This window comes from Acinetobacter sp. ANC 3781 (assembly GCF_004331285.1).
Lineage (GTDB): Bacteria > Pseudomonadota > Gammaproteobacteria > Pseudomonadales > Moraxellaceae > Acinetobacter.
Genome location: NZ_SJOH01000003.1, coordinates 57672 through 115342 on the forward strand (window position 1 = coordinate 57672; position 57671 = coordinate 115342).

Consider the following 57671-nt stretch of genomic DNA (forward strand, 5'->3'; position numbering starts at 1 on the left):
ACCAGTTAAGTAAGCCACCTAACTGGCCTTAAAGAGAAAAATATTAACGTTTAAAAAAACCAGAAACCAAGTTCATCACTTGCTGAATATCATCATTGGCTTCCTGTTTATTGGTTTGCTCACCTTGAGGTGTCAAAGAATCAATAATTTGCGGTAAAACTTTTGAAATTGCACCATAAATATCCTGTTTTGGTACTTGTGCTTCCTGTGCTACTTGCTCTACCTCTTGATCATCAAACAGTCTTTGAACCTGTTGCTGATCTACACTGGCATTTTCACCCGGGCCAGTTGAAACCCAGTCATCTACCTGCTTATTTAAGCCCAAACCTTTTAATTTATCCAGAGCGCCTTGTATTCCACCTTGCTTTTGAATCCATGCCAAAACCAACGGCAAAACTGCAATCAATAAAGTTTTTGTACCGCCCCCCCCTAAACCGCCAGTTTGCGGTCTTGGCTGGCTTTGTTGTGTACCGCCTAAATGTCCCAATACTGATCCTAAAATCCCGCCTAAACCACTTTGTTGATGTTGTTGGGATTGCTGGTTGGGTTGAGATTGCTGTTGGGTATTGTTAGCACTTATTTGCCCGAGCACGGAACCCAAAATCCCACCCAAACCACCCTGTTGCGATTGGTTCTGTGATTGATTTTGCTGATTATTACCCAAAGCTTGTTTTGCCAATATTTCTACAATATTACTTAGGTTTGTCATCATATTATCCTTATAGAAGCTCTATAAAAGCATACGATGCTTTCAAAAGCAGCAATGAAGGCAAATTGTTAAGTTTTGCAAGATTTAGCAAAGATATAAACAACTCGGTCTTACCAGCGGAATTTATTCCAGTTTTCAGGATTTGCCCAAAACTTGGAATTAAACCAGTCCGGTACATGCTTATAAGTCAGGATATTGAATTGCCATAAAGCAAAATCACTCTCATGCTTGGTTTTATCAATCAGTTGGGTAAAACCTAATGCACGTAATAGTTTTTCATCCTGCAACTGACTGACCACCACAATTCTCTTCGCCATTAAATCGCGCAGCTTGACCAATAATTGTGATTTCTCAATATTAGAAATATGAATTAATTCTTGTGAATCAAGCAATACCAGACCTAAGTCATAGCGCTGTGTAAAAGGCAGATTTAAAAACTCAGTTACGGTAAAATAGTGCCATTGAATTGATTGATTGATGTCGTATTGTGCAAGATTCTGGCCAATACATAATGCAGTTTGAATAGGCGGTTCTTTAGATAAATCGTCTAGCATTGAAGCAATGACATTTTGTTCAGCCATAACTGCATCCTTATTATTTGAGAGAGTATTCTTCATGGAACTACAAGGCATTTGCCATAAAATGCATGCAGGTCTAAAGGACCCTATTGTAACTGATCACCAGACCTGTAAGGCAAATGTAGAATATAAATTTGTATTAGATCGCGCTGAAATTGATCTTCCCTTCACTCTGGGACAAGAAGTCGAAATCGAATGGACAGGTAATATTTACTGTGTTTCCTGCGGCAATAAAACACCCAAATCCTATGCGCAAGGTCACTGTTTTAAATGCTTTAAAACTCAAGCTTCATGCGATATGTGTATTATGAAGCCTGAAACCTGTCATTATCATTTGGGTACTTGCCGTCAAGACAGTTTTGCTCAAGAAGTCTGTTTTCAGCCGCATATTATTTATCTGGCCAATTCCAGTGCATTAAAAGTAGGCATCACCCGTCAGGGGCAAATGCCAACTCGCTGGCTCGATCAAGGTGCAACCCAAGCCCTTCCGATTATGAAAGTCGGTTCACGTCGTCTATCCGGCAAGCTGGAAATCATGTTCGGGACCCAGGTGGCAGATAAAACTGATTGGCGCAAACTGCTCAAAGGTGAAGCTGAACCTTTAAATTTAATTGAAGTGCGTGAACGGTTGATTGAAGAGTTTGCGCCAAAAATTCAGACTATTCGTGATGAATTTAGTCAAAATCTGGAATTCAACGAAACTGTTGAAATCATGGAAAGCGAGCTTCCACGTGAGTTTGTTTACCCAGTAAATGAATATCCTGAGAAAATCAAATCGCATAATCTGGACAAAACTCCGATTATTCGTGGCAAATTATTCGGGATTAAAGGTCAATACCTGATTTTGGATACAGGTGTTATTAATATTCGCAAATACTCGGGCTATGAACTTAAGCTACGCGCTGAATAAAACTTTGTTTAGCCCATAAAAAAAACCTGCGTTAACGCAGGTTTTTTTGTTTCATCGAGAATTATTTAATTTTTGCATGCGATTTGAGATATTGAGTGTAATCATCTAGTTCTTGTTGACCACGAAGTTGCTGGTACAACTTAGACAATTCATTTAATTGATCATCTGTTAAAGCATTAGCTGTAGTCTTATTTACATTCGACACGGCAACCACCACCAACTCATTTGGCAAGGAAGCTGTGGTTACTGACCACATGCCTGCTTTTGGTGCGGGAACACTAAATGCAGCACGTTCAATCTCACGTTTCAGACCTTGTGAACGGGTAAATACACCTGCATTTTCAAATGCGATCTTACTTTGTGCTAATACAGTTGCGGCAGGTTGTGACTTGAAGCTATTCAATGCCGTTTGGATTTTCGCCTTAGCTGCATCAACTGCTTTTTGTTCAATCAGTTTAGCTTTAACACGAGGTGTTGCCTCTGCCAGCGTTTGCACACCGGCAGCATGATAATTACGTACTTTTACCCAAACTGTATCCCCATTCGCTAGCTGGATACTGCTTGAAGCATTACGGTCACCATTTTTCACATCATCATTAAATAGCTTAACTTTTACATTCGCATCACTCAGTACCGGATGTTGAGTCGCTAAAGTCATCCCTCTGATTGATTGAACAGTAACCCCTTTCACTTCCTGAGCAACAACATCAAGCGCATCACTACCGACGACCATTTCATTCAGACCATTTACCGTATCTGAAAAAGCATTTGCAGATTTGTTCTTTTGCAATTCTGCCATCAGGCGTGGTTTTTCAGTTTCAAATGATGGAAGCTTAATGGCTGCCGCTTCTGTTTCAATTAAATGATAACCATACTGAGTTTTAACCGGAGCTGATACTTGCGCTGACTTTAACGAAGCCACCGCTTGATCAAATGCATCGCCAAATACACCTTTGGCATATGCCTCTACCACACCGCCTTTGGCTTTGGACTCAGTATCATCTGAATATTGCGCAGCAGCCTGAGCAAAGCTCATCCCTGCTTTAATTTTCGCAGCGACCTCAGTAGCTAATTTCTTCGCTTCTGCATCTGAACGAGTATCTACTGCAATTAAAATATGCTTCACGAGTGGTTTAGCATCTTTCTTTTGCGCATCTACAAATGTTGCATAAGCTTGCTGTAATTCCGCCTCTGTGACTTGCGTATTGGCAGGTGCAACATTCGCTGGCGTTAATACCACATAATCCACATCTACACTTGCAACTTGTTTAAATGAATTTTGATGTTTGTTGTAATAAGTAGCAACTTCCTGAGCTGTTACTTTTACATTTTTTTTGTATTCATCCAGTTTAATGCTTGCAAGATGCAATGTACGTTGTTCAGTTTGCAAATTCGCAATTTGTTCAATATCTGATTTACTGACCAAAGCATAATCTATAAATGTTGAAGTCAGCATTTTTAAGGCATGGTCTTGACGTAAATTTGCAATTAAAGCTTGGCTGGTCATCCCCACTGAACGCAAATAGTTTGCATACAAGCTTTCAGAAAATTTACCGTTTTCTTGGAAATTTGGTTGCTGGGCAACCATTTGCTCAATCTGTGCATCACTTAAAGAAATACCCAACTCTTCTGCCTGTTGTAATAACAAGGTACGCGCCACCAAGGTATCCATCGCTTTATTTTGAATAAAAGATTGATTCAATAAAGTTTCGTCACCATTGGCATAAGTCAGGTACTGGTCTTTAAATGATTTCGTCAGTGTTTCTAGCTCTTTTTTAGAAATTTCTTGGCCATTCACTAATTTTGCTGTGTCTTCGGATTTGCCACCACTAAAATATCCTTCAATACCTACAAGTGCTAAAGGGGTCAAAAACAATATAAGCAAAACTTTGCCTAACCAACCCTTAATAACTTTACGAAAAGATTCCATAAGTATTCCAATATTTTATTTGTGAGCGATTTTAACCGAAAACCCACAATGAATGAATGCGTTAAAACTGAAAATCGCCACTATTAATAAAAAAACGCGCCTAATGCGGCGCGTTTATCGGCTTTAAAAAAGATTAAGCAACAGAATCTTTTAAACCTTTACCAGCTTTAAAGCTAGGCACTTTGCTTGCTTTAATTTCTAAAGCTGCACCAGTCTGTGGGTTACGACCAGTACGTGCTGCACGTTCTTTTACGTTGAATGTACCAAAACCAACAAGTGTTACAGTATCACCAGATTTAAGTGCTTCAGTAATTGAAGCAATTGTTGCATCTAAGGCTTTACCTGCATCAGTCTTAGACAATCCCCCTTTCTCTGCAATTGCATCGATTAATTCTGATTTATTCATGAAGATTACGTCCTCTTAATATCGTTTATTTAAGGTCTAAGGATTCCATAGCACCTTTATAGCAATGCTTTAGGGCAAAACGCAATACTCTGGATATCGATTTCTGCAAAATAAATGCGAAAAAAATTGTTGAAAAATGCAGAAAAACCAAAAATGTTTCATTTTTTTACAATTTGCTCTTTTAGAAACTTATTTTCTTCAACTAAAAAATCAACCTTGCTATGTAATTGTAATATGAGATTTTCTAAATGCTGAATATCCTTTACCGTTACTAAACCAATTCGGTTTAAAGAATGGTTCACACTATGGTCAATTAGCTTCTCAACTTTATCTTTAGTATCCGTAACTGACTCTTTGGCTTTCTCCGACACCTTTTCCACAGTTTGATCAGCAATTTCCGCAGTTTTAGATTCCAGTTCTTCTCCCACTTTAACCAAAGAGTCAAATAATTTATTTCCCTCTTCTTCTGCACGTGAAAAAGCACCTAAACCTGCAAGCCAAATTTGTTGGGTATATTTACGAAAATCCAACCCCGATTTTCGTCCTTCACGCGATTTATTCTTTTTCCTATCAATATCTTCCATTTTTTTTTGTTCATCTTCCTGATCTTTTGCCTGCTTATCCATTGATCCTTATCTCCCAATTGTTTTATGTACTGCTAAACATATTTATCCATAAAATACACTGATAATAGCAAATTAAATACTTGATAGATTTGTTAAACTGTTCTACAAAGCAAGATTATTATGTATTTGGTTTAAAGTCCTGAAACATATTTTACGAGCTAGGATGCTCTATTTCAGGTAAGGATTAAGTTTTATGAGTGAATCGCAGCAAAGTCAAACTCAACCGCATTTGTTGCTAACAATGGTTATGATTGTTCTTGAAACGATTTTTACCCTTATTTTGAAGCATGATCGCGTTATTGGTTTGCAAGCTAAAAAATTTATAGATCAAAAGGTTGCGATTAAAATCAATAGTTATTTACCCTATTTTGATTTTTACGTTCAATTTACTGAACATGGAATTTTATTTGATACAAAAGCGCCAGAAAAAGCGGTTGATCTGGATATCCGCACCACCCTTATGGATTTAATTAAAGTCTTTGTGTTTGCCAATCGTCGCAGTCTGAAAAAAATGCGTATTGATGGTGACCTTACTTTAAAAGATGAGTTCCGCGATTTAGCTCTATTTTTTAGTTTTCCAAAAGTTTTATCAGATTGGAAGCAGTGGTTAAATGAACCCACTGATGAGCAAGATGTTATCGCTTCAAAAAAGCGCATTGCGCCTCTTTTGGAAAAAATTGACCTGCAACGCTCCAGAATCAATAGCCTGGAGGTTGAAGTCAAACAATATAAAAACCGGATTCGCCGTATTCAACAAAAACAGAAAAGAATTAATATTTCGTTTATTGTAACGGCAGTGCTTTTAATTGTTTTATTAGTGTATAATTTATGGCTTGGATAAATATACATTTTTTCTTCTAAAACGAAACAACTTAAAGCCTAATAAAAAACTTGACTATTTTAGTCAGGATTCTTAAAATCGACACATCTAGTCTTAACATGTGTATCGAATCATGCGTCTTACTACTCGCGGTCGCTACGCAGTGACTGCTCTACTTGATTTAGCTTTGCAGCCAACTGAACAAACGATCACGCTTGCTGAAATTGCAGCCCGTCAAACTATTTCTGTGGCTTATCTTGAGCAGCTATTTGCGAAATTAAAGCGTCACGGCTTAGTGTCTAGCGTACGTGGTGCCAACGGTGGCTACCATCTTGCTCGTCGCGCTGATGAAATCACTGTCTTAGAAATTATTGAAGCTGTAAACGAAACAGTCGATGCAACGCGTTGTGACCATAAAGGCAACTGCCAAAATGGTGCAATGTGCTTGACTCACGATTTATGGCAAGAACTCTCCCACCACATTGCCGATTATTTAGCAAAAATTACACTTGCTGATCTTGTAGCACGTGACAACGTTCAAACCGTTGCAATCCGCCAAAATTCACCAAGTTTTGATTCAGCCCTTTTATCGGTTACAGGTATTTGACATGAAACGTCCGATTTATCTTGATTATGCAGCAACTACTCCTGTAGACCCTCAAGTTGCAGAACGTATGATGGAGTGCTTAACATTCGATGGTACTTTCGGTAATGCTGCATCTCGTTCTCATGCTTACGGGTGGCAGGCAGAAGAAAAAGTAGAATATGCACGTGAACAAGTTGCCAATTTAATTAAAGCAGATCCACGTGAAATCGTGTGGACGTCTGGCGCAACTGAATCAGATAACCTTGCATTAAAAGGTGTTGCCCAATTCTATGCCGCTAAAGGCAAGCACATCATTACCAGTAAAATTGAACATAAAGCAATTTTAGATACTTGCCGTGAACTCGAAGAAGAAGGTTTTGAAATCACCTATATTGAGCCAGAACCAAAAACCGGTTTAATTACGCCTGATATGGTTAAAGCTGCGATTCGTCCAGATACCATTCTTGTTTCCCTGATGATGGTGAACAACGAAATTGGTACCGTGACTGATGTTGCCGCAATTGGTGAAATCACTCGCGCCAATAAAACCTATTTCCACGTCGATGCTGCTCAAGCTGCCGGTAAAGTTGAAATTGATCTTTCAACCATGAAAATCGATTTAATGAGTTTTTCTGCTCATAAAATTTATGGCCCTAAAGGTATGGGCGCACTGTTTGTACGTCGTAGTCCGCGTGTTCGTCTTAAAGCTCAAATGCATGGTGGCGGTCATGAACGTGGTATGCGTTCAGGCACCCTTCCAACCCACCAAATCGTAGGTATGGGCGAAGCCTTTGAACTTGCTGGTAAAAACCTGGTATCTGAACAGAACCGTCTGCGTGTACTACGTGACAAACTTTGGAATGGGCTACAAGGCTTAGAACAAGTGTTCTTAAATGGTCACCCTGAATACAATGTTGCAAACTATCTAAATGTAAGCTTTAACTTTGTTGAAGGCGAATCATTAATGATGGCATTGAAAGATGCAGCTGTATCATCGGGTTCTGCATGTACTTCTGCAACACTTGAGCCTTCTTATGTACTTCGTGCATTAGGTCTTTCTGATGAACTTGCTCACAGTTCGATTCGTTTCAGCTTCGGTAAATATACCACTGAAGAAGATATCGACCATGTAATTGAAGTAACCAAAGCTGCTGTACAAAAACTACGTGATCTTTCCCCTCTTTGGGATATGTACAAAGATGGTGTAGATCTCTCTACCGTAGAGTGGGCTGAACACTAATTTATTCTTGGCATCTTATAGAATTTCAGTAAGATGCCCCCATATTAATACTTATCAAGGCTGACCCCGAGGTTTGGAGACGCATCATGGCTTATAGTGAAAAAGTAATTGATCATTACGAAAACCCCCGTAATGTTGGTGTTTTAGATAAAAACGCTGAAAATGTTGGTACAGGTATGGTCGGTGCACCCGCTTGTGGCGATGTTATGCGCCTTCAAATTCAAGTGGATGACAACGGTGTAATTGAACAGGCACGTTTCAAAACTTATGGTTGCGGATCTGCTATTGCTTCAAGTTCACTTGTCACTGAATGGCTTAAAGGTAAAACTTTAGACCAAGCACAAGCAATCAAAAACATTGATATTGCAACTGAACTCGCGCTTCCTCCAGTAAAAGTACACTGTTCTGTACTTGCTGAAGATGCTATTAAAGCTGCTGTTGAAGACTACCGCAGCAAAAAAGCTAAAGCTTAATCGCTTTAAGTTTTGAATAAGGAATAACGGAGTTTTCATGATTCATTTAACTGAAAATGCTGCAACTCATATCAGCAATTACTTAAAAAATCGCGGTAAGGGTGAAGGCATTCGCGTTGGCGTGAAAACTTCAGGCTGTTCTGGTTTGGCCTATGTACTCGAGTTCGTCGATGAGATTGATGAACATGATCAAACTTTTGAACAGTTTGGCGTTAAGGTTTTCATTGATCCTAAAAGCAGTGTCTATTTAGAAGGTTTAGAAATGGACTATGTGAAAAATGGCTTGAATGAAGGCTTCGAATTTAACAACCCCAATAAAAAGGGTGAATGTGGGTGTGGTGAATCTTTCACTGTTTAATCAGCACCTTTCATTCTCTTGTAAAGCATTAAAACAGTGTACAATACACTGTTTTAATTGCATTTATATGTGCAGTAATTTTTATAGAACTTTCGCGGATCAAATCTCCCATGAATCATTTTGAGTTGTTCAATCTTCCTGTAGCACTCGATATTGATTTAGCAGCTTTAAAAAATGAATTTTTAAAATTGCAGCAACAATATCATCCCGATAAAGCTGAAGACAAAGATCAGGCATTGATTAAATCAAGTGAAATCAATCAGGCTTTTAAAGTCTTATCTCAAGTTGATAGTCGTGCGGGATATCTGCTTTCGTTAAAAAAACAGGATCATCTGCTTGATCAGTCCATCAGCGATTTTGATTTTTTACAATCTGCGTTAGAAATTCGTGAACAACTAGATGAAGCTCATACCAGTGATGATTTGATTTCACTTAAACACGAAGTCCAACAATGGATTGACAGTTTGGTTCGTGAATTTAAAATTGACTATACTGAAGAAGATTGGGCAGAAGCACGCGATACAGTACGTAAATTACGTTTTTTCCAGAAAGTTATGGCAGATATCGATAAAGCTGAAGATCGCTTTTTAGATGATGATTCTTTCGATCTTGACGATGATTTTTAATTTATTTCTACTTTTAGACGTTCAAAGGATGTAACCCAATGGCTCTCTTGCAAATTGCAGAACCCGGTCAATCAAGTGCGCCCCATGAACACCGTATTGCCATTGGTATCGATTTAGGTACAACACACTCTTTAGTGGCTACGGTTTTATCAGGCAAAGCTAAAGTTCTTAACGATGAACAAGGTCGTGTGTTACTTCCATCGATTGTGCATTATGCAGATGAAGCCACCCAATATGGTGATGAAGCTAAAGCATTCATGACCAGTGACCCTAAAAATACTATTACCTCTGTTAAGCGCTTTATGGGTCGTTCAAAGGCGGATATTAAATTCCAGCATCCATATACACTGGTAGGTGAAGATCACCAAATGCCAGCTTTTGAAACTCACCAAGGTCGTAAAACTCCTGTTGAAATTTCGGCTGAAATCTTAAAACAATTAAAAGCGCGTGCTGAAGGAAGTCTAAAAAATCCAATTAATGGTGCAGTAATTACTGTTCCTGCCTATTTTGATGAAGCTCAACGTCAGGCCACTCGTGATGCAGCCCAACTCGCGGGTTTAAATGTTCTACGTTTACTGAATGAACCGACTGCTGCTGCGGTAGCTTACGGGCTAGATCAAGCAAGCAATTTAGCTTCTGACCGCAACTATGTAATTTATGATCTAGGGGGTGGTACTTTTGACGTTTCTATCTTGCGTTTTGCCCAAGGGATATTCGAAGTTTTAGCTACGGGTGGTCATACTGCTCTTGGTGGTGACGATTTAGATCGCTTAATTGTGAAATGGGCAAAGAAACAGCTTAATATTGAAACCTTGGATGATGCAGAACATGCACATCTGATGGTTGCTGCACGTAACGCCAAAGAAGCATTAACAGAGTTAGAATCAGTTGAACTTCAGGCGCTAAATCAGGTTTTAACTTTAGAACGTGCAACCTTTGAAGACATCATTAAAATTGCTTTAGACAAAACCATTAGCGTATGCAAACGCGTAATGCGTGATGCCAAACTTGAGCTTAATGACATTCAAAACGTTGTTCTGGTCGGTGGATCAACCCGTTCTTATGCGGTACAAAAAGCTGTTCGCGATGTGTTTAGTCAAGAACCTTTATGCACCATTAATCCCGATGAAGTGGTTGCTATTGGTGCTGCCATTACTGCAGATCAGCTGATTGGCAATAGTAAAGATGGCTCATTGCTGCTGGATGTTACCCCACTCTCTTTAGGTTTAGAGACCATGGGTGGTCTGGTTGAGCGCCTTATTTCACGCAATACCGCCATTCCTGTAGCACGTCGTCAAGAGTTTACCACTTATCAAGATGGTCAAACTGCGATGCTGATTCATGTGGTACAAGGTGAGCGTGATCTGGTTGAACACTGTCGCAGTTTAGGCCGTTTTGTCTTACATGGCATTCCACCGATGACTGCAGGCCAAGCACGTATTGAAGTGACTTTCCAAGTGGATGCAGATGGCTTACTGACTGTTGCAGCAAAAGAAACCACCTCTGGCGTGCACGCTCAAATTGATATTAAGCCTTCTTATGGTTTATCGGATTCTGATACTGAACGCTTATTGATTGAAGGTTTTAAATTTGCTGAAGAAGATAAAAATCTTCGTCACTTGCAAGAAACCAAAGTTGAAGCACAACGTGAACTTGAAGCACTCATCCAAGCATTAAAAGTTGATTCAAACCTGCTTAGCGCTGAACAACTTGTTGCTTTAGAACAAGCCAAAGTTCAACTTGAAAGCCAATTAGCCAGCAATAATATCAAGGCTATTGAACAAGCAGTGCAACAGCTTAAAACACATAGTGATGCCTTTGCTGCAGCACGTATGAATCAACATATTGATGCTGCGCTTAAAGGCACTCAACTTGATGATTGGTCAAACTCACCCGAATAAATAGGTAAAAATTATGCCACGTATTAAAGTTCTTCCACATGCGCAAATTTGCCCGAACGGTGCTGAGTTTGAAGTCGAACAGAATGCCAATCTCTGTGAAAGTTTATTGAAAAATGGCATCAAGATTGAGCATGCCTGTGACATGTCTTGTGCATGTACCACTTGTCATATTGTGGTTCGCAAAGGTTTTGACAGCCTGGAAGAAATGACTGATGTTGAAGCAGATTTACTTGATCGCGCTTGGGGTCTTGAACCTGACTCACGTCTTTCATGCCAAGTAAAAATTGTGGATGAAGATTTGGAAGTTGAAATTCCGAAATACACGATCAATCATGCTTCTGAAAATCATTAATTGATTTAAAGATGCATAAAAAACCACGCTAAGCGTGGTTTTTTTATGCATTTGTTATATTTTTATCTGGAATTGAATAGAAATGGTGCTTATTGATATTGTTCATCTTTCTGATCTTCAATTATTTCATCTTCTAAATTTAGTTTTACAATACCTTGAGAATTAGTCATTTTTTGCTGTTTTTGTATACGTTTGATCATTTTTTCCAGAACATTGATTAGCTCTGGATATTCGTAGTTTTGCACTTCATCCAGATTCAGCAATAAATGAAAGCCTTTATATTCATAATCAAACCAGCGCTGATAATCCGATTTACGTGAAGTATATTTTTCCATCACTTGCCAAGTGCTGACTGGCCCTTGAATACCTTTCAGCTTAATTGGTGCTTTAGGTGCACACAAATAATCATTTTTAATTAAATTATAAGTATCATCAGAAATTAATATTTCATCTACTTCTGCCGCACTTTGCAAACGCGCCGCCAAATTTGCATCACGTCCAACGATGGTATATGCCATACGGTGAGCCGCGCCATAATTTCCAACGTGACAATATCCCGTACTAATCCCCATACGAATATGTAAAGCAGGATAGCCCATTTTAATCCAGCGCTCTCTTAATAATTTCATTTGCTGACGCATATCAATCGCCATGTCTAAACAAGTTTTTGCATCTTGTTCAACACCTTGAGAAATCGGATCACCAAAGAAAATAAGAATTGCATCTCCCATAAACTTATCGACAGTCGCTTCATACTGTTTCGCAATTTCTGTCATATGACTTAGGTAGTCATTCAGCAAGAATGCCAAGTCATCCGGGATAAGGGTTTCAGAGAGCTCGGTAAAACCTTGAATGTCTGAAAAGAAAATGGTCATTTTCTTACGCTTATATTCAATTTTGGCTTCCGACTCACCCTTCATGATCGATTGCCACAACTGTACTGGTGCGTAACGGCTGAGCTGGTTGGCAAACTCCATATAGCGATTCATTTGCTCATAATAATAAGCTTTACGATCAGTAATATGCTGAATTTGACTACGCTGGTAAAAACTTCCCACGCCAAAATAAGTGATGAGGCAAATAAAACCCAAGACAGTTAATTCGCCTGTGGTTTGTTCAAAATACTCACCTAATCCAAAAATGAAGATATTACACAGATAAAAATTTGCGATTCCAATAAGACTCGCCAATGACACCATGAGAAATGAAATTTTATTACTGATTGCAGTATAAAGAAGTGCAAAAAATGAAATAAAAGTCAGTACCAGATTTAAGTGAATAGCAGATAAAATAACTGAAATAACAATAACATCAATAAGGAATAACAGACTGCGTTTTATTCTTGAATTATAACGGTACAGCAAGCCATTCGATAACTTCGGGATAATCAGTAACACAAACAATAAAAATACTGGAACATAGATTTGATAATGCGTATCAGAAGAAGTGTAATGATAGACAATGACCAGTAAAGACAACATGATATACCCCATCAAGCGATGAAAGTATTCAAATTGTCTCGGCTCTTTTCTAATCCAGTCGTCTAATGGCACTCAATCACTCCTGGTCCCAGTATTCCCCCAAACACTCCCTGTCTGGTTTTTTGAATTGCTTTGAATTAATCCATACGCCAATCAAATGGCATATCACCTTGACCACGTAGCGCAAGCATTAAAGTTTGACGCATATGTGAAAGTACTTCATTGCTATATGGAACAGCAGGTGTGCCCCAAACTGGTTTTGGCCAAGCGACATCATTTTGGTAACGCACGACATGATGAAAATGTAATTGTGGAACCATATTTCCTAAAGCAGCAACATTCATTTTGTCTGCACGGAATACACGTGCCAACTGGCTTGATAACCAGCTAGATTCACGTAGGAATTGTTCTTGGTCAGCCTGACTTAATTCATATAATTCACTAATACCCGGTACGCGCGGAATTAATATGAGCCACGGAAATTGCATATCATTCATTAAACGACATGTTGACAGTGGAAAGTCGCCTACAAAAAAAGTATCTTGAGCAAGTTGTGGATGCAAACTAAACATATCTTTATAAATTATGCAAAATTAGAATGATGGCTAATACTATCACATCCAATGGGACGTGAATATTCTATGCAATGTGTTTCATTACAAATAAACCACTATTTGCTTTGAAGACTCGAGCGTAGACAAATTTAATAAATTCCTCTAAAAATTCAAGCATTTCTTTTCAATAAATTTTAAATTATGGCTGAATTAAGAAATGTGTGCATAATATTTATGCACTCATTTTCTCATCAGTGAATTTCTTTTAACAAACTCGCCAGCAAATCGGAAATAAACTGAATTCTTTTCTGATAATCTTCCAGCATCACCATGATTTTTAAACGTTGACCACCCTCCATACGGAAAAAAGTCGGATGTTTTTGCATCATTTGAATAATACTGATTGCCTGTACCGGGGTATCAGGTGAAAACTCAATGTGACCGCCGTGTGAACTGATATCAACCTTGGTAATCCCCAACTGTTCTGCTTTTAAACGAAGTTGATGTACTGCAAATAACTGCTTCACAGGTTGTGGTGGCACACCAAAACGGTCAATCAATTCCATACGGATATTATCGAGTTTTTCCTGACTGTCGGTATTACTGATACGTTTATAGAACATCAGACGTTGGTGCACATCGCCTAAATACTCATCCGGAATTAAGGCTGGCATATGTAGATTAATTTCAGCCGTTAATGATAACGGTGCATCAAAATTCGGTGTTTTACCTTTTTGAATGGCTTTAGTCGCTTTTTCAAGCATTTCCATATACAGGCTATAACCGATCGCGTGCATCGAACCACTTTGTTGCTCACCTAGAAGTTCACCCGCGCCACGAATCTCCAAATCCTCAGTGGCTAACATAAAACCGGCACCTAAATTCGATGCACGCTGAATGGCATCCAGACGTTTTTCAGCATCTCCCTTCAAACCTTTAATTGAAGGGACTAATAGATATGCATAGGCTTGATGGTGTGAACGCCCGACACGACCACGTAATTGATGTAACTGTGCAAGACCCAGTTTGTCTGCACGCTCAATCAAAATGGTGTTGGCATTTGGCACATCAATCCCAGTCTCAATGATGGTTGAACAGACCAAGACATTATATTCTTTATGATAGAACTGCTGCATCACCTGCTCCAGTTCACGCTCGCGCATTTGTCCGTGCGCAACCGCGACACGTGCTTCAGGAACCAGCTCGCGAACACTGGCTGCAGCGCGTTCAATACTGTCGACTTCATTATGTAAAAAGTAAACCTGCCCACCACGAAGCAATTCACGCAAAATAGCTTCTTTAATGGATTCACTGGTTTGCTCTTGCACAAAAGTTTTGACTGCCAAACGACGGGCCGGTGGCGTGGCAATAATAGATAAATCACGCATACCGCTAAATGCCATATTTAAGGTGCGCGGGATTGGGGTTGCAGTCAGGGTCAGCATATCGACATCGGCGCGCATGGCTTTAATCCGTTCTTTATCGCGTACCCCAAAGCGATGCTCTTCATCGACAATCATCAGGCCCAAGTTTTTAAATTGGATACTTTCCTGCAAGATTTTATGCGTTCCAATCACAATATCGACTTTGCCACTGGCTAAATCTTCGATAATTTTCAAATGGGTTTTATTGGAACCAAAACGCGAAAGCACTTCAATCCGAATCGGCCAATCGGCAAAACGATCTTTAAAGGATTCATAATGCTGTTGTGCCAATAAGGTCGTGGGTACTAAAACCGCGACTTGCTTATTATTTTGTACTGCTAAAAATGCCGCTCGCATTGCCACTTCAGTCTTACCAAAACCAACATCACCACAGACCAGACGATCCATCGGTTTGGCCAGTTGCATATCATGCAATGTCGCTTCAATCGCATTGGCTTGATCTAGAGTTTCCTCATAAGCAAAGCCGCTGGCAAACTGCATATATGGGCTTTGCTCAAGTTCAAAACTAAACCCGGGTTTTGCCTGACGACGAGCCTGTATATGTAATAATTCTGCGGCGACATCATGAATCTGCTCTAGGGCTTTACGCTTGGCTTTATTCCAGGCATCGGTACCTAATTTATGTAATGGCGCTAAATCGGGATCACCACCACTATAACGGCTGATCAAATGTAAGTTAGTGACTGGAACATATACTTTGGCAGCATCGGCATAATCCAGCTGTAAAAATTCATGATCTTGATCATCAATAGTTAAAGTAACCAAACCCGCATAACGCCCCACACCATAATCAATATGCACCACCGGTGCACCAATACTCAGCTCGGTTAAACTGCGGATTAAAAACTCTTCCGAAACTTCTTGTTGGCGTTTACGACGGCGCTGGACTACCCGATGTTCATAAAGCTGATTTTCAGAAATCACGGTAAGGTGATTTGGAATTACCAGACCACGATCAAGTGGCGCGCTGGTAATGGCGATGGCATGGAGGGATTTTCTAAACTCTGCAAAATTTTCGACATTGGGGATATCACCCAAAGCGGCACGCAAAGCATCTTTTAAGGTTTCACGGCGTCCGGCACTTTCAGCGACTAACAGTACCGGATGATTTGCAGCATCAATATATTTTTTAACCGCGGAAAATGGTTTTTCTTGTTTTGGATCTACGGGTAAACGTGGGGGCAATTCGGTATTAAGATTAAGCCCCCCAGTTTTATCTACAAACTCTTCTGAAGATGCAATGATTCTGGCAAAGTGATTCAGTTGTTCCAAAACCTGATTTGGTTGCAGGAATATTTCTTCTGGCGGCAAAATGGGATGATCAATATTATGGCGACGGTCTTCATAACGTCGAACCACATCCTTCCAAAAACTGGTTAAATTTTCGTCCAGATGCTTATCTGTAATGACAATGCCATTCTTAGGTAAGTACGCCATCAGGGTACTTTGTGTTTGCATCGCTTCTTTGCTAAAAAATAAAGGGAAATAAAATTCCAGCCCTGGAGAAGCAATTCCTTCTAAGACATCTTGATATACCGGATTTTTCTTAGGATTTGCGTTCGGAAAACTCTCTGCATAACGGTCACGGAAAGTCACACGCCCTTCTTTAAGTGGAAATTCTTTGGCAGGCAATACCGAAAACTGTTGCAAATTTTGGGTGGTTCTTTGGGTTTCAGGGTCAAAGAATTTTAAGCTTTCAATTTCATCATCAAACAAATCGATACGGATCGGTGAATTTTGCCCGGATGCATAAATATCCATAATGCTGCCGCGTACCGCAAACTCACCATGATCGTAAACCGTATCGACCAGATGATAACCCGCCTGAATCAAGCGCAGTTTTTGTTGTTCCAGTTCAAACTTTTGACCCACTTTAATATCGAAATGTTCACCCAACACCCAAGAAGTTGGCGCAACACGCTGTACCAAAGTCGATGCAGATAAAAGCAATACGCCTTGCTTTGGCATATTCGATAAAATTGAAAGACGCTCTGACACGATATCTTGATGGGGCGATAAACGGTCATAAGGCAAAATTTCCCAATCCGGGAAAATGGTCGGTTTTATGCCGTAAAACTCTAATTCACTTTCCAACTGACCCAAGTGCTGATTATTTTTGGCAACAATAATGAACAATTGCTTATTTTGCGTGGCAATTTCTTTGAACAATAAAGATGCAGATGAGCCTTGTAAATTACCGACCCAGCGTTTTTCACCTGCTTTTAATTGCTGCAGATTTAATTGGGAGATTTCTTGTTGGAACATGTATATAGCTTTTGGTCTAAATGACATGAGCAGTATATTAGCATGGGTTTTTTCCCGGTTGAGTTATTTTTATATGCAACCGATTTTTCCATCTAAATCCTTTTAGATAGGATGTCTTTAGACCCTATTTTCCAATCATTTTTCGAGTAAGAAATTACGATAATAGTGATTCAGCTTTTGAATGATCTGCTTTAATTGCAACAGGTTTTCTTCGGTGTTACCTAATCGTGCTACAAAACGCTGGCTGACAATTTCCAGATCAATTTTTTCATTGATAATCATGGCAGCGGAATATAAAGCTTTTAAATCGTCAAACTGGGTTAATTTTCGATTGGAGAAATACGACAGCCGTTCTGACAGTTCATTAACCACAACACCATCGACGATATAGCCCTGTTCTGGATGGAACCGGATATCATTTTCTTCTAGAAAAAGTTGTTCAGCAGATGGCTTGGAACTTTTAAACAGTCTTGAACCTGTAAATAGTCCAGCGAGTTTATTCAACATAAGCATTACAATGATTAAAAAATCATGACTATTTTAACCCTGCGCTGCTTTATCTTCAGCATTATTTTTCATAAAAAAGGCAGCGATTTTAACCTACTGCCTTTTTGCTCATCTGGCGGTTAAATTTTTGCACAGAGCGAATTAACTCACTTGTGCGAAAAGCTCATGTTGTGCGGTCACTTCTGAAACCAGATTGCTAAAGGCAAAGATTTCATCTAACTGTTCTTGGGTCAGTAATTCCTGCTCTAAGACGACCTGCTGAATAGTCTTGTTTTCCGCAATACATTGCTTGCCAATTTCATCACATTTGGCATGTCCTAAAATTGGATCGAGTAAAGTCACAATACCCACACTTCGCATTACTGCGTCATAACACACCTGCTCATTAGCTTGAATGCCCTGAATACATTTGTGATCCAAACTCGAAATGGCTTGTGTCAACAATTCAATTTATTCATTAATTGCAATCGCGATGACCGGTTCCATCACGTTTAACTGTAATTGCCCGGCTTCTGCAGCCATGGTTACCGTTAAATCATTCCCTATCACTCTATAAGCAATCTGATTCACCACTTCAGGAATCACCGGATTGATTTTGGCAGGCATAATTGATGAGCCGGCTTGCAATTCAGGTAAGCGAATTTCGGCTAAACCGGTACGTGGACTCGAACTCAACAAGCGCAAGTCGTTACAGATTTTGAAAGTTTCACTGCAAGTCGTTTAAGCGTACTCGATAAAATAATAAAGACGCCACAATCACTGGTGGCTTCCACATAGTCTTCCGCCCCAATTAAGTTGAGTCCGGTAATTTTATGCAAAGACTGGATGACTTCATTCGCATAGCCTTTCGGGGTATTCACTCCCGTCCCAATAGCGGTAGCACCCAAATTCACTTCCAGTAAAAGTTCGCGGATACGCTGAATTAAACGGATATCTTCTTTTAATAACGTTGCAAAAGCACGAAACTCTTGTCCCAAAGTCATCGGAACTGCATCCTGTAATTGGGTGCGGCCCATTTTTAAAACAAACTGGAACTCTGCAACCTTTATATGTAGAGTATCAATCAGCTTTTGAATCTGGGTTAAAAGATCATCCAAACTATAATAAGTCGCTAAACGTAAAGCCGTAGGATACACATCATTGGTCGACTGCGATTTATTGACATGATCATTCGGGTGAATATGATCATATTGCCCCTTATGAAAACCCAAATGCTCTAATGCAATATTGGCCAGTACTTCATTGGTATTCATATTAATAGAGGTACCTGCTCCGCCTTGATAAACATCTAAAGGAAAAGCATGACTCCATTTTTCTGGAGATTCGATTAATTCATTACATGCAAACTGAATCGCGTGGCTGACTTGTTCAGAAATCTTGCTAAATTTTAAATTGGTTTGTGCCGAAGCTTTTTTAACCTGTGCCAAAGCACGAATAAAATGATGATGATTTCCGACTTTCTGATTAGAGATTTGAAAATTCTCTAAAGCACGTAAAGTATGAATGCCGTAATAACATGCTGTGGGAACTTTCCTTTGCTCCCAACAAATCACGTTCTATTCTTGTATTATCCAGTTGAACCATAGACACTTTAAATATACTCACATTTATGCACCACAATTGTGCAATTAAAAAAAATATTAAACCTTTGCTCTATTTTAAATATTGTAAAAAGATATTTATTTGGCAATACTCTATGAGCAAACACATCGACTTTGTAGCTAGCGTAAGGGCTTGTAACTACCTTTCCCGCTTTCAATTTTTCTCATCAAAAAATTAAGTTCAAGAATCTTTAACGCCGATCTTCAATTCACATTCAGCCTTTAAATTGACCTTATTAATGATATTAAGCACCCTACTTATAATTGATTAATTTTCTTAATTTTTTATTAATTGTATCTAAAAATACATTCCGCTACACAATATGCTAATAAATCCCCTCGAAATGTAACAGAACGTAATTTCAATTTTATGTTTGAATCAGCGCCTTACAGGACCAGTATAAAAATTCATCTCGGATAGATGAATGCATAAGGACAGAAGGATGAGCACATGAGTCAACTGAACCCGACATTAATCACATTTATTTTTTATATCATCGCTATGGTCGGAATTGGGCTATATGCCTATAAGGCGACCACCGACTTTTCAGATTATATTTTGGGTGGGCGTAGTCTAGGGAGTGTTGTTACTGCACTTTCAGCAGGTGCATCCGATATGAGTGGCTGGCTGCTCATGGGCCTGCCCGGAGCAATTTATCTGTCAGGCTTATCGGAAGCGTGGATTGCCATTGGTTTGATTATCGGTGCATGGCTGAATTGGCTGCTGGTTGCAGGTCGCTTACGTGTGCATACCGAAGTTCAAAATAATGCGTTAACCCTACCGGATTATTTCACCAGTCGTTTTGCGGATCGTAAACGTGTGCTGCGGATTATTTCAGCTCTCGTAATTCTGGTCTTTTTCTCGATTTATTGTGCTTCTGGCATGGTTGCAGGTGCTCGATTATTTGAAAGTATTTTTGGTATGACTTACACCACTGCGCTTTGGATCAGTGCCATTGCGACCATTAGCTATGTGTGTATCGGTGGCTTTCTTGCAATTAGCTGGACCGATACTTTTCAAGCTGGATTGATGATTTTCGCCTTAATTTTAACCCCGATTATGGCTTATCTCGCACTGGGTGATCACAGTCAACATTTTGCAACCGTGATTGAAACTGCTCGACCACACGCCAGCAATATGCTTTCAGGTTTAAGTACCGTTGCGATTTTATCTTCTCTAGCTTGGGGCTTAGGCTATTTTGGTCAGCCGCATATACTGGTGCGTTTTATGGCAGCCGATTCTGTGAAGACGATTCCTGCTGCACGTCGTATTGGCATGAGCTGGATGATTATGTGCTTAGCGGGTGCGATTGGTGCAGGCTATATCGGGATTGCCTATTTCCAGCAACACCCCGAATTATCTTCAGTCGTTTCGCAAAATCCAGAAACGATCTTTATGGAACTGACTAAAATTCTGTTTAACCCATGGATTGCCGGTATTATTTTGGCTGCCATTTTAGCCGCAGTAATGAGTACGCTGAGTTGTCAGCTTTTGGTCTGTTCAAGTACCTTGACTGAAGATTTATATAAATCATTTCTACGCAAAAATGCGTCACAAAAGGAATTGGTCTGGGTAGGACGCCTGATGGTTTTAGCGATTGCTGTTCTTGCTATTGCACTTGCAAGCAACCCGAACAGTAAAGTGCTTGGTCTTGTTGCGTATGCATGGGCAGGTTTTGGTGCTGCTTTTGGCCCGCTGATTATCCTGTCCTTATTCTGGAAACGTATGACCTTAAACGGCGCGATTGCTGGAATTATTATCGGTGCTTTAACAGTTATTTTGTGGAAGAACACCCTGGCCAATACGGGACTTTATGAGATTATTCCGGGCTTTATTCTGTCATTCGTGGGCATTGTTGTGGTGAGTTTGCTTGAAAAAATGCCTTCTCAGGAAGTATTGCAACGTTTTGAACAGGCGGATGATTTGTATAAAAAAGAAATGGCTGAGTTAAAAAATGGAATACCGGCTCAAACTGAAAATTCCTAATAAAACTCAGATGATTTCTACTTGAGTTTTATTGAAAGATAAGGGGCTTAAGCCCCTTTTTACTGCTTCTATTTTTGTCCTTTACTTCTAAGATGAATTTTCGAGCTTTCTTTAATCACTTCCATCACCGGATAGCTTCGTGTTTCTTTTACTCCCGGCAATTGCCAGAGCACCTGTCCTGAAATTCTGCGGAACTCTTCCATATTGGCACAGCGAATTTTCACCACGAAATCGAAACCGCCGCTAATCATATGGCATTCCACAATTTCAGGATATTGCATGATCGCCTCAGAAAATTCCTCCAATACATTAGGTGTGGTTTTATCCAGTAAAATTTCCACAAACACCACAAAACTGGCATTCAGCATGTCAGGATTCAACTTGGCTTCATAGCCTAAAATAAAACCATCTTTGGCTAACTTCTGTACCCGTGCCAGCGCTGCAGTGGCTGATAAATTCACCGCTTCAGCGATTTTGATATTTGAAATTCGTCCATCATTTTGCAGAATATCTAAAATTTTGATATCTGTTCTGTCCAATGTAAAAATCGGGCTTGTCATCTGAATTATTCTCTAAAATGAATAAAAATTATAGTGAGTTATTCGGCATCCTTTCTGTAATCATAAATTATATAAGGTATTTGACTCAACAAAAAAATTGGCAGTCACAGGACGTTGGCATGAATATGATGGATACAGAAACCCGCCTCAATCTGGCAAAACCTCACTTTGAATATATTACTGAATTCAAAGAAAAGAATGATTATGAAGTTGAGGTTAATACTGCCTGGCGCCGTGCGGAACCTGAGTGTGTTGAAAACCTGCTTGAACATAGCCAGATTTCTGAACAATTGAACCAGCGTATTTATGACTTGGCGTTCAATCTTGCCCATACCCTGCGTGAACGTAAAAGCTCGAATGGTAAAGCGGGAATCGTTCAGGGTTTATTGCAAGAATTTTCATTATCCTCTCAAGAAGGCATTGCCCTGATGTGTCTGGCTGAAGCCTTGCTTCGTATTCCGGACAGTGCCACCCGTGACCTGCTGATTCGCGACAAAATTAATCAGGGCAACTGGAAAGAGCATGTCGGACAAAGTAGCCTGATGTTTGTCAACGCCGCAGCTTGGGGTCTCATGCTGACTGGCAAACTAATGGAAACACCGAAACAAAAAAGTTTATCCAGTGTACTGACCGGGCTTTTGGCACGTAGTGGTCGCGGCATTATCCGTAAAGCGGTAGATGTGGCAATGCGGATGATGGGTGAACAGTTTGTTACTGGTGAAACCATTCAAGAAGCGCTAGAACATGCAGAACCTCTGGAAGACAAAGGCTTTCGATATTCTTATGACATGCTCGGTGAAGCGGCACTCACAGAACATGATGCTGAACGTTATTATCAAGATTATAGCAATGCGATTCATGCCATCGGTCAAGCATCTAAAGACAAAGATGTTTATGATGGTCCTGGCATTTCGATCAAGCTATCTGCCCTGCATCCGCGCTATCAGCGTGCACAAATCAGCCGCGTACATGACGAGCTGTATCCTAAAGTGCTGCAATTGGCGGAACTGGCGAAACACTACAATATTGGTTTAAACATTGATGCCGAAGAATCTGAGCGTCTGGAAATTTCCCTAGAATTATTAGAACGTCTGTGTTTTGAGCCTAGCCTTGCCGACTGGAAAGGGATTGGTTTTGTGATTCAGGCCTATCAAAAACGTTGCTTTAACGTAGTTGATTACGTGGTGGATTTAGCAAAACGCAGTCAAAAACGTTTGATGATTCGTCTGGTTAAAGGTGCTTACTGGGATAGCGAAATCAAGAAAGCTCAAATTGATGGCATGACTGACTATCCGGTATTTACCCGTAAAGTACATACTGATCTATCTTATATTGCCTGTGCCAAAAAACTTCTGGATGCCCCACAACAGATTTATCCGCAGTTTGCGACGCACAATGCCCAAACCCTTGCCACGATTTACCATTTGGCTGATCCGAATCAATATTACAGCGGTCAATATGAATTCCAGTGTCTGCATGGCATGGGTGAACCACTCTACGAGCAAGTGGTTGGCGATAAAACAGATAACAAACTGGGTGTGCCTTGCCGTATTTACGCACCAGTCGGCAATCATGAAACGCTACTGGCGTATCTGGTACGACGTTTACTGGAAAACGGCGCTAATACCTCTTTCGTGAATCGTATTGCAGATAAATCCTTAAGAATTGAGGATCTGATTGAAAATCCACATTCAGAAATTTTGAAAAATGCAGCCAAAGAATCACAGCTTGGTCAAAAGCATCCGGCTATTCCGCTCGCACCCGATTTATACGGCAATACTCGACCAAACTCGGCCGGTTTAGATTTAGCCAATGACCATGAGTTAATGCTGCTGAATCAAACTGCACAAGATTTCAGTCAGCAGCAATGGCAAGCGCAGGCTTTGGGTAAAAACCTGAGTAACGAAAATAATCTGACTGATGAACATTCAGAACTCATCACCATTTTAAATCCTGCAAATCACTCCGATGTCGTCGGCTCTGTGCGAGAAGCGAGCTCTGTACAAGTCAATCTAGCATTAGATAATGCAGTCGGTGCCCAAGCTGAATGGACAAATACGCCAAAAAATATACGTGCCGCTTGTTTGCAACGCGCTGCAGATATTATGCAATCGCGTTTGCAGGAATTGATGATTTTACTGTGTCGTGAGAGCGGTAAAACCTATGCCAATGCCATTGCAGAAGTTCGTGAGGCCATCGACTTCCTACGTTATTATGCTGCACAAATGATTGATCTGGATCAGGATGTATTGATTCAACCACTCGGCCCCGTATTATGTATCAGCCCATGGAATTTCCCCTTGGCTATTTTCACAGGACAAATTTCAGCGGCGCTGGTTGCCGGAAATACCGTACTTGCAAAACCGGCTGAGCAGACACCGTTGATTGCTGCACAAGCGATTCAAATCTTATGGCAAGCCGGTATTCCTCAAGATGTTTTGCAACTGATTCCCGGACAGGGTGAAACCGTCGGTGCGCAATTAAGTGGAGACTCTCGTGTTCAGGGCATTATGTTTACCGGTTCAACCGATGTGGCTAAAATTTTGCAAAAGACCCTTGCACAAAGACTCAGCATTTTGGGTCAACCTATTCCTTTAATTGCGGAAACGGGCGGTCAAAATGCCATGATTGTCGATTCATCTGCACTCACCGAACAAGTGATTCTTGATGTGGTGAGTTCGGCTTATGACAGTGCTGGCCAACGTTGTTCTGCCTTACGTGTGCTCTGTGTGCAAGAAGATAATGCAGATAGCGTCATTCATATGTTGAAAGGCGCGATGCAACAACTGCGCGTCGGCAATCCGTTTTTATTAAAAACCGATATCGGCCCTGTGATTGATATTGAAGCGCAAAGCAATATTCAAAAACATATTGATCAGATGCGCAGTAAAGGCCATCCCGTCCATCAATTGATGTTGAATCCTGAACAGGATCAAGCTTTATCCGAAGGCACTTTCATTCCGCCCACTTTAATTGAGCTACCGAATCTGGATGATTTGCAACGTGAAGTGTTTGGTCCGGTCTTGCATGTGATTCGCTATAAATACGGTCAATTAGAACAGTTACTTGAACAGATCAATGCCAAAGGTTATGGCCTCACCATGGGATTGCATACCCGTATTGATGAGACTATTCAGACCATGATTGCACATGCTGAAGTCGGCAACTTATACATCAATCGTAATATTGTCGGGGCCGTGGTCGGTGTTCAACCCTTCGGCGGTGAAGGCTTATCCGGTACCGGACCTAAAGCAGGCGGTCCAATTTACCTGTACCGTTTAATGCAGCACTGCTCTGCTAAAAAACTGGCAACTCCTTTCGCAACTCAATCAACAGCAACACAGCCAGCGCATCAGCCTTTATACGAGATTTTTTATACTTGGGTTGAAAAAACTTTTCCTCAATATCATCTGAAGCCTTGCCCTGCTTTTTGCTCTGGTCATCATTATGAATTGCAAGGTCCAACCGGTGAAAGTAATCAATATGTAGTACTGCCAAGAAAACGTGTGCTGTCTTTAGCGGATCAGGAACAGGATCAACTTCAGCAATGGGCTGCAATTTTTGCAGTCGGCAGTCAGCCTGTCGTTCTGGCTGAAAATACTTTTGTGCTCAAGTATCTTTCTAAAATGCCGAAAGAAATTGCCGAGCGTTTTATGGTGATTCAAAACATTGAAACCGATGATTTTGATGCCGTGCTACATCACGGCACCCAAGCACAACTGCAAAAGTTGCAATATCAGATTGCTGTCCGCTCAGATGCGATTATCAGCATCACCCATTTGGAACCGCTTGATCCCGATATTCCTTTAGAACGATTGGTGATTGAGCGCGCGATCAGTATCAATACTGCTGCAGCAGGAGGGAATGCCAGCCTGATGACCTTAACTTAAGGCTAAATTTAAAAGCTTAATTCTATAACTCTAATGTTTTTCCTCTTTGCCAAGTCGACCGCTCCCTGGTCAGGTCGACTTGGTTTCTTTTTATATTACCCATCTAATTTACTGATTTTTAAATTAATTTACACATTAAGCTTAAGATTTTTATAAATAATCAATACTCTTTATATTTAGCCAAAATTTTGGTTGAAACGATATTTCTGCCGCTGAATGGGCAATAAGTTTAGTCATCTGATTCAAACTTTGTTACCATCCCTGTTTTCAATGTGTTCGTGATTTTTACTGCATATGACTTCAGCTTATCAGTTACAACTTGATGCCAAGATTGCACGTATTTCTGCTCAATTTGCCGAATTTAATCCCCCTTCTTTAGACGTATTTCCGTCGCCTGAACAAAACTTCCGTATGCGCGCAGAATTCCGTATTTGGCATACTGACGACGATATGTTTTATGCGATGTTTGAACGCAGTGAAGATAACCAGAAACAAGTCATTCGCATTGACGAATTCCCGATTGCAGATAAAAGTATTAATCAATTGATGCCGATTTTGCTGCAAGAACTGAAAAGCAGTCCGGTATTGTCTAAACGCTTGTTTGAAATTCATTTTCTAGCGACTTTAAAAGGCGAGATGCTGGTATCAATGATTTATCGTTGCCCACTGGATGCCGAATGGGAAAGCTTGGCCAAACAACTGGCTGAAAAACTGAATATCAAATTGATTGGTCGTAGCCGCGGTCAAAAAATGGTATTAAGCGACGAATTTGTGGTTGAAGAATTGCAGGTATTTGATCGTACTTATCAATACAAGCAAATCGAAAGTAGCTTTACCCAGCCGAATGCACAAGTCTGCCAGAAGATGCTGGAATGGGCATGCAATGCGGCTGAACAGTCAGATAAAGACTTACTGGAATTGTACTGTGGCAATGGTAACTTTACCCTGCCGCTTTCCACCAAGTTCAATCGCGTACTGGCTACTGAACTAGCTAAGTCCTCTGTCTATGCTGCTCAGTGGAATATTGAACAGAATCAGATTGATAATATTCAGGTGGCACGTCTTTCAGCTGAAGATTTCACACAAGCCTATAATGGTGAGCGTGAATTCCGCCGGTTACAGGAAGCAGAGATTGATATCTCAAGCTATGATTTCGATACCGTGTTTGTAGATCCACCACGTGCGGGTATTGATGATGAAACCTTAAAACTGATTCAACGTTTTGAGCGCATCATTTATATCTCATGTAATCCTGATACCCTAGAAGACAACTTGAAGACCTTATCAACCACGCATAAAGTGACCAAATTTGCGATGTTTGACCAGTTTCCTTATACCCATCATGTAGAATCGGGTGTATTACTGGAAAAGATTTAAACAATTTATTTCATTGTTAAGTTTGTATCTGTTGTTATTTAAATGAAGCTCAGTTGAGCTTCATTTTTATTTCATTTAAAATTAATCATTTATAACTAATTCTCAATAGTAAATCTCATAATATCGTTAAAGTTAGTGCTTATCATCGGAAAATTTAAAGTTCAAACGCTGCTTTTATCACTGATACAGGCTTGTAATATTTAGTGGATTGGATATATTTCGAACTATGTTAAGTTGTGTATGAAGGCTCTATGAGTTTTTGGCAAAAGCTGTTTTCTGCTAATCAACAGCAAAACGAACACAAGAATCAAATCTCGTGTGTCGAAAATGATTGCTCTTGTAAATCGAATGAAGAACTGATTCAAGCTTTAGCTAAAGCCACTGATGAAGATGTCATCATTGGAATTAAAAAGGTTCTAGCTTCACGAGGTTATAGCCGTAAAGAGTTAAACGAATTACAGCACCTACCCCTCCAATAGTAGAGTCTAATTTAAAGGCATTTAGTTTACTAAATGCCTTTTTATTTGCCTGTGCAAAACGTATACGCTTCGATTTTAATACTTAGAAACATACTTCTCTCTTTTCGCCTAGAAATCTCTGTTCCCCTGTATTTAAAAGTGCTTTACTCATATGTGAAAAATTATAAAAAGTAAAATAAGAATGCCTTAAAAATAAAAAATGAGCCGAATAAAAAGGAAAATATATGAAATCGTATTATCCTGGACTGGCAATATTATGCAGCCTAATCTCAAGTCATGGCATAGCCGCAGCTATAGATCAATCCGGACAATCTTTACTGCCTTTTCTCGAAGTAGGGCATTATTTTGAAGCTTCCATTACCGCTGCCGATCCCGAAGTATCGGGGCGAACTTTAGACACACGATCCGACCTGATCAATTCCGGTGTTGACGACTATTCAACAGATAATATTAGCCAAAGTTTTCAATATTATAGTGCAGCGCTTAAACTTCAATTAAAACCACAACTCTCTTTCGGCATCCTGTACGATCAGCCTTTTGGATCAGATTTAGAATATCCGGTGAAGCGTAATGCCAGTTTTTCCGATCCAGTACTGAGCCAACAAGGTACACAAATCAATGTAGATAGCCAAAATCTCAGTCTGATTTTAGGTTATCAGCCCTTCAAAAACTTTAATCTTTATGCAGGGCCGGCCTTTCAAACCATTAAAGGCCATGTTTCTCTACGCGGATTGGTGTATGCAGACTTCAATGGTTATAACGCAATTTTCAAGCAAGATGCGGCTGTCGGCTGGCTGGCTGGTTTCGCTTATCAAGTGCCTGACATGGCATTAAAAGCCGCCTTGACCTATCACTCCAAAATTGATCACAAAATCAATGTTTCCGAAAATGTGTTAGGGACACCTCTGCTTTTGGTTGATGAAAGTAAAACTAAAATTTCCACACCACAATCTATTAATCTCGATTTTCAAACTAGCATTACGGTCAGTACTTTGCTTTATTCCAATATTCGTTGGGTCAACTGGAAAGATTTTGTGATTCGTCCAGTCCAATTCGGTGCATTATCCCAACTGGCAACGACTACAATGAGTAGTGGAACTTATACCGGTGGATTTAATCTGGATGACTATCAAAAGAATCAGTGGAGCGCCACTGTGGGGGTGGCAAAACAATGGACTCCCCTATGGTCTGGTGCTTTTGATCTTGGCTGGGATTCAGGTACAGGCGATCCGGCCTCTATCTTCAATCCAACGAAGGGCTATTGGGGAGTAGGTTTAGCACTAAAATATAATCCCGAACCTGATTATTTTATTTCAGGCGGAGTGAAATACTTCTGGTTGGGAGATGTAACTACACAGAATGGAACTTATGATCTGCCTCTTCCCGTCCTTTCAGAAGCTTCAAAAGTGGGGGAGTTTAGGGAAAATCACGCCATAGGCTATGGTTTAAAAATTGGATATCACTTTTAACTGATGAATAGTCTAATTCAAAGTACAAATTTTTATATCTAGCACTTGAAGATTTATACAATAAAAATTCAGCTTAAAATCATTTAAAATAAATGAAATATAATAAAACAGTTAAAATTATAAAATACATAAATAGATAATTTTAAAACTTAAAATTTTTAGTCTTTTTGATAGTTTTGCGTATCAATATACGCAAGCATGGGGCCAAGTTTAAAAAATGAGTCTGCATGTTTTAATGGGGGGATATATGCGCTTGAAATTGAGCCATCGAGATACAATGCATTTTGCACTTTCAACTGTTGTTGAAAAAATTGTGTAAATTGATAAAAACTTACAGCAGTATTGCTAATCACAAAATAGAGCGTTTGATCTTTAATTCCTACGCCGTTACGAATTTTAAATGAGTCTGAACGCTCTAAAAATTTTGGATTAATTTTTTCATTAATCACCAGCATTGGCCCAGATTGCGTCGCATAATCTGGATTAAACTTTAGCTTTGAGTAGTCATCTGTGGTGGCGATTATGCTTTTATTCTGATTCCAGGCCAGCCCACCATTCGGCTGAATATGAAAATTACCAAACCCTTGTTTTACTGTGTTTAATTTCTGCTTTTATTGTGAGGTTTCTATATATAAACCGACTGCAGAATAATCTGAACGATACATCCCGGCATTCATGGCAAATAACAACTTTTCACAAGACCTTAATTTTTTCTGAACTGCATCAAATTTATGCAGCGGCTGATTTGTTTTGGCATCATTTAAAAATAAACGCAAGTTTTGAGACTGTTCTATCTTTACTATATCTACATTAAAAGTCCCCCTTTGCCAGTGTTTTGAGTAAACGTCTGCATGACTGGTTGGAGCCAAATTTAAAGCGAAAATTACGGTACCTTTTAAGAAAAATTGATTCTTCATTTTATCTTTCCCGAACAATCTAGCTTTAGGCTGAAAATTTTATACAAGGATGAAGTTTTTATAAAAGAAGTTTTAAGCTTAGTGAGATAGTCGACTCTTTCATAGAGAAGCAGTAAACTAGGTCAATAAAATACCTTTGCAACTTTATTGATTAAGTCTGGAATGCAACAGCAGAAAATCCGGTTTCCTTTAGGAACACACCTTATTGTTAAACACTTAGGCTATTCCCATCATGGTATTTATGCAGGGCGTGGCCGGGTCATTCATTATTCGGGTTTTGCACATTTATTCAAAAAACGTCCAATTGAAATAACATCAATAGAAAAGTTCAGTTTTGGCAAAACCATTATTGTTCAACACTATAGCAATCCCAAATTCATGGGTCGTAAAGTTGTACGGCGCATGCGTTCTCGTATGAACGAAAACAACTATCATCTGATTATTAATAATTGCGAACATTTATGCACCTGGGCCATTACCGGTATTGAAAGCAGTCCACAAGTCATTCGCATGATGAACCGCCTGACCACAATTGGCTATGTCAGCTCAATCATGAGTTATATGAATAGCATGTTGCTGACCATCACCACCACCTGTTTCGCTTTGGTGTTATACATCAAGAAAAAATTACGTGATAAAGCAAAAAAACGTCTGCCGCCCTCTTTACTATTAAAAGAACCTGAACAGAAAAATCCTTAATTTTGAATTCAACCACTATTTATAAAAGATAAAAAAAAGCCCCATATCAATGGGGCGTGAAAAAACTGAAGAGATGTACTGCTCAACTCGTGTTATTCAACTACAAACTCTCTAAAAAAAGCACAATGAAAATTTCAATTTTGCTCAGTTAATAAAATGCTTATATCGAGAAAATTTCTCAAAGCCTTTAACTAATCAAAGGGCGGAAGTCTGTCATTGACCAAGTTCAGTTGTGCACCATATTCCAAGTAGGCTTTAGCACCATCTAGCAGTGTAGTGAAATCATTGCTCTGTTTAATCACAAAAGCAATTAACTCTGAACCTTCTAAAGGAATCGCATAGTTACGGATTTTAAGAAAAGTTTCATTCTCGGATATTTTTTCAAAAATAAAATCTACTGTAGACTTTGGTTCGCCCCACATGATCTGGATTAATTGATTATTGATCAACTGTTCCACAAAAACACTGGTCGTCACCTCATATTTTTCCCAATACCAATCTACGTTTTTATTTTCCATTAAATGTCCGGTAGAGGAAGTAAACCAAAACTTGCGAGTGATTTCTGGATCGATAAAGGCATTGAACACCTCAGCAACCGGTTTACGAATTAACATCTGTGTCTCGATAACGACATTATTCATTTTCCTTAGCCTCATCTTTTGCAGTGATAATCTCTATACTTTCGCATTGATGAAAGGTTTTAGGGCAGAAAAAAGGATAGATTTTATAAGATTACATAAGAAACTATACATAGTTAAAACCAATTTTTGCTTGGATGCTACAAAAAAGCCCAACCGAAGTTGAGCTTTCTTAAATTAAACCACAAATAAATTATTTACCTGGCTTAAAGCTATCTTTTAAGTCCAAAATACGGTTAAACACCGGTTTATCGCTCGAATGATCATATTGATCTGCCACGAAGTAACCTTCACGTTCAAACTGGAAACGATCTTCAGCTTGAGCTTCCGCTAACGCAGGTTCAATCATCGCTTGAAGCACAGTTAAAGACTCTGGATTTAAGTTCGCCAAGAAATCGTCATCTGCATCTGGAGCAGCTTCAGTAAATAAACGATCATAGACGCGAACTTCAGCCGGTACTCCTTTGGTTGCAGAAACCCAATGCACCACGCCTTTGACTTTACGGCCTTCCGGATTTTTGCCCAAGGTTTCAGGGTCAATTGAACATTTCAGTTCAACCACTTCACCATGGGCATCTTTAATCACTTCGTCGCATTTAATTACATAAGCATGACGTAAACGTACCTCACCTTCTGGAATTAAACGTTTAAAGCCTTTCGGCGGCACTTCTTCAAAGTCTTTACGATCAATATAAATTTCTTGAGATAAAGGAATAATACGATCGCCCATGTCTACGTTCGGGTGACGTGCATGAGTCAAGTCCATATCTTCAGGCAAGTTGGTCAAAGTCACTTTCAGTGGATTTAATACCGCCATACCACGCGCAGCGGTATTTTCCAAAGACTGACGGATACAGTATTCAAGCATTGCAACATCAACAATACTGCCATCCACTTTAGAGACACCCACACGCTTACAGAAATCGCGCAAACCTTCAGGTGTGAAACCACGACGGCGCATACCGACTACGGTTGGCATACGTGGGTCATCCCAACCATTAACAAAACCGCCTTCAACCAATTTACGTAATTTACGTTTAGAGGTAATGGTGTAGTCTACGTTTAAACGGCTTGATTCGTACTGACGTGGAACAGATGGCGATTTAACTTTTTCCACCACCCAGTCGTAGAACGGACGGTGATCCTGGAATTCCAAAGTACATAATGAATGCGTAATGCCTTCAATCGCATCTGATAATGGATGTGCATAGTCATACATCGGGTACATTTTCCATTTATCACCCGTCTGGTGATGTTCAGAATGCAGTACACGGTACAAAATAGGATCACGCATATGTACGTTTGGAGATGCCATATCAATTTTGGCACGAAGAACAGCTTGCCCTTCGCCAAGCTCACCATTACGCATTTGTTCAAAACGCGCCAGATTTTCTTCTAATGAAGCATCACGATAGGGTGAATTTTTACCCGGTTCTACGAAATTACCCCGGTTTAACTTAATTTCTTCAGGCGTTTGCAAATCGACATAAGCATCGCCTTGTTCAATCAGTTGTACCGCCCATGTGTACAGTTGATCAAAATAGCTAGATGCATAGCGAGGTTCACCATTCCATTCAAACCCTAACCATTTTACATCATTGGCAATACCGTCTACATATTCTTGTTCTTCTGCATCTGGATTAGTATCGTCAAAACGTAGGTTGCACAAGCCATCAAATTCTTGGGCAATGCCAAAGTTCAGACAAATCGCCTTCACGTGACCAATATGTAAATAACCATTTGGTTCTGGCGGGAAACGTGTTACCACTTGTTGTGTACGGCCTGCTGCTAGATCGTCAGTAATCACTTGGCGTACAAAGTCTAAGCCAGGCTGTTGTTCTTGCTGCGCAGCATCGACAGATTGATTTTGAGTTGTCGGGTTATTTGGCAGGGATGAAACAACATCATTCGGCTTCATAGTTGATAAATCACTTCTATAAGATAAAATAGGATAATTAAAACGCTTTTCTAAATTTTTAACAAAGAAAGTAACGTTTTTGCTTGCCTTGTAGTTTACAGTTTGCTTATGCTTCTCTCAACCAAAAACCCATGGCTTTTTTTGTCCATGATTAGGAGATTATAAAATGAGTTTTCCTCAAGTCGAATTAAACACCAATAAAGGACGTATTGTTCTTGAATTAAACTCTGAAAAAGCACCTAAGACTGTTGCTAACTTTTTAGAATATGTTCGTGACGGCTTCTATGATGGCGTGATTTTTCACCGTGTAATTGAAAACTTCATGATCCAGGGCGGCGGCATGGATGAAAACTTCAAAGAAAAAGCAACTCGTGATTCTATTGAAAACGAAGCTGACAACGGTTTAAGCAATGAAGAAGGTACGGTTGCAATGGCACGTACTCAAGCACCTCATTCTGCATCTGCTCAGTTCTTCATCAACGTGAAAAACAACTCTTTCCTTAACCATACTGGTAAAACAGCACAAGGTTGGGGTTATGCAGTATTTGGTAAAGTTGTTGAAGGCTTAGATGTGGTTGAAGCAATTAAAGGGGTTCGTACCGGTAACCGTGGTTACCACGCTGACGTTCCTTTAGAAAATGTAGTAATTGAATCTGCTAAAATTATTTCTGAATAAAAAACGTCCTCTGCGTCTTTAATAAGTTTTAAGGCATTGCTTTAAAAAGGAATAATATTAAGGACATAGTCCCTCCATTCACTCGATGGACTTTAGAGGAACTATTAAGGAAAATACGTGACCCATCTGTTTATCGCCGATTTACATTTGTCACCTGAACACCCTCGACTCGTTCGGGGGTTTTTGGATTTATTGGCACACTATAAAAATAAAGACACGCAGCTTTATATTCTAGGCGATTGGTTTAATGCTTGGATTGGAGATGACTACTCTGCCCCATGGCTAGATGAAATTGTCCGCGCTTTACAACAATTCACTCAAGCCGGTAATCATGTTTACTTTCAAGTCGGCAACCGTGACTTTGCACTGGGTCAACGCTTTTTAAAGCAGTTCAATGGTTGTATATTGCCTGAGGTAGATACCTTAAAGATTGGTAGCCTCCAGATACGTCTTGAACATGGCGACTTACTTTGTACCGATGATGTGTCCTACCAGAAATTCCGTAAAATTATTCGTAATCCGTTCCTTTTAGGTTTTCTTAAAAGTATGCCATTAATTTTCCGTCAAAAACTGGCGAATGGTTTCCGTAAAAAAAGTGCCGAAACTAAGCAAATGAAGTCTTATCAGATTATGGATGTGAACCCAAAAGCCGTTGAACAATCACTTCAAACAGTGGATGTACTGATCCATGGACATACCCACCGCCCTAATATCCATAATGAAAATGGTAAATCACGTATTGTTTTAGGCGACTGGCGTGAACATGAAGCTCAAATTTTAGAAATTGATTCCGAACAAGTTCATCAAACATTAGAATTAAAGACTTGGACTTATTAATTTTAGCTACTCAAGCCATTTTGATCGAATAAAAGCGAATTCATTTACAGTGCATTAAGAAGTTCACAATTGTTGTTTATTTATCCTGAATATAATCAACATACCGAATCATTTCTTGATTTGTAAAACAATTCAACATAATCAGCCTCTATCATTTCATTCAATTTTAGAGATCTGCATGTCTGATTTTAGCAATATCACCGTAACCCATCATGATGACGGTAAAGTTTCACTTTTAATTGATGGAAAGCCTGTTTCGGAGCGCTACGCTGTACAGTTCGAAAGTAATATTGTGGATGAATTAAAAGCACTGCAAGATGGTAAAGCGCTGAAATTATTTGACCAGTTTATCTTTTCTCATACTGATCTGAATTTTGAACATGCTTATAGCTACGTGACTTGCATGGTCAAAGCTGATTCAAATTATAAAGTGGTTTGTAACTTTGTTTACAAAATTACTGCTGTAGATCAAGCGCCTATGGAACACGTGATTACCAAACAAGGTCAGCCGATGACTAGCGACGATATCCGTGAATTCATTAACAAGCATGTGGCCATGTCGTTAAATGACTATACCGATTTAAAATACGCATACTAATACAAAAGCCCCGACTCGCTAAAAAGTCAGGGGCTGTTTTCAGCCCGCGCAGTTGTTCCGCATTATTTAAATTAATACCCATCCGAGACCTTAGGTACATCTACCCCATTTTTATATTTGGCCAAAAGTTCACGAAGTGAATTCATCAACACACTGGTATCAACCCCTATTGCTACGAACTCTGTACCAAGTTCCAAATATTGCTGCGTGGCTTCATGCTGTGTTGATAAGATCCCCGCGGCCTTATCTGCTGCACGAATACGCTGAACCGCATCAACTACTGCTTTTTGCACTTCCGGATGGTTTGGATTGCCTTGATAGCCCATGGTTGCAGACAAATCAACAGCACCAATAAATACCCCATCAATACCATCCACCTTTAAAATATCGTCTAGGTTTTCCAGACCTTTGACTGATTCAATCTGAATCAACAGGCAAATATTTTCATGGGCTGTCTCGTAGTAATTCGGAATACTGTTCCAACGCGTCGCACGTGCCAAAGCTGCACCTACACCACGAATGCCCTCAGGCGGATAACGGACTGCTTTCACCATCAGTTCTGCTTGTTCAACCGTTTCCACCATCGGAATCAGTAAGGTTTGTGCGCCAATATCCAACAACTGTTTAATCAGTTGTACGCTGCCAATGGGTGGACGTACCACTGCCTGAGATGGGTATGCTGCGATACTTTGTAATTGAGAAAGTGTGGTTCTTAAATCACTTGGCGCATGTTCCCCATCAATCAGCAACCAGTCGTATCCGACATTGGCTGCAATTTCTGTAGCGTAAGCATCTGCCAAACCAACCCATAACCCAATTTGCTGTTGGGTTTTTAGTTTTCTTTTAAAGTGATTGCTAAATTCCATACGCCTGCTCTCGGAATGGTCATACATTTTACTTAATATTGATTAAACGCCATTTTTCTAAAAGTACCAATATCGAAAACATATTTCTTGATCTGCTAAAACTTTTAATTTATTGAAAAATACTCATCCTTTATTTTATAAAATCATGGATCACACTTGAAACTTAAGCTAAACAAGATACCCATACTGCTTTATATAAAGTGTAATAAATTGAGTAAAGCATGCTATTTACTATAATTACTTTTTTATCATGCCAAAGTCTAAAGCCAGACCCATGTGTTATAAACCATTTGGATAACGCTTCAGGTAAAATGACAAACATAATTTATAAGTGGAGTAATCATTCATGGATCTTTTAAACGTCTCGAAAACCCGTTATACCACCAAAGCCTATGATCCTATTCGAAAAATCCCGAAAGAACAGATTGCATGTTTATTAGAAATATTACGTTTGACTCCATCTTCTATCAATATCCAACCTTGGCATTTTTTTATTGCTGACAATCAAGCGGCTAAAGAACGGATTGCCAAAGCATTGGTTGGGAAATATGCCTATAACGCACCCAAAGTTCTAGATTCTTCACATACTATTCTGTTCTGTACTAAAGCAGATATTAGTGAACAGCATTTAGATAACCTGCTCGCTCAAGATGACATCAGTGGTCGTTTTAAAGATGAAAAAGCTAAACAAGGCCAAAAAGATAGCCGTAGCGGTTATGTCAATTATTATCGCAATGAAAAAGGTGATATTCAGCGTTGGGCGGAAAATCAAACCTTTATTGCTTTAGGTCAAATTTTGTTAGCTGCCGGAATTGAAGGAATTGATGCAACGCCCATTGGTGGATTTGATGAACAAATCATCAATGATGAATTACAGTTAACAGAAAAAGGCTTGGTCCCTTCGGTATTACTGACACTTGGTTATCGTAGTGAAAATGATTTCAATGCCCAACTACCAAAATCACGTCTAGACAAAGAACAGATTTTCACTCAGCTTTAATTAACGTTTCATTACAATAAAAGGGGGTTATAGCCCCCTTTCATGTCATTTCAGGTCTTATTCTTGCAACAATATTGAGGTATATTTGCGCTAAAAATAAAAGGTGGTTTATCTCATGATCCCTGCTACAACTAAAATGCCCATGAAATTTGAATGCACACACTGCAATAAAATTTATATGCATCAATATTTCAAAAATTCGCTTTCTTTTTACCCGACATGTCCGCACTGCAATCAGGCTGGCTTACTGCTAGGGACTGCCGACACCATTGACATTGTTAAGCACCCGAAGACTTTTGCAAAAACCTTATTTAAACAGTTATCGCATAAGCTAGGCTAATCACACTAGCCAAACCTAAAACCAAACCCACCGCGGTAGCAAGCTTTAATTTTTCTTTAAAGATAATTAAGCCACTTAATGCCCCAAATACAACCACAAGAATATTCATACCTGCAAACACAATTGCAGGTGTGTCTTTCAATAAAATATGCGCTTTAACATACAGTGCAATATTGGCAAAATTTAAAACTCCCAGACCCAGACCTGCCAGCATGTTCTTTTTGCTACCCACGGTTTTCGTTGTAATTGCAATATAAGCCAATGACAATATAAAGGCACAGATAAATATTAAATTTAGGGCGACAGCAAACTGTACGCCTAATCCTGTGGTGTACTTGAGTAACACATCAATTAAGGCATAGCCAAACCAGACCAAGGCAAGATACCCCATCGCCTGCTTTGAAGAAGTTTGCCCTGTTCCCGCTTTTTGATGTGAAAATAAAATACTGATTACCGCCGCAACTCCCAAAGCAATACCTATGATTTTTACGGTATTAAACTGTTCCTGAAAAATGAAAAATGCTGCCAGTAGTGATAAAACCACAGATAAACGCTGGGCAATTTCAGTTTTAATAATGCCGGCATATTGCAATGATTTTGCTAAGCATAAAAAAATACTCGGCAGCAAAACACCCAATGCAACAATTAACCACCACGGCGTATTGACCATTGAAATATGCTGCAGATCTGGCTTAAACCATAGAAAACCCAATAGACTGGCAGAAGCGTAGTTCCAGACAATCATCTGTAATGCATCAAAACCTTTGACTTTGGCGAGCTTTAACAAAATTGAGATGATGACACTACAACATGCCGCTGCAAATATAAATTCCATCTTTTGCCTTATTTTGGTTATTTATAATGATTTAGGGTTAAATACAGAAAAGCCCACAACAAATGTGGGCTTTTGATTATAGATAATCTTTAAGGATTATTTATAACGATTCACCATTTTCTCTAAAGAAATTGGACGAATCTTGTCTGCATGACCCGCAGTACCAAATGATGTGTAACGATCTACACAGATTTGCTTCATTGCATCTACAGTCGCAGAGAAGAATTTACGTGGATCGAATTCGCTTGGTTTTTCAGCCATCATACGACGCATCGCACCAGTAGAAGCCAAACGTAAATCAGTGTCGATATTAATTTTACGAACACCGTGTTTGATTGCTTCAACCAATTGCTCAACAGGGACACCATAAGTTTCTTTTATATCGCCGCCGAATTCGTTGATCACAGCCAACCATTCTTGTGGCACAGAGCTTGAACCGTGCATAACAAGATGGGTATTTGGCAATGCCGCATGAATTTCTTTAATGCGGTCAATCGCTAAAATATCACCTGTGGGTGGACGTGTGAATTTGTACGCACCGTGTGAAGTACCGACTGCAATTGCCAAAGCATCGACGTTGGTATCTGCTACAAATTGAGTCGCTTCTTCAACTGAAGTTAAAAGTTGAGAATGGTCAAGAACGCCTTCAGCGCCTACGCCATCTTCTTCACCAGCCATCCCGGTTTCAAGGCTACCCAGGCAACCAATTTCACCTTCAACTGAAACACCGCAAGCGTGCGCCATTTGAACTGTGCGACGCGTTACATCGACATTATATTCGTAACTTGTCGGTGTTTTACCGTCCGCACCTAGTGAACCATCCATCATCACCGATGAAAAGCCCAACTGGATCGAGCGCTGGCATACATCAGGGTCAGTACCATGATCTTGATGCATAACCACTGGAATATGTGGCCACTCTTCAATTGCTGCCAAAATTAAATGACGTAAGAACGGAGCGCCTGCATATTTACGAGCACCCGCAGATGCCTGAACAATAACAGGTGAATTCGTTTCGTCTGCGGCTAACATAATTGCGCGCATTTGTTCTAAGTTGTTTACGTTAAACGCTGGTACGCCGTAGTTGTGTTCGCCGGCGTGATCCAAGAGCTGGCGCAATGAGATAAGTGCCATAATGTCCTCCCAGTTGATGCCCCATATTCTACATGCTGATTGCTTTCAATTCAGTAATAAAAAACACTATTTCAAAAAAAATCCCTGCTTATGCAGGGACTTTTAAATAAAACATAACAAACTTAAGGTGCAGTGGCTTCAGAAGCTGCGGCTTCGGCTACAGGAGTTGCCTCATCTGCATTCGCATTGGCTATTTCCGCGGGTACATCTGTATTTTTTTCATCCAGAACAGGTTTGTCAAGTGAGTCGATTGCCGCTTGTTGCTCTGGGGTGATTTTCTCTTCTACTGTTGTTGCAGCTGCGTCATTTTTTGGAGCTTCATCTTTCTTGGCACAAGCAGTTAAAGCTAAAGGTGCAATAAGGAGTGCTGCAAGTGTTAATTTCAAGTTCATCAGAGTTTCCTAGGACAGGAGATTTAATGAATGTAATGTTATTGCAGATATATTTCATTTTGATGACTAAAATATGTATCCCAAAATGACAAAAGGCTGACTGTAGTCAACCTTCTGTCATATTTACTTTATAGCTTAATTTGATTTAAAAAATTCTGATCTAAAGATTAAGCACGTTCAAGTAGTACCGCAACTGCAGGCAGTGTTTTGCCTTCTACAAACTCAAGGAAAGCACCGCCACCGGTAGAAATATAACCAATTTTGTCAGCCACTTCATATTTATCGATTGCAGCTAAAGTATCGCCACCACCCGCGATAGAGAAACCTGCTGATTCAGCAATCGCTAAAGACAATGCTTTAGTGCCCTCACCGAATTGATCGACTTCAAACACACCCACGGGACCATTCCAAAGAATCGTTTTTGAAGTTTTGATAATTTCAGCAAATGCTTTAGCCGTTTTTGGACCAACGTCTAAAATCATGTCATTGTCGCTGACATCAGCAACATTTTTCACGACCGCTTTCGCTTTCGCTAGTGAACCCAAGAAATCAGCAAAGTCGATTTCAGCTGCATCTGCAACCACAACGTCTGTTGGTAATGGAACAGAAACTTTTGCAGCAATGGCTTTGGCTGTGTCGATCAAATCATTTTCGCATAATGATTTACCTACATTGTAGCCAGCAGCAGCCAGGAAGGTATTGGCAATACCACCACCGACGATGATTTGATCGCAAATATCTGAAAGTGAAGTTAATACGTCAAGCTTAGTTGACACTTTAGAACCTGCAACAATGGCAGCCATCGGTTTTTCTGGTGTTTTAAGTGCACGGCCTAAAGCATCTAGTTCAGCTGCAAGTAACGGACCTGCCGCTGCAACAGTTGCATAACGAGCTACACCTTCAGTAGAAGCTTCTGCACGGTGCGCCGTACCAAATGCATCCATCACAAACACATCGCAAAGTGCCGCATATTTTTGTGCAAGTTCAGGATTGTTTTTCTTTTCACCTGGGTTGAAACGCACGTTTTCAAGCAATACCACTTGACCTGCTGCAACCTCAACACCCTCTAAGTAGTCGCTAAACAATTTAACCTCTTGACCCAAAGCTTGAGTCAAATAAGCAGCAACAGGTGCTAAAGACTGTTCTGGTTTTGGTTCATCTTCAACGGGACGACCAAGGTGAGAACAAACCATTACCGCAGCGCCTTTTTCTACCGCTGTTTTAATTGTAGGAAGTGCAGCGCGTAAACGTGCATCACTTGTAATTTCACCATTTTTTACAGGTACGTTTAAATCTTCACGAATAAGAACACGTTTACCTGTTAAATCGAGGTCAGTCATACGCTGAAAATTCATGTATAGCTCTCTTTATAGATATAAAAACCGCCCGATTTTAAATGATTATGCAGAAAAAGGTTAGCTTCTTTTGCATAAAAGCTGTCGAAAGACAAAGTTTTGATTATGATAGTCAAAAGCCACATCATGATTCAGAGCTTATGTCTATTCACCCAGATCCCAATATCAATCGTTTAAACGTTTTAGGCGAATCCCTGGCTAGCTGTTGCTATGCTCCTATTACCGGATATTTTCGTAATGGCTTTTGTCATACTGCAATAACAGATCTTGGTCAGCATACAATGTGCGTACAGATGACCGCAGAATTTCTTAACTTTTCGCAAAAAGTAGGTAACGACTTGATCACACCCTTACCAGAGGTCGATTTTCCAGGTTTAGAGCCAGGTGATTTTTGGTGTATTTGTGTGACCCGCTGGGTCGAAGCATACCAAGCCGGTATTGCCCCTCCGATTAAAATTCAAGCTTGCCATCAAGCTGTGCTCTCCTATGTTCCGCTTGATGTGCTGATGGAATATGCAGTGTAATGAGTACTCCCCAAATTATTTTGGCTTCAAGCAGCCAAACCCGTAAAGACTTAATGAACCGCCTTCGCATCGCTTATCAAAGCATCGTACCTAATATTGATGAATCTCCCCGTGGTGAAAATCATGCGGATGATTTAGCCAAAAGACTGGCTTTTGAAAAAGCCAAAGCCATTTCAGAACAATATCCACAAGCGATTGTAATTGGATCTGATCAGGTCGCTTGGCGTGAAGGTGCACCGGATATTTTTATTGGTAAACCGTTAACAGTGGAAAAAGCAGTGAAACAATTGCAAGCCAATTCTGACAAAATTGTGTATTTCAGTACTGCACTCAGCGTACAACAGCTTTCTACCGGCTTTGAACATACACTGGTTGAACATTACAAGGTCAAATTCCGCAAACTCGGTTTTGCTGAAATTGAGCGCTATATTGAAGTTGAACAGCCTTTAATGTGCGCCGGTAGTTTCAAATGCGAAAGCTTGGGGATTAGCCTGTTTGAACAAATGACTGGGCAAGACCAAACCACACTAATGGGCATGCCAATGATTCAACTGTGCCATATCCTGCGTCAATTGAATATTTTAGTTCCTTAATTTTAGGCTGTATTTATGTCTCAAGCTTTAGATGTATTAGGCGGAATTACCGCTGAACAATTCCTTGCCGAATATTGGCAGAAAAAACCCTTACTGGTCCGTAATGCACTTCCTGAAATTGTGAATCTGTTAGAACCTAACGATGTTATGGAACTTGCACTGGATGAAAATATCAATGCCCGTCTGATTAAACAAAAAGATAAAGATCCAAACCAGTGGTCTGTAAAATCATCACCTTTAACCAAAGCTGATTTCCAGAAGATGCCCAAACTTTGGACACTGCTTGTTCAAGCTGTAGATCATTACTCTTTTGATTTGGCAGAACTGTGGAAAAAATTTCCATTTATTCCGCAATGGCGTCGCGATGACATCATGGTGTCCTATGCCCAAAAAGGCGGCTCAGTCGGGAAACATTTTGATTTTTATGATGTATTTTTAGTACAGGGTCATGGACACCGTCGCTGGCAGCTAGGGCAAATGTGTAATGCAGAAAGCGAGTTCGTTGCAGGCCAGCCATTAAAATTACTGCCAGAGATGGAAGTTCATTTTGATGAAGTTTTAGCGCCAGGTGACTTACTCTATGTGCCCCCAGGTCTATCACACTACGGCGTAGCAGAAGATGACTGTCTGACCTACTCGTTTGGTTTCCGTATGCCAAATGTGGCTGAAATGATGGATCGCGTCAGTGATAAATTTGCTGATGATCAATTACTTAAAAACCCACTGACCGACATTATTCGCGATAAAATCAGCCCGATCGGTCAAATCAGTCACGCTGAACTTGAGTATTTAAAAACAGAACTTTTAGCACAATTACAAAATCCAACCGTGCTTGAAGATGCGCTCATGAGCTTGATGTCAGAACCGAAATATCCTGAAAACATTCCAGAGGCAGAAGCCATTGGTACAGGAGATTTGGAAGAAGCGTTAGATCAAGGCTATTCCCTCATTCTCGAGCCTGCATCACGTCTACTTTATGCAAAAGATGAAGATAAGTTGCTGTTCTGGGCCAATGGCGAAGGCATTTGTATTTCAGATGCGTTTGCACCACTTTTAAAACAATTGGCTGACGGCAGTTCAGTATTACTCGATGAAAACCTTTATGATCCAGATATGCTGGAAGACATCGTCAACTTGTTAAATGAATCGATTCTGATGCTATTACCTGCTACAGAGCAAGAATAAACCGAACAAAAAGGGGAAATTAGATTTCCCCTTTTTTATACTTCCGAATAGACCTCTTTCATAAATCATTTTTTATTCAGCTCCCATTTATAGAGTTCAGCTATTAAATTGAATCTCAATCCGAGTTTTTTCGCCCTATTGCGATAAGGTTCCGCAAGTATTCTGAAAGTTTTTAGACTTTTAAATACAGGCTCAATGCCTGTTCTTCTTTTATTGATTTCCCGATTATAGTTTTTCAATTCAGAATCCAATTTACAGCACCTTTTGGCTTTTAAGGGCAACATAAGATTGGTATACAATTTATAGATCCTCTGATCACTTTTATCTGCAAAAGGAATCCGATTTAAATTTCGTTTGAATAACTCGAAATCATACACTGCACAGCGACGGATAGATCAACTCAGAATATTCAGGGTTTTATAAAAATTATGGTCTGTACCTTAAAGGTATAGGTCTTTTTCTTGCTGTTCTAACTTTTCTTCTATTTTTTAGACCTTTGTATGTCAATTTCTATAGCATTTACGATAATCGCCTTGTAGTCTATATCTTCATCTTCAGGTAAATGCTTCGGTAAACTAAACACCTTGGATTGAATCAGGCAACTTTCTACATGATCTCGTATTCTTGAGCCTGCGGGCGCTAAAATACCGCAACTGAATGTCCCTTAAGATTCAGTTTGTCTCATTGCCAAAGCTAAATAACAATTGATTCATTAAAATAAAAAACAGCTGATCAAGCTGTTTTTTTTACAGTCCTGATCATTTAGCTATATTGTTTTTTCAAATATTTAACAATATCGGCTGACTCAAACATTTTCATGCCTGTATTCGGGTCAACTAAATAAGGAACCTGGATATCACGTCCCATAATTCCAACAATCTTCTCACGTTTGCCGCCGGTCAAGGGTTGATATTTCCCGGGTTTTAAACGCAACACAGCCGGCCCCATATCTTGCCAGCGTTCTTTAGGCACATTATGGAATATGAATGGAAGTTCCAGTTCAGTTAAAACACCACGTACAATGCGTGTAAATGGACTCGCTTCAAAACCCCATAATTCTAAAAGTTGGGTAGGCGCTTCACGATCAGTAATTTTTTTATTTACCCACACTCCACGTGCACCATTAATAATTGTTCCCGCAAAGGCAGCTACAGGAATTTTGGGATATTTCGCAAATTTTTTCGGTGTTTTTCCAGTTCGACCATAATGCTTAAATAAATAATGGATGATATCTTGAGATTCATACATTTGCGTACCCGAGTTTTCATCAATAAAAAATGGAAATTGTTTTTTTCCACCTTTCTCTTTGACAATTTTTCGGTATTTCTGTCCACCTTTTGGACAAGGATAAACCTCATAATCCAGATTTAATAAGGTCATTACTTCACGTACACGACGGCAAAATGGCGAACCTTCAAACTCATAAAGTTTGAGTGGTTTTTCAGGCTGTTGAGGAAAGGCAGTGCCACTGACTCCGCGTCCACCTTCAGTCAAGGCTGAAGCTAAAGCCTGTACAACTTTTATTTGATGATTCACCATTTTATCCTTATGCAATTGTCGTTATAAATCGACTAATTCTTCTTGTGCAATTAAAATTCCATTGTTATCGGCATAGAGATAATCGCCAGAACTGATGCTTACCCCACCAAAATACAAAGTTAAATCTACCTCGCCAATGCCTTTGCGATTACTTTTTTGTGGAATTGCGGCCAATGCATGTACGCCCAGATCCAATTCAGCAATCGCATCTACATCACGTACACAGCCATAAATCACCACTCCATTCCAGTGATTTTTAACTGCTGACTCTGCAATCATATCGCCCATCAAGGCACAGCGCATCGAAGCACCACCATCAACCACCAGCACTTTACCCGTACCATCAGTTGCAAGCAGTTCTTTTACCCGGGAATTATCTTCAAAACATTTAACAGTCACGACCTGACCAGCAAAACTTTTACGGGCACCATAGCTTTTAAAAAATTTACCATCCATAGATGGAGTGACTACTTGAATCTCTTTGTCTGGATTATCATCAAGTAAATCACAAGTTACGAATGCTACCTTAGACACTTTTTATTTCCCCTTCATTTAGAATTTTGTATGCGTAAATTATCATAAATTTCAAATTTTTCAGTTTGTGTTTGCGCAGCCTCGATCATAGTATGAGCCACTTGCCCGGCTGTCACTGGCTTATATTTAAATGAATCAGGAACTAAATGCGAGAATTTCTGATAAAGCTTTTGACCCATATCTTCTAGGCTGCGTTGTTCTGGACGATCCCCTAACAATAATGAAGGCCGCAATATTGACACATGTTCAAGATTCAAACTCCGGATATGCTTTTCAATTTCACCTTTGACTCTATTATAGAAAAAATTTGACTGAGCATTTGCTCCCATCGCACTGATTAGCAAGTAGTGCGTATGAGTCGATTCAAATAAATCGGCAAAATGTGCATTTATTTCGTAATCGATATTATAAAAATTTTCTTTTGACCCTGCTTTTTTAAGCGTAGTACCTAAACAGCTGAACGCATGGCTATAGCCATTAACGTCTTCATCATTCAGCAAAAGAAAATCGTCTAGAATGAACTGTTGTACTTTTTCCAAGCTTTTGAGTGCTGAATCTTCACGGCGGACTACCGCAGTAATTTTCTCGCAACTTTCTATACGATTAAGTTGTTTCAGTAGCTCTCGACCTACTAAACCTGTTGCTCCAATTACAATCGCACTTTTAATTGATTTAGTCATTTTTTAAGCAATCTCTATAGGTTATTACTAATCTAACGGTTTCTTTAGAATTTTTATGCATCTAAAATGTTGTCAAAGCAAGTCAAGACTTGACTTAACAACATAGTTTAATCACAATATGGCACTTGTTTACGGGCTGGTGATAATTCTTCTGATGAAGGTTTTCAGTTGCAATTTCAGCCCGCCCAGACCAATCTAATTCAAGGAGTGCACGAGTGGCAAACTCTGCTCAAGCTAAAAAACGTGCTCGTCAAAACGTTAAAGCACGCAAACACAACGCTAGCTTACGTTCTATGGTTCGTACTTATCTTAAACGTACAGTAGCTGCAATCGCTGCTGGTGATTATGCTGCTGCTTCAGAAGCATATAAAACTGCGGTTCCTGTAATTGACCGTATGGCTGATAAAGGCATCATCCATAAAAACAAAGCTGCTCGTCATAAGAGCCGTTTGAATGCACAAGTTAAAGCTTTAGCTAACTAAGTTGTTGCATTGAAAAAAGCCCGTTAAGGGCTTTTTTTACGTCTAAAATTCAATTATTTATGATAAAAATAGAGTCGCTGAACTTTAGATAATAAAGATAAGATTGTAATGAATTGAAAAGCCTAGTAATTACGATGCTGTTTAATTATTTCATATAATAAAAAATAGGATGAATAAATAATTCTCACCATAACTGTAAATTTAAGTTTATTCGTATTAATGTGCTTGGATATATTCTGTTTACTCAAAGTAATACATGTTTATTTTCAGATCAACTCTTGTAGATAATTAGTTAATAATCAAATGAATTCTAAGAAAATTTTATAATATACAAGTTGTTTTAACAGCTTCACAATTATCTTAAAGCATTAAATTGGCTGGAGACAAGCAATGTTAAATTAATTGGAGAAAAGTAATGTTAAGAAAAATTATTCTTGCTACCAGTGTAGTAACTTCTTTAACTGTGGTGGGTTGTAGTACATCCATGCCCAATCCCTCTACCGATCGAAATTTAGCTCAGTTGCAAAATAAAAATTGGGTGTTAACAGAAATCAATCAAGTTGCTTATAAAGCTGATCCGAGCCAGTCTGCTGTTCCCACCCTGATATTCGATAATAGTGAAGTAAGCGGTAACGATGGATGTAATCAATTCATGGGAGGTTATGCGGTTATGGGAACTCAGATTAAATTTGCAAATCTAAAATCAATAGAAAATAATGCCTGTTCAAGTGCAACTAATTTACCCCAAAAATTCTCACAAGCCTTAAACCAGGTTGTAAGTTACGATGCCTCGAAGAATGAATTGAAGTTACTCGATAGTAACAATAGCGTGATCATCCAGTTTAAAAACCTTAAATAAATTGCAAAATAGAGATAAAGTAGCCCTCAATTGAGGGCTTATTTTATTTAATTAACACTTTACAGTATTACTATTTTGCTAAAATTTTTGATACTAAGGGTAAATTTTTACCATTCGATATTGCCAAAATTAGACTGTGACTTTGCGGAACAATACTCCATTTCTGGTTATTACCACCACCACAACCATATATCGTAATTTCACCGCGCCCATCAGCACTTGGTGTACGCCCCCCACTCAAGTCTAAACAGCTTTTCCCTTGGCGCAGTTGTTGTGTATCACCATTTATAGCGACTTCCCACACTTGACTTTGCGAATCATTATTACATGATGTAAGTGTTCTAGAACTGGTTAAACATAAGTTTGGATATTGTTGACTATGAATTTTACCAATCGCATCATGCACCCATAACGTCGATGCTTCACCTGTACAACCATTTTTCCCACTCATATAAACATTCAATATTCCAGTACCAAGCTTCTCGACTTTAAGACAGCTATTGCCCATTTTTGGCATGACTAACATGCTTGCATTGGCAAATGGAATATCATTCTTCAAGCCAAGACTATCAACAAATTTATGAAACACTTCCAAGGCTTCAGTCTTACCGTTACTGAGATCGTTATAATAAACATTTACCCAACGATTCAAACGGTAAATTTTAATTTGTTGCTGGGTATAACGCTCCATTTCAGTTTGAGCATCTGAAGATAACTCATCTTTAAAGCGATGATAAGAATCATAAAGCAGTCTAAATGTCGGTGATAAATTGACGATTTCCTTGCCCTTATTTTGCACAAATGCTTGATCCAGTTCTGGCATCTCAACACGTTTTAAAGCGGAATAACCATCTTCCTGTCCAATACTCACATACGGTGACATAGCGTCAGTAGCCACAGGAATATTGATACTGGAAAGTTTAAGCGCTTGCTCATTGGCTTTTTGACAATACAAATCAACCGCTTGAGGTTGTTCAGTTTGTGCTAAATTAATGTGAAACTTATTAGCATTCCCATTCATACGCTGCGGTGCTAGTGCAATATTTTGCACACCATTGGCCGACTGCACCTTTAACCAGCAACCCGCAGCTGTACCGCTCGTATTGGCTTGCGGCAAATCAAACACATTCCCCCAGTTACCACGTGCCGCAGGATAAATTAAACCCGACTGGTTAACGGGATCATATCCACCCACAATGGTATATACAGGTACACTAAATAAACGCGGCTTTAGATAATTTCCATTCGCACTGTTATACCAAACATTATTCGCTTTCGTCGGTACTTTAGGTTGCGATACCTCCATCATTCGAGTTGTTGGATTCCACTTTTTATAACCTGTGGCAGAGTCTTCAGCCCAAATATCGCGATCAAACGCAGGCTGAATTTTTTGTTGTGTACTGTATCCAGTATAGTGGGTATAACGTGAAATAGAGCTGGCTGTTGCACCACCCGACATGGCATCCCAACCATATGCATACTTACCAAGGAAGTTTGGCACACCATTTGCACCATTGCCCAAATTGGTCGTGCCCCAATTTAAATTCCCGCGCATTTTATTTCTAAAGGCAATATAGCCCCAACCACTATCAGCATGATGTGCGGCCCAGAACATATTTGTTCCCTCAGAACCTGGGTAATGCCCTAAACCATAATGATGGCCAATCTCATGACTAAATTCATTTCCAACTGAATCATATAAAGTCAGAATACCATTACCACCGCTTAACCCATGACTTTGTACTCCATTGCTATAATTACCGCTGGCATGATGAATAACAACACTTTGGGTTACTTGGGGTTGTTCCTGACTTTGCATAGATGAACTAGTTACACCCCAGTTTGCAAGATTAATGCCCACACTAAAAGTAGATTTAGCGGTATTTTCACGCATATCCCCATTATACACATCACCCGTGGTTGCACTCGCTGAGTTATAAATAGCTCCACTTGACACCATCACTTTGTCAAGTTTCATATCTTCATATTTACTGACAATCATGCGTGCTGCTGGAATGGTCTGGAAATAATCTGTTCCTGCTTTCTCAGGTTCTAGCAACATGTAATGACCCGTTGACTTTGGTGGCTCAGTTAACAAACCTAAGCGGATACTTTGAACTACCAACTCTCCCGGTGCTGCAAAATCAATGTCTTCTGAACGTAAATCACCATTTTTATTGTTTACAGGATCAACAATACGAATAGATAAACCCGGACGAACCTCATTCCAGGTTAATGCTGTTGACCATGCACGTTTTGAAAATTGCACTCGTGGTCGATCATCTATATTTGATTGATCTGACGACGCAAGCCGTGAAGGCTCATTCAAGTTGACTGTTCTAAGTAATCGATTATCCTGATAGATTTCAGCAGTCAACTGAGCTACCTTAATCATATCCTCGGTTGGAGTCACCAGTAAAAGAGCTTCCTTTTCACTGGTTAAGCGAGGTCTCTTTTTCGCTTCATTACCTTTTGGATCGACAACATGACTCTGTGCAAACTGAATCATTGCATTGAAATTACCTGACAAATCATTACGGATTAAACGTAGCTGACCATTTGATTCACAATCATTAAAACCAAGAACACTTGCATCAACAACATCACTAGAGGGTTCAACATAATTATTATTAACAGGAAGTCGAAGGTTATAATTTTCACATGAATTATCAACCTCCTGAACTATATCTGTACTATCCCCATTACTACCGCCCCCACCACATGCCATAAGCATTACAGATAAGGTACATACAGTTAAATATTTAAATCGTAATTGCATCACATTTTCACCCCAATCGCACAATAGTTTCTCCAAAAAGAAAAACTATGTGACTATATTAAAATTATTTAAATCAATAACTTAAGGGAGTGAATAATATATTAAAATAATTAACCCCACTATAAAAAAATATGTGAAGGATTATACTAAATAGTTGTATTTTCAAGGTTTATGCTTAGTTTTTTCAGCAAAATGTGAGTGCATTAGAACATTTACCTATAAGTTATTTAAAGTTATGAATAATTCTTTTTTAAAAAATTAGTGGATATAACACCAACTTCAATTCAATGATTATTCGTCCAGCTCAAATTGTTAAAATTGTGCAAGATAAAAGGGATTTATCATTTTTGAATAGAAAACCATATTGCTAGACTTTCAATGTGATTTAGGGATTTAAATTTTTATTCTCAAAATGAAAACTTTTATTTTTCTAATTTTTGAAATTCTCGAATTGAAAGTTCACTGACTTTCCCGCGCCAAATCCATTTAAGTTTTGATTCTAAAAACTCATCACCTTCAAACCAGACAAACAACCCTTCCATCATTTTCGGCCAGTCTTCCTGACTCACGGTATTACGCCCAGAAATCACTGCAATAATGGCTGCTAAAATCGTATCGTGACTGACTGCCAAACTTAAACCAAAATGATCTTGAGGATGGGTGTTATAAATCAGTTCCAGTACATCCACCACACCGGTAATCGGATGTTTCATTCCCGGTAAAGCATTATTGACAAAACTATTGATAAAACCCAAAGCACCTTGTTTTCTGAAATATGGGCCTGCCTGCTTAATATCCAGTACAAAACTTCCCGGCTCAACCAACAAGCCTTGCTCAACAATTTCGATATAATGGGTGTTTTGTGCGAGCGTACTTGAATCAGCCCCTTGAATCATTAAAGCTGCTGTATCGACACAGCGTTGAATGGGGCTTGAAATACAGTGCTGAATACTTCGGTCTGTATTTTCAATTAAATATGTGCCCCATGCCTGTGCCAAATCACGACCTTGCGAGGTCAACTGTAAATCGTAGCCAGCCAAACCCTGCCCAGCCACGACTTCACGAATAGAATGACGAGTAAATAAAGTCACAGGTGTCTTTGCATCAGGCAGTAAATCAATTGCCTTGAGCATACTAGTAGGGAGTAGGTCTAACGCCATGATGCAGCCAAAAATTAAACATGGTTCGGCACACTATAGCATGTTAAAACATCAGCTCAATGGATGTTCGCCATAAGTCCTAGAGCTTGGAATGCTATTTTTTTCATTTCAATATTTTTAAATGCAATAAAGCCACCATTCAACAAACTACTGCGTTGATTATATAAAAAAGATCTTCCTTTTAAATCAACCAAACCACCGCCAATACGCTCAATCAGACATTGACCTGCACTGGTGTCCCACTCGCTTGTCGGATGAAACCGCGGGTAAATATCAACCTTTCCTTCAAGCATCATGCAAAACTTATAGGCACTGCCTGCTTTAAACTCTACAACATCAACTTGCTGTTTTAAGATATTCAAATATTCAGCATATTCGGACCGACCTTGACTACTTTGACTTAAACCCACTTGAATGACTGCAAATGGTTCATCTTCTGCATATTCCAGCCATTTTCCGGTTTGAATCTCAAATTTCAACGGTAAACCTTGCTTCGGACAAATATAGAGCGTTTGCTCGGCTGGAATTGCCAATATCGCGAAGACCGTATATGCACCTTCAACCAAACTTAGGTTAATGGTAAACTCAGGTCGTTTATGCAGGAATTCTTTGGTTCCATCCAGTGGGTCCAGCAACCAGAAGTTTTGCCATCGCTTACGCTCGGTATTGTCGCCTTCTTCTGACAATAAAGGGGTCTCAGGAAATTTTTTCTTTAATGCTAGGGTGATAAATTCATTGACCCGATAATCGGCTTGCGTTACAGGCGAATTGTCACTTTTTTTCTCGACATCAAAATCCCCACCTGCACAATAGGCCTGATATTCCACTCGCAAAATTTCACATGCCTGTGTCACAATAGGTACAAGCTGTAAAATTAATGCATCTTGTGGTGCTGTTGTTATTTTGAACATAGATTACCTATATATGCCGAATTATTCAGAAAAACCGACCATCATTTTTGATATGGGTGTACTAAAACATAAGTTATTATTTTAATTAAAATTTATTTAATCAAAATACTTTACCTGATTTTTATGTACACACATTTGTACACTTTGAAAAATCTGCTATGTACATTATAGCTTAGCAAACATCGAAAAATATAAAGCCCTCACTTGAGGGCCTTCTCAAATCACTTTGAATGCTTAATCAAAATCATCGCTACAGCTTTTGCAGCCGACCAATACTTTGTATTAAATGCTGCCAATTCAGCTTCATTTGAAATAAAACCCAGTTCCACAATCAAGCCGCCATTGCTGATAAATCCAAGTTTTCCACGTGCTGACTGGCTTTGGTCAATCCAACCATTATCGCCACGCAATCGACTGCCAAAAACATCTGCAACGGCTTTAGATAACTCTTGAGCTAGTTTCTTGTCTTTGGGTAATGCAATGGTTTCAATTCCGTTGGCTTGCTTTGATGTCGCAGCATTCATATGGAATTCAACCGCTACAGATGAGCCCTTAATCAGTTTGATGGCAGTATTTAAATCCTGATTAAGCGTTCCCACCCCATCCGTTTTGTATTGAATGTCTGCTTCACGTAAATAGTAAGCAACAGCATTACGGAATTGAGAGACCAATTCAGCTTCTTTGAACTTGCCATTCACTGCACCCGGGTCTTTATTAGAATGCCCTGCTGTGACTGTGACGAATTGATTTACTTCGTGCAATTCAGGTTGTTTTTTCAAGCGAGCAAGGACCATGGCCACGCCCACAAAACAACCTACATATTCTTGCCACTGTGCAGGAATGTAAGCTTTTAAGTCCTGAGGAATGATATTCCAGACCTGAACAAACTGTTCTGAGAATAAAATCAGGAGGTAAAAAAAGGCGCTAATTGCGCCCACTTGTACTGACTTGAGTTTCCAAGCCTGCTTCCAGTTATCGATTAGTTTCATTTAACACCCCATTTTGTAGATTGCGACTTAAGCCAGTTTTCAATAAATGTACTTCCCAAAATCCCCAGAGCTGATGCAATCGCAATCAAGGCTAGTGGGCTAATATCAGGAATTTGCAGAATGATGGCGCCTGCAATCGTTGATGTTGCTGCGCCCAAAATCGTTCTGCCAATCGTCAAGCGCCAAGTCAGTTTTTCATCTGAAACAAGTAGCTTTGCAAAACCAATACATGCCCCGATTACGATCAGTAAAAGTAAATTTTTCTCATGCTCCTGCATGATGCCCCCTAATTTTTGACATTAAAAAACCCTGATCTAATTAAAGATCAGGGTTGGTGGTGGTTTGTTGATTAATTAAATAACATTTCATTTTTCATATTTAGTCTATAAAATCATTTCGATTTTTTATAGAAAAATATGAAGTAAGATGAACCAGAAGTTTAGATACGATATTAATGGATTGAGAGCTTACGCTGTTGCCTTAGTAGTACTTTTTCACTTTGGAATTTTTGGATTCTCCGGTGGATTTATTGGTGTTGACATGTTTTTTGTCATTTCAGGTTTCCTGATGACAAAAATCATTGTAAGCAGCTTAACCAAAGATACTTTTAGTTTTTTGAAATTTTACATTTCCAGAGCCAACAGAATTATTCCAGCTCTTGCTGCATTAATCTCGGTTGTTGGCTTGATTGGCTGGTTTACTCTACTCCCTCAAGAATTTAAAGATTATGCAAAACACTCAATTGTCAGTTTAAGTTTCTTATCAAATATCCAATATTTTAGAGAATCAGGATATTTTGATGCTGTATCTCATGAAAAATTACTTTTGCATACATGGTCGCTATCAGTTGAATGGCAGTTCTATATAATTCTTCCTATATTCTTATTTCTTGTAGCAAGACTATTCAAAAATATAAAATTTTTGAAATTTATATACATCATAGTTTTTTTAATATCTTTATTACTTTCCATATACTTCACTAAAAACTATGCCTCCGCTTCTTTCTATTTACTCCCAACACGCGCATGGGAAATGATGGCAGGCGGGCTAATTTTTCTTTACTTTGATAAAGTCATTTTTAAGGAAAACTCAAAAAGAATCTTGGATCTATTGGGTTTTACTTTAATCATTTTATCTTTAATTTTATTTACAGGAAAAACTGCTTGGCCAAGCTATAATGCACTACTACCTGTTATTGGTTCGTTTTTAATACTATTAGCAAATAATAATAATTCTCTATTTACCAACAATAAAATTGCACAGTTTCTAGGCAACACATCTTATTCCATTTATTTATGGCATTGGCCGCTTGTTTTTTATCTGGCCTATTTAGAAAAATCCAACAATATCCTATTTATTAGTGGTGCAATTATTTTATCTGTAGTACTGGGATGGATATCTTACAAATTTATTGAAAACCCTACACGTAAATATTTATCAAATCTATCAACTTCAAAAAACTACACAGTTACCGTAATCTACATACTTATTCCAGTAGCGCTACTTAGCTTTGTATATGTGAAAAATGGGCTTCCAAGTCGCCTGTCGGATGAAGTGAAACAAATTGCAATTAAGAATGCTGAGCGAAATCCAAGGTTTAATGAATGTCATCCCTCATCTGGATCGCAGCTTCCGGAATGTTTGTATGGTAATGGTGATGTTAAATTATTAGTGATTGGTGATAGTCATGCTGAGTCTATGATGCAGGCTGTACAAAAATCTTTACCAAATAACGCTTCAGCTTTAGATTGGACATATTCTGGATGCCCAACTGTTAAAAATATTAAGAAAATAAATAGCCCTGACTTTAAATGTGGTGAAGCTATTTCCTACTATTTGAAGAAGTCTGTAAGTGATTATCCTGATTCAAAAATATTAATCATTAATCGAACTAACGTTTTATTCCATGGTGCTCCTGATGGGGATCCAACGATTGAGAAACCTATAAGATATATTACCAAGCCATCGGAAAGTTACGATCAAAATTATCATCAAACCATGAAATCTGCTTATGTAGAGACATTGTGCGAATTTGCCAAAAATCATGAAGTTTACGTGACTAGGCCAGTACCAGAATTCCCAGTAAATATCCCTAAAGTATTAGGGCACCGATTAATTATTAATTCTGATGAGAAAATTACAATTTCAAAAAAGGACTATCTAGAAAGGAGTAAGCTTACTTTTGAAGCACAAGATGAAGCAAGTAGACAATGCGGCATCCATATTTTAGATACTACCGGCTATTTCTGCGACTCAGACAAATGCTACTCTGATAAAAATGGGATACCATTGTATTTCGATGATGATCACCTAAGTGTCTATGGGGCAGATCAGCTGATACCTTTATTCAAAACAATATCTAAGTAAAATTTAAAGCCCTTATTTAAGGGCTTTTTCTTCAGGCCAAACTTCAATTAATCATTCAACATCAATTGCGTGGCCATCTGCTTTTTCGCAATACCATTCATCAGAAATATTAAAATAAAGCGTCAAGTAATGACTTATTATTGATTGTAAATGATTTTTTAAATTTGTATGTAAAACTCATAATCTCTACAATTTTGAATAATGTAACATAATTCAAAGTTGTAGATATGAAAGAACTTAAAAACCGGGGTGGTGCAAGAATTGGGGCGGGTCGCAAGAAGGCATTAGAGGCTACAAAAGTGCTTCGTGTACCTGAGTCTCGTATTATTGATATCAAAGAATATTTAAAATCATCGAAGAATGGAAATGAAATTATTGATATTCGCCAATTTGATCCTATAACAAAAATAGAAATTCCTTTAGCTGTTGAACGCGTCCAAGCTGGCTTTCCTTCCCCAGCCCAAGACTATATTGACAAGAAACTCGACCTTAATGAGTTTTTAATTCATAACGCCAATGCAACCTTTATCGTACGCGCCAACTCCCTTTCAATGCTCAATGCCGGTATTGATATCAATGACGCTCTCATTGTGGATCGAAGTATTGAAGCTCAACATAGGGATATCGTGGTTGCATGTGTTGATAATGAATTTACCTTAAAAAGACTTATCATTGATGCAAAGGGATGCTGGCTTAAGGCTGAGAATGAAGGCTATTCGGATATTCACCCAGTGGATGGTCAAGAGTTTGAAATTTGGGGAGTGGTAACCAACGTTATCAAAAAGTTTAGATGAGATCACAAGAAGAAATATACGCACTCATTGATGTGAATAATTGCTATGTCTCATGTGAGCGTTTATTCAATCCAAAACTAAAAAATGTGCCAGTAATCGTCCTCTCGAATAATGATGGTTGCGCTGTAGCACGTTCACCAGAAGCAAAAGACCTTGGCATCAAAATGGGTATTCCCCTTTTCCAGATCCGCGATATTGTTGAGAAGTATAATGTTCAGGTGTTATCCAGCAATTATGCTTTATATGCAGAAATGTCACATCGCTTTCATTCAATTTTGGCTGACTACGTTGCACCAGGCGAACAAGAGATTTATTCAATTGATGAGTGTTTTTTAAGAGTCACTGCTTATGCTGAAAACTATGATCTAACTGAATATGCTCAAGGTATGCGGCAACGTATTTTACAATGGGTTGGATTGCCAGTTTGCGTGGGGATTGGCCGGTCCAAGACGGAAGCCAAACTAGCTAATCATATGGCCAAGAAAGGAAAACGATTTAATAGTGTGTGCAATTTAGTGACCATGGATTCAAAGCATAGAGCTTATTTTTTAAGCCTGATTGATGTTTCTGAAGTTTGGGGCGTTGGTCGTAAACATAGCAAAAAGCTTAATACTCTTGGGATCAATACTGTGTTGGATTTGGTGCAGGCTGATCCACACCAGTTGGGTAAAATATTTTCTGTAGTCATGCAGCGAACAGTTATGGAGTTGCAAGGCACATCATGTATTGATCTTGAACAAGCACCACCAACCAAAAAACAGATCATTTCATCACGCTCATTTGGCTCTCGGGTGACAGATATAGAATCACTCTCTGAAGCAATGAGTGACTATCTTCAAAATGCAGTTAAACGCTTAAGAGAAGATAATTCATTATGTGGATGTGTGATTGCTTTTGCTCAGTCTAATCCGTTTGATAAGAGCAGACCTTTCTACAACAA

General features: G+C 39.3%; 53 protein-coding genes and 2 pseudogenes (1 of these 55 only partly in view). 27 read left to right on the plus strand and 28 right to left on the minus strand.

From position 1 onward, the window contains the following. Window positions 1-43 precede the first annotated feature (43 nt). Window positions 44-709, minus strand: a complete 666-nt coding sequence (locus tag E0H89_RS03145; protein WP_131214388.1) for a YidB family protein — start codon at window positions 707-709, stop codon at window positions 44-46. 110 nt (window positions 710-819) lie between these two features. Further along, a complete protein-coding gene (locus E0H89_RS03150; RefSeq protein ID WP_131214389.1) occupies window positions 820-1290 on the minus strand; it encodes a DUF6231 family protein in 471 nt (156 codons plus the stop codon). A gap of 34 nt (window positions 1291-1324) precedes the next feature. On the opposite strand from E0H89_RS03150, the gene E0H89_RS03155 reads away from it, so the two are divergent. Further along, window positions 1325-2197, plus strand: coding sequence for a DUF2797 domain-containing protein (locus tag E0H89_RS03155; protein ID WP_131214390.1), 873 nt, complete (start codon window positions 1325-1327; stop codon window positions 2195-2197). 61 nt (window positions 2198-2258) lie between these two features. On the opposite strand, the gene E0H89_RS03160 is transcribed toward E0H89_RS03155, so the two are convergent. The 3 genes from E0H89_RS03160 to E0H89_RS03170 all read right to left on the minus strand — a co-directional run bounded on the left by E0H89_RS03160 (window position 2259) and on the right by E0H89_RS03170 (window position 5117). After that, window positions 2259-4127 (minus strand): SurA N-terminal domain-containing protein, encoded by a 1869-nt coding sequence (locus E0H89_RS03160; RefSeq protein ID WP_131214391.1) that lies wholly within the window; start codon window positions 4125-4127, stop codon window positions 2259-2261. A gap of 133 nt (window positions 4128-4260) precedes the next feature. After that, complete coding sequence (gene hbs, locus E0H89_RS03165; protein ID WP_004651791.1) at window positions 4261-4533, minus strand: non-specific DNA-binding protein Hbs; 273 nt, start codon at window positions 4531-4533, stop codon at window positions 4261-4263. Between the two features lie 158 nt (window positions 4534-4691). Then, window positions 4692-5117: a phasin family protein gene (locus tag E0H89_RS03170; RefSeq protein WP_250697830.1), complete on the minus strand. Its 426-nt coding sequence runs from the start codon at window positions 5115-5117 to the stop codon at window positions 4692-4694. Window positions 5118-5352: 235 nt separating this feature from the next. Between E0H89_RS03170 and E0H89_RS03175 the strand changes: the two genes are divergently transcribed. The 8 genes from E0H89_RS03175 to fdx all read left to right on the plus strand — a co-directional run bounded on the left by E0H89_RS03175 (window position 5353) and on the right by fdx (window position 11515). Then, a complete protein-coding gene (locus E0H89_RS03175; RefSeq protein ID WP_131214393.1) occupies window positions 5353-6000 on the plus strand; it encodes a hypothetical protein in 648 nt (215 codons plus the stop codon). 112 nt (window positions 6001-6112) lie between these two features. Then, window positions 6113-6586, plus strand: coding sequence for an Rrf2 family transcriptional regulator (locus tag E0H89_RS03180; RefSeq protein WP_131214394.1), 474 nt, complete (start codon window positions 6113-6115; stop codon window positions 6584-6586). 1 nt (window position 6587) lies between these two features. Further along, window positions 6588-7805 (plus strand): IscS subfamily cysteine desulfurase, encoded by a 1218-nt coding sequence (locus E0H89_RS03185; protein ID WP_131214395.1) that lies wholly within the window; start codon window positions 6588-6590, stop codon window positions 7803-7805. 86 nt (window positions 7806-7891) lie between these two features. Then, window positions 7892-8278 (plus strand): Fe-S cluster assembly scaffold IscU, encoded by a 387-nt coding sequence (gene iscU, locus E0H89_RS03190; RefSeq protein ID WP_004651785.1) that lies wholly within the window; start codon window positions 7892-7894, stop codon window positions 8276-8278. A 37-nt stretch (window positions 8279-8315) separates the two neighbouring features. Next, a complete protein-coding gene (iscA, locus tag E0H89_RS03195) occupies window positions 8316-8636 on the plus strand; it encodes an iron-sulfur cluster assembly protein IscA (RefSeq protein WP_131214396.1) in 321 nt (106 codons plus the stop codon). A 110-nt stretch (window positions 8637-8746) separates the two neighbouring features. Next, on the plus strand, window positions 8747-9262 hold the full coding sequence (hscB, locus tag E0H89_RS03200) for a Fe-S protein assembly co-chaperone HscB (protein WP_131214397.1): 516 nt from the start codon (window positions 8747-8749) through the stop codon (window positions 9260-9262). Between the two features lie 38 nt (window positions 9263-9300). Further along, window positions 9301-11163: a Fe-S protein assembly chaperone HscA gene (gene hscA, locus E0H89_RS03205; RefSeq protein WP_131214398.1), complete on the plus strand. Its 1863-nt coding sequence runs from the start codon at window positions 9301-9303 to the stop codon at window positions 11161-11163. A 13-nt stretch (window positions 11164-11176) separates the two neighbouring features. Next, window positions 11177-11515, plus strand: a complete 339-nt coding sequence (gene fdx / locus E0H89_RS03210; RefSeq protein ID WP_131214399.1) for an ISC system 2Fe-2S type ferredoxin — start codon at window positions 11177-11179, stop codon at window positions 11513-11515. 89 nt (window positions 11516-11604) lie between these two features. Here the strand turns inward: fdx and E0H89_RS03215 are convergent, their stop codons facing one another. From E0H89_RS03215 to aspA, 5 genes and pseudogenes are all read right to left on the minus strand, one after another. After that, on the minus strand, window positions 11605-13068 hold the full coding sequence (locus E0H89_RS03215; RefSeq protein WP_131214400.1) for an adenylate/guanylate cyclase domain-containing protein: 1464 nt from the start codon (window positions 13066-13068) through the stop codon (window positions 11605-11607). A gap of 65 nt (window positions 13069-13133) precedes the next feature. After that, window positions 13134-13568: an HIT domain-containing protein gene (locus E0H89_RS03220; protein WP_131214401.1), complete on the minus strand. Its 435-nt coding sequence runs from the start codon at window positions 13566-13568 to the stop codon at window positions 13134-13136. Window positions 13569-13801: 233 nt separating this feature from the next. Further along, complete coding sequence (mfd, locus tag E0H89_RS03225) at window positions 13802-17260, minus strand: transcription-repair coupling factor (protein WP_131214402.1); 3459 nt, start codon at window positions 17258-17260, stop codon at window positions 13802-13804. A 135-nt stretch (window positions 17261-17395) separates the two neighbouring features. Then, complete coding sequence (locus tag E0H89_RS03230) at window positions 17396-17767, minus strand: hypothetical protein (RefSeq protein WP_131214403.1); 372 nt, start codon at window positions 17765-17767, stop codon at window positions 17396-17398. Between the two features lie 141 nt (window positions 17768-17908). Next, window positions 17909-19351, minus strand: a pseudogene (gene aspA, locus E0H89_RS03235) (aspartate ammonia-lyase). Between the two features lie 468 nt (window positions 19352-19819). On the opposite strand from aspA, the gene putP reads away from it, so the two are divergent. Then, on the plus strand, window positions 19820-21355 hold the full coding sequence (putP, locus tag E0H89_RS03240; RefSeq protein ID WP_131214404.1) for a sodium/proline symporter PutP: 1536 nt from the start codon (window positions 19820-19822) through the stop codon (window positions 21353-21355). 68 nt (window positions 21356-21423) lie between these two features. Here putP and E0H89_RS03245 read toward each other — a convergent pair whose 3' ends face one another. Next, window positions 21424-21915 (minus strand): Lrp/AsnC ligand binding domain-containing protein, encoded by a 492-nt coding sequence (locus E0H89_RS03245; RefSeq protein WP_131214405.1) that lies wholly within the window; start codon window positions 21913-21915, stop codon window positions 21424-21426. 119 nt (window positions 21916-22034) lie between these two features. On the opposite strand from E0H89_RS03245, the gene putA reads away from it, so the two are divergent. The 4 genes from putA to E0H89_RS03265 all read left to right on the plus strand — a co-directional run bounded on the left by putA (window position 22035) and on the right by E0H89_RS03265 (window position 29130). After that, window positions 22035-25805, plus strand: a complete 3771-nt coding sequence (gene putA / locus E0H89_RS03250) for a trifunctional transcriptional regulator/proline dehydrogenase/L-glutamate gamma-semialdehyde dehydrogenase (RefSeq protein ID WP_131214406.1) — start codon at window positions 22035-22037, stop codon at window positions 25803-25805. A gap of 294 nt (window positions 25806-26099) precedes the next feature. Then, on the plus strand, window positions 26100-27182 hold the full coding sequence (gene trmA, locus E0H89_RS03255; protein ID WP_131214407.1) for a tRNA (uridine(54)-C5)-methyltransferase TrmA: 1083 nt from the start codon (window positions 26100-26102) through the stop codon (window positions 27180-27182). Between the two features lie 251 nt (window positions 27183-27433). Further along, window positions 27434-27661, plus strand: coding sequence for a hypothetical protein (locus tag E0H89_RS03260; RefSeq protein ID WP_131214408.1), 228 nt, complete (start codon window positions 27434-27436; stop codon window positions 27659-27661). 224 nt (window positions 27662-27885) lie between these two features. Then, window positions 27886-29130 carry an outer membrane protein transport protein gene (locus E0H89_RS03265; protein ID WP_131214409.1) on the plus strand — a complete coding sequence of 415 codons (1245 nt, stop codon included), beginning with the start codon at window positions 27886-27888 and terminating at the stop codon, window positions 29128-29130. A gap of 158 nt (window positions 29131-29288) precedes the next feature. Here the strand turns inward: E0H89_RS03265 and E0H89_RS16960 are convergent. Continuing rightward, a pseudogene (locus E0H89_RS16960) lies at window positions 29289-30047 on the minus strand (phosphodiester glycosidase family protein). Window positions 30048-30209: 162 nt separating this feature from the next. Here E0H89_RS16960 and E0H89_RS03280 point away from each other — a divergent pair. Beyond that, complete coding sequence (locus E0H89_RS03280; protein ID WP_131214412.1) at window positions 30210-30746, plus strand: lecithin retinol acyltransferase family protein; 537 nt, start codon at window positions 30210-30212, stop codon at window positions 30744-30746. A gap of 191 nt (window positions 30747-30937) precedes the next feature. On the opposite strand, the gene E0H89_RS03285 is transcribed toward E0H89_RS03280, so the two are convergent. Together E0H89_RS03285 and E0H89_RS03290 are read right to left on the minus strand one after the other, a co-directional pair. Next, entirely contained in the window at window positions 30938-31387 is a 450-nt protein-coding gene (locus E0H89_RS03285) for an SRPBCC domain-containing protein (protein WP_250697820.1), read from the minus strand. 190 nt (window positions 31388-31577) lie between these two features. Then, the gene (locus E0H89_RS03290) at window positions 31578-33302 is read right to left on the minus strand and encodes a glutamine--tRNA ligase/YqeY domain fusion protein (protein WP_131214413.1); all 1725 of its coding nucleotides are present in this window, start codon (window positions 33300-33302) and stop codon (window positions 31578-31580) included. Window positions 33303-33468: 166 nt separating this feature from the next. On the opposite strand from E0H89_RS03290, the gene E0H89_RS03295 reads away from it, so the two are divergent. The 3 genes from E0H89_RS03295 (at window position 33469) to E0H89_RS03305 (ending at window position 35413) form a co-directional block, all read left to right on the plus strand. Further along, a complete protein-coding gene (locus E0H89_RS03295) occupies window positions 33469-33978 on the plus strand; it encodes a peptidylprolyl isomerase (protein WP_131214414.1) in 510 nt (169 codons plus the stop codon). Window positions 33979-34095: 117 nt separating this feature from the next. Further along, the gene (locus E0H89_RS03300; RefSeq protein ID WP_131214415.1) at window positions 34096-34815 is read left to right on the plus strand and encodes a UDP-2,3-diacylglucosamine diphosphatase; all 720 of its coding nucleotides are present in this window, start codon (window positions 34096-34098) and stop codon (window positions 34813-34815) included. A 178-nt stretch (window positions 34816-34993) separates the two neighbouring features. After that, on the plus strand, window positions 34994-35413 hold the full coding sequence (locus E0H89_RS03305; protein WP_131214416.1) for a hypothetical protein: 420 nt from the start codon (window positions 34994-34996) through the stop codon (window positions 35411-35413). A gap of 71 nt (window positions 35414-35484) precedes the next feature. On the opposite strand, the gene hpaI is transcribed toward E0H89_RS03305, so the two are convergent. Then, the gene (gene hpaI / locus E0H89_RS03310) at window positions 35485-36279 is read right to left on the minus strand and encodes a 4-hydroxy-2-oxoheptanedioate aldolase (RefSeq protein WP_131214417.1); all 795 of its coding nucleotides are present in this window, start codon (window positions 36277-36279) and stop codon (window positions 35485-35487) included. 346 nt (window positions 36280-36625) lie between these two features. Here hpaI and nfsB point away from each other — a divergent pair, with 346 nt between their 5' ends. Next, a complete protein-coding gene (gene nfsB, locus E0H89_RS03315) occupies window positions 36626-37279 on the plus strand; it encodes an oxygen-insensitive NAD(P)H nitroreductase (RefSeq protein ID WP_131214418.1) in 654 nt (217 codons plus the stop codon). 311 nt (window positions 37280-37590) lie between these two features. Here the strand turns inward: nfsB and E0H89_RS03325 are convergent, their stop codons facing one another. The 4 genes from E0H89_RS03325 to E0H89_RS03340 all read right to left on the minus strand — a co-directional run bounded on the left by E0H89_RS03325 (window position 37591) and on the right by E0H89_RS03340 (window position 41335). Further along, window positions 37591-38454 (minus strand): EamA family transporter, encoded by an 864-nt coding sequence (locus E0H89_RS03325; protein WP_131214421.1) that lies wholly within the window; start codon window positions 38452-38454, stop codon window positions 37591-37593. 96 nt (window positions 38455-38550) lie between these two features. Beyond that, entirely contained in the window at window positions 38551-39588 is a 1038-nt protein-coding gene (gene fba, locus E0H89_RS03330; protein ID WP_131214423.1) for a class II fructose-bisphosphate aldolase, read from the minus strand. Between the two features lie 122 nt (window positions 39589-39710). Further along, on the minus strand, window positions 39711-39980 hold the full coding sequence (locus tag E0H89_RS03335) for a hypothetical protein (protein ID WP_131214425.1): 270 nt from the start codon (window positions 39978-39980) through the stop codon (window positions 39711-39713). Between the two features lie 167 nt (window positions 39981-40147). Continuing rightward, window positions 40148-41335 carry a phosphoglycerate kinase gene (locus tag E0H89_RS03340; protein WP_131214426.1) on the minus strand — a complete coding sequence of 396 codons (1188 nt, stop codon included), beginning with the start codon at window positions 41333-41335 and terminating at the stop codon, window positions 40148-40150. A 140-nt stretch (window positions 41336-41475) separates the two neighbouring features. On the opposite strand from E0H89_RS03340, the gene E0H89_RS03345 reads away from it, so the two are divergent. The 3 genes from E0H89_RS03345 to E0H89_RS03355 are packed head-to-tail and all read left to right on the plus strand — an operon-like array spanning window position 41476 to window position 43637. After that, window positions 41476-41859, plus strand: coding sequence for a DUF2237 family protein (locus tag E0H89_RS03345; RefSeq protein WP_131214428.1), 384 nt, complete (start codon window positions 41476-41478; stop codon window positions 41857-41859). Then, window positions 41859-42452 carry a Maf family protein gene (locus E0H89_RS03350; protein ID WP_131214430.1) on the plus strand — a complete coding sequence of 198 codons (594 nt, stop codon included), beginning with the start codon at window positions 41859-41861 and terminating at the stop codon, window positions 42450-42452. Before E0H89_RS03345 ends, E0H89_RS03350 begins: the two co-directional genes overlap by 1 nt. 15 nt (window positions 42453-42467) lie before the next feature. After that, window positions 42468-43637, plus strand: a complete 1170-nt coding sequence (locus E0H89_RS03355) for a ribosomal protein uL16 3-hydroxylase (RefSeq protein ID WP_131214431.1) — start codon at window positions 42468-42470, stop codon at window positions 43635-43637. Between the two features lie 65 nt (window positions 43638-43702). Here E0H89_RS03355 and E0H89_RS16585 read toward each other — a convergent pair whose 3' ends face one another. The 4 genes from E0H89_RS16585 to E0H89_RS03375 all read right to left on the minus strand — a co-directional run bounded on the left by E0H89_RS16585 (window position 43703) and on the right by E0H89_RS03375 (window position 46390). After that, entirely contained in the window at window positions 43703-44014 is a 312-nt protein-coding gene (locus tag E0H89_RS16585) for a transposase family protein (protein ID WP_284702736.1), read from the minus strand. A 385-nt stretch (window positions 44015-44399) separates the two neighbouring features. Next, window positions 44400-45176: a glutathione S-transferase N-terminal domain-containing protein gene (locus tag E0H89_RS03365; RefSeq protein ID WP_131214435.1), complete on the minus strand. Its 777-nt coding sequence runs from the start codon at window positions 45174-45176 to the stop codon at window positions 44400-44402. 21 nt (window positions 45177-45197) lie between these two features. Beyond that, window positions 45198-45710 carry a ribonuclease E activity regulator RraA gene (gene rraA / locus E0H89_RS03370; RefSeq protein ID WP_131214437.1) on the minus strand — a complete coding sequence of 171 codons (513 nt, stop codon included), beginning with the start codon at window positions 45708-45710 and terminating at the stop codon, window positions 45198-45200. A gap of 14 nt (window positions 45711-45724) precedes the next feature. Next, window positions 45725-46390 carry an NAD(P)H-binding protein gene (locus E0H89_RS03375; protein ID WP_131214439.1) on the minus strand — a complete coding sequence of 222 codons (666 nt, stop codon included), beginning with the start codon at window positions 46388-46390 and terminating at the stop codon, window positions 45725-45727. A 215-nt stretch (window positions 46391-46605) separates the two neighbouring features. On the opposite strand from E0H89_RS03375, the gene rpsT reads away from it, so the two are divergent. Next, window positions 46606-46872: a 30S ribosomal protein S20 gene (rpsT, locus tag E0H89_RS03380; RefSeq protein WP_005010321.1), complete on the plus strand. Its 267-nt coding sequence runs from the start codon at window positions 46606-46608 to the stop codon at window positions 46870-46872. A gap of 415 nt (window positions 46873-47287) precedes the next feature. Beyond that, window positions 47288-47731 carry an META domain-containing protein gene (locus E0H89_RS03385; protein WP_131214441.1) on the plus strand — a complete coding sequence of 148 codons (444 nt, stop codon included), beginning with the start codon at window positions 47288-47290 and terminating at the stop codon, window positions 47729-47731. A gap of 70 nt (window positions 47732-47801) precedes the next feature. On the opposite strand, the gene E0H89_RS03390 is transcribed toward E0H89_RS03385, so the two are convergent. From E0H89_RS03390 to E0H89_RS03410, 5 genes are all read right to left on the minus strand, one after another. Continuing rightward, the gene (locus E0H89_RS03390) at window positions 47802-50510 is read right to left on the minus strand and encodes a M66 family metalloprotease (RefSeq protein ID WP_131214443.1); all 2709 of its coding nucleotides are present in this window, start codon (window positions 50508-50510) and stop codon (window positions 47802-47804) included. A 422-nt stretch (window positions 50511-50932) separates the two neighbouring features. Beyond that, entirely contained in the window at window positions 50933-51670 is a 738-nt protein-coding gene (locus E0H89_RS03395) for a histidine phosphatase family protein (protein ID WP_131214445.1), read from the minus strand. A 56-nt stretch (window positions 51671-51726) separates the two neighbouring features. Continuing rightward, window positions 51727-52581 (minus strand): 3'(2'),5'-bisphosphate nucleotidase CysQ family protein, encoded by an 855-nt coding sequence (locus E0H89_RS03400; protein ID WP_131214447.1) that lies wholly within the window; start codon window positions 52579-52581, stop codon window positions 51727-51729. Between the two features lie 221 nt (window positions 52582-52802). Next, window positions 52803-53570, minus strand: coding sequence for an N-acetylmuramoyl-L-alanine amidase (locus tag E0H89_RS03405; protein WP_131214449.1), 768 nt, complete (start codon window positions 53568-53570; stop codon window positions 52803-52805). Further along, window positions 53567-53848 (minus strand): phage holin family protein, encoded by a 282-nt coding sequence (locus tag E0H89_RS03410; protein WP_131213587.1) that lies wholly within the window; start codon window positions 53846-53848, stop codon window positions 53567-53569. The genes E0H89_RS03405 and E0H89_RS03410 overlap by 4 nt, the downstream gene beginning before the upstream one ends. 148 nt (window positions 53849-53996) lie before the next feature. Between E0H89_RS03410 and E0H89_RS03415 the strand changes: the two genes are divergently transcribed. From E0H89_RS03415 to E0H89_RS03425, 3 genes are all read left to right on the plus strand, one after another. Continuing rightward, complete coding sequence (locus tag E0H89_RS03415) at window positions 53997-55937, plus strand: acyltransferase family protein (RefSeq protein WP_131214451.1); 1941 nt, start codon at window positions 53997-53999, stop codon at window positions 55935-55937. A gap of 227 nt (window positions 55938-56164) precedes the next feature. Further along, entirely contained in the window at window positions 56165-56731 is a 567-nt protein-coding gene (locus E0H89_RS03420; RefSeq protein WP_131214453.1) for a LexA family protein, read from the plus strand. Further along, on the plus strand, window positions 56728-57671 hold the 5' portion of the coding sequence (locus tag E0H89_RS03425; RefSeq protein WP_131214455.1) for a Y-family DNA polymerase. It continues 355 nt past the right edge of the window; only the first 944 of its 1299 coding nucleotides appear in the window; its start codon is at window positions 56728-56730; its stop codon lies beyond the right edge, outside the window. The genes E0H89_RS03420 and E0H89_RS03425 overlap by 4 nt, the downstream gene beginning before the upstream one ends.

Excerpts from the sequence above, each read along its gene's own strand:
- E0H89_RS03145 (WP_131214388.1), bottom strand. The coding sequence starts at position 709 with ATGACAAACCTAAGTAATATTGTAGAAATATTGGCAAAACAAGCTTTG.
- E0H89_RS03150 (WP_131214389.1), bottom strand. The coding sequence starts at position 1,290 with ATGGCTGAACAAAATGTCATTGCTTCAATGCTAGACGATTTATCTAAA.
- E0H89_RS03155 (WP_131214390.1), top strand. The coding sequence starts at position 1,325 with ATGGAACTACAAGGCATTTGCCATAAAATGCATGCAGGTCTAAAGGAC.
- E0H89_RS03160 (WP_131214391.1), bottom strand. The coding sequence starts at position 4,127 with ATGGAATCTTTTCGTAAAGTTATTAAGGGTTGGTTAGGCAAAGTTTTG.
- hbs (WP_004651791.1), bottom strand. The coding sequence starts at position 4,533 with ATGAATAAATCAGAATTAATCGATGCAATTGCAGAGAAAGGGGGATTG.
- E0H89_RS03170 (WP_250697830.1), bottom strand. The coding sequence starts at position 5,117 with ATGGAAGATATTGATAGGAAAAAGAATAAATCGCGTGAAGGACGAAAA.
- E0H89_RS03175 (WP_131214393.1), top strand. The coding sequence starts at position 5,353 with ATGAGTGAATCGCAGCAAAGTCAAACTCAACCGCATTTGTTGCTAACA.
- E0H89_RS03180 (WP_131214394.1), top strand. The coding sequence starts at position 6,113 with ATGCGTCTTACTACTCGCGGTCGCTACGCAGTGACTGCTCTACTTGAT.
- E0H89_RS03185 (WP_131214395.1), top strand. The coding sequence starts at position 6,588 with ATGAAACGTCCGATTTATCTTGATTATGCAGCAACTACTCCTGTAGAC.
- iscU (WP_004651785.1), top strand. The coding sequence starts at position 7,892 with ATGGCTTATAGTGAAAAAGTAATTGATCATTACGAAAACCCCCGTAAT.
- iscA (WP_131214396.1), top strand. The coding sequence starts at position 8,316 with ATGATTCATTTAACTGAAAATGCTGCAACTCATATCAGCAATTACTTA.
- hscB (WP_131214397.1), top strand. The coding sequence starts at position 8,747 with ATGAATCATTTTGAGTTGTTCAATCTTCCTGTAGCACTCGATATTGAT.
- hscA (WP_131214398.1), top strand. The coding sequence starts at position 9,301 with ATGGCTCTCTTGCAAATTGCAGAACCCGGTCAATCAAGTGCGCCCCAT.
- fdx (WP_131214399.1), top strand. The coding sequence starts at position 11,177 with ATGCCACGTATTAAAGTTCTTCCACATGCGCAAATTTGCCCGAACGGT.
- E0H89_RS03220 (WP_131214401.1), bottom strand. The coding sequence starts at position 13,568 with ATGTTTAGTTTGCATCCACAACTTGCTCAAGATACTTTTTTTGTAGGC.
- mfd (WP_131214402.1), bottom strand. The coding sequence starts at position 17,260 with ATGTTCCAACAAGAAATCTCCCAATTAAATCTGCAGCAATTAAAAGCA.
- E0H89_RS03230 (WP_131214403.1), bottom strand. The coding sequence starts at position 17,767 with ATGTTGAATAAACTCGCTGGACTATTTACAGGTTCAAGACTGTTTAAA.
- putP (WP_131214404.1), top strand. The coding sequence starts at position 19,820 with ATGAGTCAACTGAACCCGACATTAATCACATTTATTTTTTATATCATC.
- E0H89_RS03245 (WP_131214405.1), bottom strand. The coding sequence starts at position 21,915 with ATGACAAGCCCGATTTTTACATTGGACAGAACAGATATCAAAATTTTA.
- putA (WP_131214406.1), top strand. The coding sequence starts at position 22,035 with ATGAATATGATGGATACAGAAACCCGCCTCAATCTGGCAAAACCTCAC.
- trmA (WP_131214407.1), top strand. The coding sequence starts at position 26,100 with ATGACTTCAGCTTATCAGTTACAACTTGATGCCAAGATTGCACGTATT.
- E0H89_RS03260 (WP_131214408.1), top strand. The coding sequence starts at position 27,434 with ATGAGTTTTTGGCAAAAGCTGTTTTCTGCTAATCAACAGCAAAACGAA.
- E0H89_RS03265 (WP_131214409.1), top strand. The coding sequence starts at position 27,886 with ATGAAATCGTATTATCCTGGACTGGCAATATTATGCAGCCTAATCTCA.
- E0H89_RS03280 (WP_131214412.1), top strand. The coding sequence starts at position 30,210 with ATGCAACAGCAGAAAATCCGGTTTCCTTTAGGAACACACCTTATTGTT.
- E0H89_RS03285 (WP_250697820.1), bottom strand. The coding sequence starts at position 31,387 with ATGAATAATGTCGTTATCGAGACACAGATGTTAATTCGTAAACCGGTT.
- E0H89_RS03290 (WP_131214413.1), bottom strand. The coding sequence starts at position 33,302 with ATGAAGCCGAATGATGTTGTTTCATCCCTGCCAAATAACCCGACAACT.
- E0H89_RS03295 (WP_131214414.1), top strand. The coding sequence starts at position 33,469 with ATGAGTTTTCCTCAAGTCGAATTAAACACCAATAAAGGACGTATTGTT.
- E0H89_RS03305 (WP_131214416.1), top strand. The coding sequence starts at position 34,994 with ATGTCTGATTTTAGCAATATCACCGTAACCCATCATGATGACGGTAAA.
- hpaI (WP_131214417.1), bottom strand. The coding sequence starts at position 36,279 with ATGGAATTTAGCAATCACTTTAAAAGAAAACTAAAAACCCAACAGCAA.
- nfsB (WP_131214418.1), top strand. The coding sequence starts at position 36,626 with ATGGATCTTTTAAACGTCTCGAAAACCCGTTATACCACCAAAGCCTAT.
- E0H89_RS03325 (WP_131214421.1), bottom strand. The coding sequence starts at position 38,454 with ATGGAATTTATATTTGCAGCGGCATGTTGTAGTGTCATCATCTCAATT.
- fba (WP_131214423.1), bottom strand. The coding sequence starts at position 39,588 with ATGGCACTTATCTCATTGCGCCAGCTCTTGGATCACGCCGGCGAACAC.
- E0H89_RS03335 (WP_131214425.1), bottom strand. The coding sequence starts at position 39,980 with ATGAACTTGAAATTAACACTTGCAGCACTCCTTATTGCACCTTTAGCT.
- E0H89_RS03340 (WP_131214426.1), bottom strand. The coding sequence starts at position 41,335 with ATGAATTTTCAGCGTATGACTGACCTCGATTTAACAGGTAAACGTGTT.
- E0H89_RS03345 (WP_131214428.1), top strand. The coding sequence starts at position 41,476 with ATGTCTATTCACCCAGATCCCAATATCAATCGTTTAAACGTTTTAGGC.
- E0H89_RS03350 (WP_131214430.1), top strand. The coding sequence starts at position 41,859 with ATGAGTACTCCCCAAATTATTTTGGCTTCAAGCAGCCAAACCCGTAAA.
- E0H89_RS03355 (WP_131214431.1), top strand. The coding sequence starts at position 42,468 with ATGTCTCAAGCTTTAGATGTATTAGGCGGAATTACCGCTGAACAATTC.
- E0H89_RS03365 (WP_131214435.1), bottom strand. The coding sequence starts at position 45,176 with ATGGTGAATCATCAAATAAAAGTTGTACAGGCTTTAGCTTCAGCCTTG.
- E0H89_RS03375 (WP_131214439.1), bottom strand. The coding sequence starts at position 46,390 with ATGACTAAATCAATTAAAAGTGCGATTGTAATTGGAGCAACAGGTTTA.
- E0H89_RS03385 (WP_131214441.1), top strand. The coding sequence starts at position 47,288 with ATGTTAAGAAAAATTATTCTTGCTACCAGTGTAGTAACTTCTTTAACT.
- E0H89_RS03390 (WP_131214443.1), bottom strand. The coding sequence starts at position 50,510 with ATGCAATTACGATTTAAATATTTAACTGTATGTACCTTATCTGTAATG.
- E0H89_RS03395 (WP_131214445.1), bottom strand. The coding sequence starts at position 51,670 with ATGGCGTTAGACCTACTCCCTACTAGTATGCTCAAGGCAATTGATTTA.
- E0H89_RS03400 (WP_131214447.1), bottom strand. The coding sequence starts at position 52,581 with ATGTTCAAAATAACAACAGCACCACAAGATGCATTAATTTTACAGCTT.
- E0H89_RS03405 (WP_131214449.1), bottom strand. The coding sequence starts at position 53,570 with ATGAAACTAATCGATAACTGGAAGCAGGCTTGGAAACTCAAGTCAGTA.
- E0H89_RS03410 (WP_131213587.1), bottom strand. The coding sequence starts at position 53,848 with ATGCAGGAGCATGAGAAAAATTTACTTTTACTGATCGTAATCGGGGCA.
- E0H89_RS03415 (WP_131214451.1), top strand. The coding sequence starts at position 53,997 with ATGAACCAGAAGTTTAGATACGATATTAATGGATTGAGAGCTTACGCT.
- E0H89_RS03420 (WP_131214453.1), top strand. The coding sequence starts at position 56,165 with ATGAAAGAACTTAAAAACCGGGGTGGTGCAAGAATTGGGGCGGGTCGC.